At 49.9% G+C, this 56,750-nt stretch carries 51 protein-coding genes and 1 pseudogene; 31 read left to right on the top strand and 21 right to left on the bottom strand.

Features of this window, described 5'->3' with window-relative positions; translation table 11 throughout:
* Window positions 1–87: 87 nt before the first annotated feature.
* The 4 genes from H6F93_RS23035 to psaC all read right to left on the bottom strand — a co-directional run bounded on the left by H6F93_RS23035 (window position 88) and on the right by psaC (window position 5,510).
* Window positions 88–2,130: a TnsB C-terminal domain-containing protein gene (locus H6F93_RS23035; RefSeq protein WP_190685901.1), complete on the bottom strand. Its 2,043-nt coding sequence runs from the start codon at window positions 2,128–2,130 to the stop codon at window positions 88–90.
* Window positions 2,127–2,975: a TnsA endonuclease C-terminal domain-containing protein gene (locus H6F93_RS23040; RefSeq protein ID WP_242043583.1), complete on the bottom strand. Its 849-nt coding sequence runs from the start codon at window positions 2,973–2,975 to the stop codon at window positions 2,127–2,129. Before H6F93_RS23040 ends, H6F93_RS23035 begins: the two co-directional genes overlap by 4 nt.
* 146 nt (window positions 2,976–3,121) lie before the next feature.
* Window positions 3,122–5,023 carry a glutamine--fructose-6-phosphate transaminase (isomerizing) gene (gene glmS, locus H6F93_RS23045; RefSeq protein ID WP_190685904.1) on the bottom strand — a complete coding sequence of 634 codons (1,902 nt, stop codon included), beginning with the start codon at window positions 5,021–5,023 and terminating at the stop codon, window positions 3,122–3,124.
* A 241-nt stretch (window positions 5,024–5,264) separates the two neighbouring features.
* A complete protein-coding gene (gene psaC / locus H6F93_RS23050) occupies window positions 5,265–5,510 on the bottom strand; it encodes a photosystem I iron-sulfur center protein PsaC (RefSeq protein ID WP_012411495.1) in 246 nt (81 codons plus the stop codon).
* A gap of 194 nt (window positions 5,511–5,704) precedes the next feature.
* Here psaC and H6F93_RS23055 point away from each other — a divergent pair, with 194 nt between their 5' ends.
* Window positions 5,705–6,430 (top strand): GntR family transcriptional regulator, encoded by a 726-nt coding sequence (locus H6F93_RS23055; RefSeq protein WP_347277349.1) that lies wholly within the window; start codon window positions 5,705–5,707, stop codon window positions 6,428–6,430.
* A gap of 13 nt (window positions 6,431–6,443) precedes the next feature.
* Here H6F93_RS23055 and H6F93_RS23060 read toward each other — a convergent pair whose 3' ends face one another.
* Window positions 6,444–6,587 (bottom strand): hypothetical protein, encoded by a 144-nt coding sequence (locus tag H6F93_RS23060; RefSeq protein WP_190685907.1) that lies wholly within the window; start codon window positions 6,585–6,587, stop codon window positions 6,444–6,446.
* A gap of 72 nt (window positions 6,588–6,659) precedes the next feature.
* On the opposite strand from H6F93_RS23060, the gene H6F93_RS23065 reads away from it, so the two are divergent.
* The gene (locus H6F93_RS23065) at window positions 6,660–8,693 is read left to right on the top strand and encodes a CHASE2 domain-containing protein (protein ID WP_190685911.1); all 2,034 of its coding nucleotides are present in this window, start codon (window positions 6,660–6,662) and stop codon (window positions 8,691–8,693) included.
* A 73-nt stretch (window positions 8,694–8,766) separates the two neighbouring features.
* On the opposite strand, the gene H6F93_RS23070 is transcribed toward H6F93_RS23065, so the two are convergent.
* Both H6F93_RS23070 and H6F93_RS23075 read right to left on the bottom strand, forming a co-directional pair.
* Window positions 8,767–9,969, bottom strand: coding sequence for an argininosuccinate synthase (locus H6F93_RS23070; RefSeq protein WP_190685913.1), 1,203 nt, complete (start codon window positions 9,967–9,969; stop codon window positions 8,767–8,769).
* 211 nt (window positions 9,970–10,180) lie between these two features.
* The gene (locus H6F93_RS23075; RefSeq protein ID WP_190685916.1) at window positions 10,181–10,381 is read right to left on the bottom strand and encodes a hypothetical protein; all 201 of its coding nucleotides are present in this window, start codon (window positions 10,379–10,381) and stop codon (window positions 10,181–10,183) included.
* Between the two features lie 160 nt (window positions 10,382–10,541).
* Here H6F93_RS23075 and H6F93_RS23080 point away from each other — a divergent pair, with 160 nt between their 5' ends.
* Both H6F93_RS23080 and H6F93_RS23085 read left to right on the top strand, forming a co-directional pair.
* Window positions 10,542–10,691 (top strand): hypothetical protein, encoded by a 150-nt coding sequence (locus H6F93_RS23080; RefSeq protein ID WP_206755764.1) that lies wholly within the window; start codon window positions 10,542–10,544, stop codon window positions 10,689–10,691.
* Window positions 10,688–12,919: an NACHT C-terminal helical domain 2-containing protein gene (locus H6F93_RS23085; RefSeq protein WP_190685923.1), complete on the top strand. Its 2,232-nt coding sequence runs from the start codon at window positions 10,688–10,690 to the stop codon at window positions 12,917–12,919. Before H6F93_RS23080 ends, H6F93_RS23085 begins: the two co-directional genes overlap by 4 nt.
* A 55-nt stretch (window positions 12,920–12,974) precedes the next feature.
* Here H6F93_RS23085 and H6F93_RS23090 read toward each other — a convergent pair whose 3' ends face one another.
* A complete protein-coding gene (locus H6F93_RS23090) occupies window positions 12,975–13,244 on the bottom strand; it encodes a hypothetical protein (RefSeq protein WP_190685926.1) in 270 nt (89 codons plus the stop codon).
* Window positions 13,245–13,338: 94 nt separating this feature from the next.
* Here H6F93_RS23090 and H6F93_RS23095 point away from each other — a divergent pair, with 94 nt between their 5' ends.
* From H6F93_RS23095 to H6F93_RS23145, 12 genes and pseudogenes are all read left to right on the top strand, one after another.
* Window positions 13,339–13,593 carry a helix-turn-helix domain-containing protein gene (locus tag H6F93_RS23095; RefSeq protein WP_190685929.1) on the top strand — a complete coding sequence of 85 codons (255 nt, stop codon included), beginning with the start codon at window positions 13,339–13,341 and terminating at the stop codon, window positions 13,591–13,593.
* Between the two features lie 76 nt (window positions 13,594–13,669).
* On the top strand, window positions 13,670–13,948 hold the full coding sequence (locus H6F93_RS34195) for a hypothetical protein (RefSeq protein ID WP_242043584.1): 279 nt from the start codon (window positions 13,670–13,672) through the stop codon (window positions 13,946–13,948).
* Window positions 13,899–14,258: a transposase gene (locus H6F93_RS34200; RefSeq protein ID WP_242043585.1), complete on the top strand. Its 360-nt coding sequence runs from the start codon at window positions 13,899–13,901 to the stop codon at window positions 14,256–14,258. Before H6F93_RS34195 ends, H6F93_RS34200 begins: the two co-directional genes overlap by 50 nt.
* Window positions 14,259–14,384: 126 nt before the next feature.
* Window positions 14,385–16,316, top strand: coding sequence for an alpha-amylase family glycosyl hydrolase (locus H6F93_RS23105; RefSeq protein WP_190685931.1), 1,932 nt, complete (start codon window positions 14,385–14,387; stop codon window positions 16,314–16,316).
* Between the two features lie 19 nt (window positions 16,317–16,335).
* The gene (locus tag H6F93_RS23110) at window positions 16,336–17,205 is read left to right on the top strand and encodes an Rpn family recombination-promoting nuclease/putative transposase (RefSeq protein ID WP_190685934.1); all 870 of its coding nucleotides are present in this window, start codon (window positions 16,336–16,338) and stop codon (window positions 17,203–17,205) included.
* 85 nt (window positions 17,206–17,290) lie between these two features.
* Entirely contained in the window at window positions 17,291–17,605 is a 315-nt protein-coding gene (locus tag H6F93_RS23115; RefSeq protein ID WP_190643900.1) for an urease subunit gamma, read from the top strand.
* A 7-nt stretch (window positions 17,606–17,612) separates the two neighbouring features.
* Window positions 17,613–18,035 (top strand): urease subunit beta, encoded by a 423-nt coding sequence (locus H6F93_RS23120; RefSeq protein WP_190685937.1) that lies wholly within the window; start codon window positions 17,613–17,615, stop codon window positions 18,033–18,035.
* Window positions 18,025–19,730: pseudogene (gene ureC, locus H6F93_RS23125) on the top strand (urease subunit alpha). Before H6F93_RS23120 ends, ureC begins: the two are co-directional and overlap by 11 nt.
* A 22-nt stretch (window positions 19,731–19,752) precedes the next feature.
* Window positions 19,753–20,382: an urease accessory protein UreG gene (gene ureG / locus H6F93_RS23130; protein WP_190643898.1), complete on the top strand. Its 630-nt coding sequence runs from the start codon at window positions 19,753–19,755 to the stop codon at window positions 20,380–20,382.
* A 52-nt stretch (window positions 20,383–20,434) separates the two neighbouring features.
* Window positions 20,435–21,340, top strand: coding sequence for an urease accessory protein UreD (locus H6F93_RS23135; protein WP_190643897.1), 906 nt, complete (start codon window positions 20,435–20,437; stop codon window positions 21,338–21,340).
* The gene (locus H6F93_RS23140; protein ID WP_190685940.1) at window positions 21,337–21,849 is read left to right on the top strand and encodes an urease accessory protein UreE; all 513 of its coding nucleotides are present in this window, start codon (window positions 21,337–21,339) and stop codon (window positions 21,847–21,849) included. Before H6F93_RS23135 ends, H6F93_RS23140 begins: the two co-directional genes overlap by 4 nt.
* A gap of 5 nt (window positions 21,850–21,854) precedes the next feature.
* Window positions 21,855–22,541: an urease accessory protein UreF gene (locus tag H6F93_RS23145; protein ID WP_190685943.1), complete on the top strand. Its 687-nt coding sequence runs from the start codon at window positions 21,855–21,857 to the stop codon at window positions 22,539–22,541.
* 20 nt (window positions 22,542–22,561) lie between these two features.
* On the opposite strand, the gene H6F93_RS23150 is transcribed toward H6F93_RS23145, so the two are convergent.
* A complete protein-coding gene (locus H6F93_RS23150; protein ID WP_524538000.1) occupies window positions 22,562–23,479 on the bottom strand; it encodes a Cof-type HAD-IIB family hydrolase in 918 nt (305 codons plus the stop codon).
* Window positions 23,480–23,551: 72 nt separating this feature from the next.
* On the opposite strand from H6F93_RS23150, the gene H6F93_RS23155 reads away from it, so the two are divergent.
* The 3 genes from H6F93_RS23155 to H6F93_RS23165 all read left to right on the top strand — a co-directional run bounded on the left by H6F93_RS23155 (window position 23,552) and on the right by H6F93_RS23165 (window position 28,288).
* Window positions 23,552–24,511 carry a cation diffusion facilitator family transporter gene (locus H6F93_RS23155; protein ID WP_190643894.1) on the top strand — a complete coding sequence of 320 codons (960 nt, stop codon included), beginning with the start codon at window positions 23,552–23,554 and terminating at the stop codon, window positions 24,509–24,511.
* 89 nt (window positions 24,512–24,600) lie between these two features.
* Window positions 24,601–27,531 carry a DNA polymerase I gene (polA, locus tag H6F93_RS23160; RefSeq protein WP_190685946.1) on the top strand — a complete coding sequence of 977 codons (2,931 nt, stop codon included), beginning with the start codon at window positions 24,601–24,603 and terminating at the stop codon, window positions 27,529–27,531.
* A 40-nt stretch (window positions 27,532–27,571) separates the two neighbouring features.
* On the top strand, window positions 27,572–28,288 hold the full coding sequence (locus tag H6F93_RS23165) for a hypothetical protein (RefSeq protein WP_190685950.1): 717 nt from the start codon (window positions 27,572–27,574) through the stop codon (window positions 28,286–28,288).
* Between the two features lie 107 nt (window positions 28,289–28,395).
* Here H6F93_RS23165 and H6F93_RS23170 read toward each other — a convergent pair whose 3' ends face one another.
* Complete coding sequence (locus tag H6F93_RS23170; protein WP_190685954.1) at window positions 28,396–28,614, bottom strand: hypothetical protein; 219 nt, start codon at window positions 28,612–28,614, stop codon at window positions 28,396–28,398.
* Window positions 28,615–29,073: 459 nt separating this feature from the next.
* Here H6F93_RS23170 and H6F93_RS23175 point away from each other — a divergent pair, with 459 nt between their 5' ends.
* Window positions 29,074–29,871: an EI24 domain-containing protein gene (locus H6F93_RS23175; RefSeq protein ID WP_190685959.1), complete on the top strand. Its 798-nt coding sequence runs from the start codon at window positions 29,074–29,076 to the stop codon at window positions 29,869–29,871.
* Between the two features lie 11 nt (window positions 29,872–29,882).
* Here H6F93_RS23175 and H6F93_RS23180 read toward each other — a convergent pair whose 3' ends face one another.
* Window positions 29,883–30,134, bottom strand: coding sequence for a hypothetical protein (locus H6F93_RS23180; protein WP_190643890.1), 252 nt, complete (start codon window positions 30,132–30,134; stop codon window positions 29,883–29,885).
* A gap of 300 nt (window positions 30,135–30,434) precedes the next feature.
* Here H6F93_RS23180 and H6F93_RS23185 point away from each other — a divergent pair, with 300 nt between their 5' ends.
* A complete protein-coding gene (locus H6F93_RS23185; protein ID WP_190685963.1) occupies window positions 30,435–32,090 on the top strand; it encodes an AAA family ATPase in 1,656 nt (551 codons plus the stop codon).
* Between the two features lie 19 nt (window positions 32,091–32,109).
* Window positions 32,110–32,718 (top strand): hypothetical protein, encoded by a 609-nt coding sequence (locus H6F93_RS23190; RefSeq protein ID WP_190643888.1) that lies wholly within the window; start codon window positions 32,110–32,112, stop codon window positions 32,716–32,718.
* A gap of 47 nt (window positions 32,719–32,765) precedes the next feature.
* On the opposite strand, the gene H6F93_RS23195 is transcribed toward H6F93_RS23190, so the two are convergent.
* Both H6F93_RS23195 and H6F93_RS23200 read right to left on the bottom strand, forming a co-directional pair.
* Window positions 32,766–34,655: a WD40 repeat domain-containing serine/threonine-protein kinase gene (locus H6F93_RS23195; protein WP_190685966.1), complete on the bottom strand. Its 1,890-nt coding sequence runs from the start codon at window positions 34,653–34,655 to the stop codon at window positions 32,766–32,768.
* 139 nt (window positions 34,656–34,794) lie between these two features.
* The gene (locus H6F93_RS23200; RefSeq protein WP_190685970.1) at window positions 34,795–35,829 is read right to left on the bottom strand and encodes a WD40 repeat domain-containing protein; all 1,035 of its coding nucleotides are present in this window, start codon (window positions 35,827–35,829) and stop codon (window positions 34,795–34,797) included.
* A gap of 30 nt (window positions 35,830–35,859) precedes the next feature.
* Between H6F93_RS23200 and H6F93_RS23205 the strand changes: the two genes are divergently transcribed.
* On the top strand, window positions 35,860–36,960 hold the full coding sequence (locus tag H6F93_RS23205) for a tocopherol cyclase family protein (RefSeq protein WP_190685972.1): 1,101 nt from the start codon (window positions 35,860–35,862) through the stop codon (window positions 36,958–36,960).
* A 22-nt stretch (window positions 36,961–36,982) separates the two neighbouring features.
* Here the strand turns inward: H6F93_RS23205 and H6F93_RS23210 are convergent, their stop codons facing one another.
* Complete coding sequence (locus tag H6F93_RS23210) at window positions 36,983–37,618, bottom strand: transposase (protein WP_242043586.1); 636 nt, start codon at window positions 37,616–37,618, stop codon at window positions 36,983–36,985.
* Between the two features lie 28 nt (window positions 37,619–37,646).
* Here H6F93_RS23210 and H6F93_RS23215 point away from each other — a divergent pair, with 28 nt between their 5' ends.
* The 3 genes from H6F93_RS23215 to treY all read left to right on the top strand — a co-directional run bounded on the left by H6F93_RS23215 (window position 37,647) and on the right by treY (window position 42,748).
* A complete protein-coding gene (locus H6F93_RS23215; RefSeq protein ID WP_190685975.1) occupies window positions 37,647–37,880 on the top strand; it encodes a hypothetical protein in 234 nt (77 codons plus the stop codon).
* Window positions 37,881–38,012: 132 nt separating this feature from the next.
* Window positions 38,013–39,836 (top strand): malto-oligosyltrehalose trehalohydrolase, encoded by a 1,824-nt coding sequence (gene treZ, locus H6F93_RS23220; RefSeq protein WP_190685979.1) that lies wholly within the window; start codon window positions 38,013–38,015, stop codon window positions 39,834–39,836.
* A 119-nt stretch (window positions 39,837–39,955) separates the two neighbouring features.
* A complete protein-coding gene (gene treY / locus H6F93_RS23225) occupies window positions 39,956–42,748 on the top strand; it encodes a malto-oligosyltrehalose synthase (protein ID WP_190685982.1) in 2,793 nt (930 codons plus the stop codon).
* Here the strand turns inward: treY and H6F93_RS23230 are convergent.
* Window positions 42,714–42,953, bottom strand: coding sequence for a hypothetical protein (locus H6F93_RS23230; protein ID WP_190685987.1), 240 nt, complete (start codon window positions 42,951–42,953; stop codon window positions 42,714–42,716). The genes treY and H6F93_RS23230 overlap by 35 nt on opposite strands.
* Window positions 42,954–42,965: 12 nt before the next feature.
* Between H6F93_RS23230 and H6F93_RS23235 the strand changes: the two genes are divergently transcribed.
* Both H6F93_RS23235 and H6F93_RS33490 read left to right on the top strand, forming a co-directional pair.
* Window positions 42,966–43,193, top strand: a complete 228-nt coding sequence (locus H6F93_RS23235) for a hypothetical protein (protein WP_190685990.1) — start codon at window positions 42,966–42,968, stop codon at window positions 43,191–43,193.
* Between the two features lie 190 nt (window positions 43,194–43,383).
* Window positions 43,384–43,629 carry a hypothetical protein gene (locus H6F93_RS33490; protein WP_242043587.1) on the top strand — a complete coding sequence of 82 codons (246 nt, stop codon included), beginning with the start codon at window positions 43,384–43,386 and terminating at the stop codon, window positions 43,627–43,629.
* Between the two features lie 92 nt (window positions 43,630–43,721).
* On the opposite strand, the gene H6F93_RS23245 is transcribed toward H6F93_RS33490, so the two are convergent.
* Together H6F93_RS23245 and H6F93_RS23250 are read right to left on the bottom strand one after the other, a co-directional pair.
* Window positions 43,722–45,659: a WD40 repeat domain-containing protein gene (locus H6F93_RS23245; protein ID WP_190685996.1), complete on the bottom strand. Its 1,938-nt coding sequence runs from the start codon at window positions 45,657–45,659 to the stop codon at window positions 43,722–43,724.
* A 14-nt stretch (window positions 45,660–45,673) separates the two neighbouring features.
* The gene (locus H6F93_RS23250) at window positions 45,674–48,058 is read right to left on the bottom strand and encodes a WD40 repeat domain-containing protein (RefSeq protein ID WP_190686000.1); all 2,385 of its coding nucleotides are present in this window, start codon (window positions 48,056–48,058) and stop codon (window positions 45,674–45,676) included.
* Between the two features lie 509 nt (window positions 48,059–48,567).
* Between H6F93_RS23250 and H6F93_RS23255 the strand changes: the two genes are divergently transcribed.
* The gene (locus H6F93_RS23255) at window positions 48,568–49,485 is read left to right on the top strand and encodes an alpha/beta fold hydrolase (protein WP_190686002.1); all 918 of its coding nucleotides are present in this window, start codon (window positions 48,568–48,570) and stop codon (window positions 49,483–49,485) included.
* Here the strand turns inward: H6F93_RS23255 and H6F93_RS23260 are convergent.
* Window positions 49,460–51,025, bottom strand: a complete 1,566-nt coding sequence (locus H6F93_RS23260) for an AAA-like domain-containing protein (RefSeq protein ID WP_190686006.1) — start codon at window positions 51,023–51,025, stop codon at window positions 49,460–49,462. The genes H6F93_RS23255 and H6F93_RS23260 overlap by 26 nt on opposite strands.
* A gap of 141 nt (window positions 51,026–51,166) precedes the next feature.
* Between H6F93_RS23260 and ilvD the strand changes: the two genes are divergently transcribed.
* Both ilvD and H6F93_RS23270 read left to right on the top strand, forming a co-directional pair.
* Window positions 51,167–53,011 (top strand): dihydroxy-acid dehydratase, encoded by a 1,845-nt coding sequence (gene ilvD / locus H6F93_RS23265; protein WP_190641105.1) that lies wholly within the window; start codon window positions 51,167–51,169, stop codon window positions 53,009–53,011.
* A gap of 261 nt (window positions 53,012–53,272) precedes the next feature.
* On the top strand, window positions 53,273–53,608 hold the full coding sequence (locus H6F93_RS23270; RefSeq protein ID WP_190686009.1) for a hypothetical protein: 336 nt from the start codon (window positions 53,273–53,275) through the stop codon (window positions 53,606–53,608).
* Here the strand turns inward: H6F93_RS23270 and H6F93_RS23275 are convergent, their stop codons facing one another.
* The 3 genes from H6F93_RS23275 to H6F93_RS23285 all read right to left on the bottom strand — a co-directional run bounded on the left by H6F93_RS23275 (window position 53,609) and on the right by H6F93_RS23285 (window position 56,471).
* Window positions 53,609–54,391 (bottom strand): peroxiredoxin-like family protein, encoded by a 783-nt coding sequence (locus H6F93_RS23275; RefSeq protein WP_190686012.1) that lies wholly within the window; start codon window positions 54,389–54,391, stop codon window positions 53,609–53,611.
* A 35-nt stretch (window positions 54,392–54,426) separates the two neighbouring features.
* Window positions 54,427–55,518, bottom strand: coding sequence for an App1 family protein phosphatidate phosphatase (locus H6F93_RS23280; RefSeq protein WP_190686015.1), 1,092 nt, complete (start codon window positions 55,516–55,518; stop codon window positions 54,427–54,429).
* A 101-nt stretch (window positions 55,519–55,619) separates the two neighbouring features.
* A complete protein-coding gene (locus H6F93_RS23285; RefSeq protein WP_206755765.1) occupies window positions 55,620–56,471 on the bottom strand; it encodes a DUF3891 family protein in 852 nt (283 codons plus the stop codon).
* Between the last annotated feature and the right edge of the window lie 279 nt (window positions 56,472–56,750).

Raw genomic sequence — 56,750 nt, forward strand, 5'->3', positions numbered from 1 at the left:
TTCTCTCAAAGCAAAGCACGACTATGATGACCAAATTTGGTTTTGTCGAATTCGCTCCCTGGTTTGTAAGCTTTGTCCCATCAGCAATTAAGAAAGATTTGTCAGGCAGTCAGGTTCAGACCTTTTTTCTGCCTCAGCAACGATCTCTTCAATATCAGTTGCAAGATCTACATCATGTTGTAGCTCATCAGATTCATAAGTTTTTCTATCAAGTCTTTCGCTTTGATGTAAATGCTCAACTTCCTCAATCGACTTGTTGAGATAGCGTTCTTCGGAGTCAAGCAAAAAGCACTTTTCGAAGCCTCTCCCATCAACATCTCTAATATAAATGAAATTAGGCTGCCTCAAATCATAGGAAATGCCCAAATATTTACTTTCTTTATCTAAAGAACTGTTTCTTGCCTTTTCGAACCATCGTTGTTTAATTGCCTTTTCACAGGTATAACTCATTCCCTTAAACCGAATACCACGGCTGGTTACAGTTCCTCGATCTCTGGGTAAAAGGTTAAGCTTAATAATATCTTCTGGAAACGATCTAAGTCTACCAGAACGATTTCTAATACCCCATTTCCATAATTCAGCAGGAATAGTTTGAACATTATCAGCAACCATCATCTCCTGCCTAGAATAGCTTTCAATATAGTCTCTATTATTGTGATGAAGAATACATTTAATGATGATTTTTGTGAAATCTTTAATCGTTAGTTTTCCATCAAGACGGTAATCCTTACCACCACGTTTTCTGAAATCAACATCAATGTACCCTGGTACAAAAGGTTTCACATGACCATGAATCGTTCTAAATCGTCTTTCAACGATGCCTTTCCAATCTGCTCTATAAGAAGCAGTATTCTCAATTTTGACATGCAAATTCTTGCTTAAGGTTTCTATTGGGGTTCCCAACAGTTCTCCCCTGTCTGCCAAGAGAGTATATGGAAGATGGCAACAAGACCATTCCTCATCAGTTATAGAAATACCGTATTCTTCGCAAAAAGGTATCTTATTTGTAGCGGTGTTGACTAGCGCCATCATTGCCCCTAACCAGGACGGTCCCTCCAGTCCAACATAAACACCTACAATCATGCGGCTAAAAACATCAATAACCACATACACTACGGGTCTACCTACAATCCAATTGGGGTTGTAGCTTGAGACAATATAGACATCCGCAACTGTTGCATCAATTTGAAATCGAGATCCTGGTCCAATTACTTCGGCGGTTGAAGTTCCCAAAACTGCTCTATTTTCGAGTAAATACGTTTTCTCACCCTTCCGGCGAATTAAAGCTTTCTCAATATCGAGTTCTTGTTCGTACCAGTATTTAAATTGAGTAAAAGTGGGCCTTTCACCAGGTGATATCAATTTTGTTTTTTTACTGCCATCCTCAAAACAGTAAATTTCTTCGGTATAGTAAGCTTTGAGCATTAACTTGTAAGCCGTCTTAAGGGGATTTTTCTTCGATGTTTCATAGAAGTAATTTATCGATACTCTGAAAATCCTTCTATCTGCTTCATCAATATTCCTGCCCTCACCAATCTCTGGCAAAGTAGCGTATTTTCGAGGCCTTCCTCTTTTCTTTTCTCCAGCCTTTTTGATCTTCCCTGGACCACCTGAATTACAGTAATCAGGAAGGAGAGCATTAATAGTCTTCCCTCTTTGCCAGTAACGCCTCAAGTATGTATAGACAGTTTTTTCTGTTATTCTCTCGCCATTTTTCTCTTGTCTACTTCCTCTATTTTTTCCGGCATTAAAATTATCAACAACACTCCTAATCATTGAACCACGAAGACTTTTATAGTAAATAGATGGTTCATTTTTAGGCTCAACTAGGGTAGAAATAATGTCCCACGCCTTATCACGAATCGTCCTCTCTGATTCGCTCAAATTTACTTCTTCTACTAGACTCTTATGAATAAACGGATCATGGCTAGTTTTCTTTGCCTGCCCTTCAGAAAGAGCATCTACAATCTCTACAATCTTACGAGACGTTGGAAAACCAGTTTTAGCAAAAATATCAATAACAAGTGCTATTGTATAGTCTTTATCAATCCATAAAACTCTTTCAGTTGAGCGTTCTACTTCATCAACGTTCCACTCAATTAAATCATTAACATAGATAAGATTTTTCATGCTATTTTCGATGCCTCCAAGCCATTACAGACTTTGATCTCTTTAATATCTGTAGTCAACATATCTGGACATTGTTGCGGCAAACTCATATCAATAACGATTTCTTTGCGTGCAACAAGATGTCTAAAAAGGTAGAGTGAAATCCCTTCTTCCAAATCTAATTCAATGTCTAAGGCATTTGTTACTTGATTAATTCTTAAATTGGACTTTTTAAGCCGTTGTTTTAGAATATCTGCTATTGCTTGTAAATCCTGAATTTTCTTTTGTGGGGTTTCTTCAAGCCTATAAGCCCCGTGAACCCATTCAATATTTTTAGCAAAGAACTTTGGAATATGCTTCTCTGTTACTAATCTCCATTCCATTCCCGTTGCCATGTAATAGTTTCGTTCTATCTCAAACTTCTCAATAACTCTTTTGTTCTTGAGTTCAGATGAAGGTTTCACCGTTAATGCAATATCGTATGTTTTCCCATCTTGTTTTACAGTCACCATGAAATCGGTTGTTAAAATCCTAGGGAATTTACTTGTAGTGTCTATAGGATATTTCACACCAATATCGGCAGATATTCTCTGAGCCAGTTCAAGATCCAGCAAGGGAAACTGTTCTCTAATGTCAATTACAACGTCTGACCACTCAAGAATGTAAAACAATCGAGTTTCATGGTCTGAGAAGAGATGATGTAAGCGATTCGTTTTCCAACCTCTATCTCTGGAAACCCTGCCTTTTGAAGGAAAATCTCGCACCGTAATCCAAGGAGTGTATTTGTCACGAACCCCTTCTCCGCGTTTTTCCTTAAGGAGCCGATCAAACTTTTCCTGATTCCATTCCCCTCTTTTCCGTGGCATAAGAAAATCCTGGGTAGTACATAAGTATGCCCAGGATTATACAGCTTTTTCTTTCACTGTCTAACTTTTTTAGCTAATGTTTGACTTTTTTACTTACTGTCTAACTTTTTTATGTGTCTACAGTCTTTTTGGGACTTCGTGCATTGCTATTCCACGGTCACTGATTTAGCCAGGTTGCGTGGCTGGTCAACATCTAAGCCTCGACGGGCAGCAATGTGATAAGCAAGAAACTGGAGCGGAATTACCGTGAGAATGGGGGATAATAACTCATCCACGGGTGGTACGGGCAATAAGTTGTCAAAGACCTCGGCGGCTTCAGGATCGTTCATCGGAGTTACACCAATTAGCCGCGCGTCTCTGGCTTTCGCTTCTTGGGCGTTAGAGAGGGTTTTTTCGTAGACGCTACCGGGGACGGCGATCGCCACCACTGGCACTTTCGCATCTAGGAGGGCGATCGGGCCGTGCTTCATTTCGCCAGCGGGATAGCCTTCGGCGTGGATGTAGCTGATTTCCTTGAGTTTCAGGGCACCTTCGAGGGCGATCGGGAAGTTGATGCCGCGTCCCAAAAAGATGAAGTCCTTGGTTTCTGCAAAATCGTGTGCCAGTTCTTCGATGTAGCGTTCCTGGCTTTCTAGAATTACCTCAACTTGAGAGGGGAGTTGTCGTAGCCCGGTGAGGATTTCCTCCATTCGCTCTGGAGAAAGCGTTTTGCGGCGATAGGACAGATCTAGCGCGAGGCAATAGAAAGCAACCAGTTGAGCGGTAAAGGTTTTAGTCGCTGCAACGCCAATCTCAATTCCGGCGTGGGTATCAATTAAGTAGTCCACCAGGTGCGCTAGAGAACTGTCGGTGCGGTTGGTGATTCCCAAAAAGCGAGGGTGATACGGTGTCTCTCGTTCCAGGCGACGCTGCTTTTCCATGTGCAGCGCTGATAGGGTATCAGCCGTTTCTCCGGACTGAGTAACTCCAATGGTTAGAACATTGGGCAACAGCGGTGGCGGCGAATAGCGAAATTCTGAGGCGTACTGCACTACGGTGGGAATGCCTGCCAGTTGCTCTAGCAGATATTTTCCGACCAGGCTAGCGTGCCAGCTTGTGCCACAGGAGACGATTTGGATTTGTTCGAGGTTGCTGTAAAACGACTCAGGAAAGCCCAGGTTGATTGGGTTTTTGTCCTGGTCGGCAGTCCAATCGCTCTTGATGTAAGCTTCCAGGCAAGAACGCACAACACCGGGCTGTTCGTAGATTTCCTTCACCATGAAGTGACGGAAGCCCTGCTTTTCGACAATGATTGGGTTCCAGTTGAGGGTGCGGGGTTGCTTTCTCAGGCGATCGCCCGCAAAGCTATAGACCTCAACGCCCATCGGGGTGAGTTTGGCCAATTCGCCATTGTCCATCGTCAGCACGGCACGAGTATGAGCTACCAGAGCAGGCGTGTCTGAGGCGCAGAAAAATTCACCCTGCCCAAATCCCAATGCTAAAGGAGCCTGCTGTCGCACGGCAATCAGCTCATCTGGGTAGTCGGCACACACTACCGCCAGCGCAAAAGCTCCCCGTAACTGGTTGACAGCCTGTCGAGTTGCCTCCAGAAACGGCGATTGGTAGTTCAGCGACTTCTCGGCTTCAGGCGGATTTGCCATGAACTCGGCAATCAGGTGAGGAATGACCTCTGTATCGGTGTCGGAGAGAAATCTGTATCCCTTTGCCTTCAGCTCTTCACGTAGTTCCCGATAGTTTTCGATGATGCCATTTTGAACAACGGCAATTTTTCCGGCTGCATCGGTGTGCGGATGTGCGTTATATTCCTCTGGCTTGCCGTGTGTTGCCCAGCGGGTGTGTCCGATGCCTACCTGAGCTGGATTTTCTAGTCCTTCTAGCTTTTCCTGCAAATTTTGTAGTTTGCCTTTCGCCCGTACACAGTGAACCTGTCCTTCCCATACGGTGGCAATTCCAGCAGAATCGTAGCCCCGATATTCTAGTTTGCGTAGCCCCTCCAGCAAAATTTCACTGGCTGCCTGGGTGCCGACATATCCTACGATTCCGCACATTTGACTCTACTCCTGAGCAATGATTTCCTGATCAACGAGCGGCAGATCTGCCGCAAATGATCCTAGTACATTGTGTTCAATATTAGTGTCTTAACAATTTACTGAATGGCGATCGCAACCCAGGAAGGGGCAGGTCTTGCTAGTGGAAAATTCGTAAAAAAATAGGGAGCAAATCGCTCCCTTTAGGCGTTAGATCCTGGTATATCCGTCAACCCAGGAATATTAAGGTTAGTCAGTGTGCCTAGTAAGCCAAGCCCATGCTACGGGTGGTTTCAGCGCCCAGATAAACCCGAATGCTGAGGAAGTCAGTAGGGCAAGCCGTTTCGCATCGCTTGCAGCCTACACAGTCTTCTGTGCGGGGTGATGAAGCGATTTGAGCAGCCTTACAGCCATCCCAGGGAACCATTTCCAGAACGTCTGTAGGGCAAGCCCGGACGCACTGGGTGCATCCAATGCAGGTGTCATAAATCTTGACGGTATGAGACATTGAATAAAGGCTCCAAACTACATGATGTTAACGGTCGTGATGTTATCGGCGATGTTGCTGTTGAACCTGCACAGCAGACCGATGAATAAGTGCTTCGTGGACGAGACTAGTTTACAGCAGCGCTTTTGCCCAACTCTGAGAAAACGTGCAAAACTTCAAAGAATGTAATATCTGGGGCTAACCCCTCCACCTCTGTGACTCAAGACCAAATTCCGCTGCATTTAGCAATTTCAGAGAAGCTGCGATCGCAAATTTTCGCTAAGCAGTATTCACCGGGAGAGCAATTGCCGAGTGAGCATCAGCTAATGGAGCAGTTTGGGGTGAGCCGGATTACGGTGAGACGGGCGATCGCCAATTTGGTCAATCAAGGCTTGGTCATTTCGCAGCGGGGCAAGGGCGTATTCGTTAAGGCACAGCAGAAAGTGACGCGATCGCTTGCTAATCCGCTCGTTTTCTTTGACGAAGACATGGCGCGGCAGGGCGTAACTGCCTCTATTCGCAGCCTGTCTTTTGAGGTGTTGCAGGCTCCTGATGAGGTGCGGCAAAAGCTGAAGCTGCCTGAGACGGTGCAAGAAATTTTTTGTCAAAAGAAAGTGATCTTGACTGACCAAACTCCAGTTGCGGTAGACGTTACTTACATTCCGCTGGAGATTGCCAAAGCCTTTGCCAAGGAACTGCAATCTAGTCTGATTTACCCCACCCTAGACCAAAGCGGTGTGTCGATCGAGCGGGTTGAAACGACGCTGGAATGCACCCACGCTACCCACGAAATTAGTGAACATCTGGACATCCCCCTGGGTGCGCCGCTGCTGGTTAACCGTTACACCACTTACACCAGTCAGGATCAGCCGATTATTTGTGGAGAGACGATTTCACGGGGCGATCGCCTCTGCTACTCTGTCGTCTTGACTAAGCGTTAGGAGAATGTGTGAGCTAGTGGGTTGGGTTTCGCTTTGCTTCACCCAACCTACCCGTTCTGTTATTGCTACTGTCACTGGCGTGGATCACAGCGATCGCCAAACTTCCGGGATTGAATAGGAACAGCATGAATCTGTGGAAGGGTTTTTGTTCATTCATCGATCAGGTTGCACTGCTGGGTCAGCGGGCGATTTAGACCAATAGCGATCGCCCAATTTACAGTAGGAAAGCATGACAAGACAACGGTGGGGCCGCTACCTCAGACGACAAGGGGCTGATTTCTGGCAGCGCTTAAAAGCTTATCCGTACAGGGAACGGTTGCAGCATTTGCAGGTTAGAAGCGCCAAAGTTTGGCGATCTATCAAGGCAGATGATTCTGAAGACTGGGTTCATCGCTTTAGAAATCAGCGAGTTAAGGTTGTCGGCTATCTCAAGACCAATACTCCTGAGGACTGGCGCGGCTATCTCAAAGTCCAGAGTTTGGTTTTTCGCCAACATCTGGCAACCAATCCATCCTGGCTACCGGGCGCAGGGGCAGCAGCAATTTCGCTAATTTTGTGGCAAGTTGGCGTATGGCAACCCCTAGAGCGGGTCGGCTACAATACGCTGTTCAAAGTACGGCAGCTATTGCCCCATGAGGGGTGGGCTTCAGAGATTGTTCTGGTGGCGATCGATGATGAGAGCTTGCAGGAATATGGTTCGTTTCCCTGGTCACGCGATCGCTACACCCAACTTTTGCAATCCCTAAAAGCCTCTCCGCCCGCGGTAGTCGGGTTCAACATCCTATTTGCCGAGCCAACGCCCGAAGATGTAGCACTGGCACAAGCAATGGTAGAAAACGGCTCTGTCGTGCTGGCAGTTGGCTGGGATGCATCTACAGAACTGGTGCCGCTGGTGCCAACTTTTGATCAGGTGGCGGGAGTGGGTCATATCTACAATCCGATTGAGCCAGATGGCATCTCTCGTCAGGTATCACTTTACGTACAAGGGTTCCCCGCGTTTGGGGTAGATGTGGTTCGGGCTTATAACAGCAAGAGCGATCGCCCTATTCCACTCATTCAATCCTTGCCCAAACTAGAGCAGCAAAACGCCTGGATCAATTGGCCCGGTTCACGGGAAGATCTACGTTCGGCAACCTACTCATTTCGGGATGTTGTTGCGGGAAGAGTGCCTCCAGAGGCGCTAGCTGGCAAAATCGTTCTGGTTGGACCAACCGCAACGGGGCTGAGTTCACTGCAAACGCCCTTTGACCAAAATCCGCCTGCCTCCAGCCTGCAGCTCCACGCGGCGGTGATTGACAACTTGCTAAAACAGCGATTTTTGCAGCGATTGCCCCGACCCGTAGAGGGACTGCTGATTCTTACGGTGGGCGTTGGTTCCAGTTTGGTTTTGGCTTCGCTAGGGTTCAAGCGGCGAACGGCAATGACGCTGCTGGTGCCGATTAGCTGGGTGGCGATCGCCACGATCCTATTCACCAGCCAAAATTTGTGGATTCCGATCGCGGCTCCGGTCGGCTGCTTTTTGCTAGCGGGGGCAGGCATTCAGGTGCGTGACCAGCTTGAGAAACAGCAGATTATGAGCCTGTTCGTGCGCCACGTTTCTCCCCAAACGGCTGCGCTGATTTGGCGCAATCGAGCTAGCATCTTTCAGCACGGTCAGCTTGAAGCCCAGGAACTCATGGCAACCGTGCTGTTTATGGACATCCGCAACTTCACCACCATTTCCGAAAGCATGTCGCCGCGTGAGGTGCTGAACTGGCTCAACCTCTACCTTGGCACCATGACTAACTGCATCCTTAAATATGACGGTGTGGTAGACAAATACATCGGTGACGCAATCATGGCAGTGTTTGGCATTCCGCTGCCGCATACCTCAGTGGCAGAAATCCGGCAGGATGCAATAAATGCAGTGACAGCGGCGATCGCCATGCAAGAACAGCTTACCCGACTCAACCAAAGGCTACAGCAGTCTGGCTTGCCCACCATCCAGCACGGCATCGGCATCCACACGGGAATGGTCGTCGCGGGCAGTGTCGGCAGTCCGCAACGGCTCAACTATTCCGTGATTGGTGATACGGTCAACATTGCTGCCCGACTGGAACGCTTAAACAAAGAACTGAAGTCTACTAAACCTCACACGCTACTCGTCAGCAGCACGACCTTTGATTACGTTCACCACCGCTTTGCGGGTAGCCCGGTGCAAACCTTACAGCTTCGAGGTCGGCAAGAGCCAACGGTCGTGTATGAGATCACGAGTCAACTGTAGGTAGTTTGAATTACCTGTAAGGGCGAACGGCCGTTCGCCCCTACCGTGTACTGAACGTTTAGAGGAATAATCTCTAGCCTCTAATCTTTTGTGACCAGACGCGAGTGGGCAGCCCCCAAACGTAGATGAATCCCTCAGCGGCTTTGTGATCAAACTTGTCGTCAGACCCATAGGTTGCCAGGTCAGGCGTATACAGCGAATTGGCAGACTTGCGCCCAACCGGACTCGCCGTTCCTTTAAACAGTTTGACTCGTACCGTACCCGAAACCTGTTCCTGGGTTTGCTGCACAAAGGCATCCAGGGCTGCTTTCAGCGGGCTATACCACAGTCCGTTATAGACCAGTTGAGAATAGGTTTCCTCAATCCCACGCTTGTAGTGACTCACATCAGCAGTCAGGGTCAAGCTTTCTAAATCCCGATGGGCTTGAATCAGCACGAGCAAAGCCGGAGCTTCGTAGATTTCTCGTGATTTGATGCCGACCAAACGGTTTTCGATCATGTCGATGCGACCGACGCCATGCTTGCCTGCCAGGTCATTCAACTGGCTGATCAGGTCTACCGGAGACAGCATTTGACCGTTGAGCGCAACAGGAAGCCCTTTCTCAAAGCTAATTTCGGCATACTCTGGCTCATCAGGAGTGTCAGCGATCGCCTTCGTCAACAAAAACACCTCTTCCAGGGGCTCATTCCAGGGATCTTCTAGCGGTCCGGCTTCAATGCTGCGTCCCAGCAAGTTGCGATCGATGCTGTAGGGCGAAGACTTTTTCACTGGAGAAGGAATGCCAAATTGCTCCCCGTAGGCGATCGTCTCCTCCCGGCTCATGCCCCATTCACGGGCAGGTGCCAGCACTTTGAGGTCTGGGTTTAGAGCGGCGATTGACACATCAAACCGCACCTGGTCATTTCCCTTGCCCGTGCAGCCATGCGCTACTGCATCGGCACCATACTCTGCTGCAGCTTCTACGAGCAGTTTGGCAATTAGCGGACGCGCCAGTGCGGTTGAGAGGGGATAGCGGTTTTCGTACAGCGCATTCGCCTGAATCGCCGGAAACGCATAGTCTTGAATAAACCGCTCTGTCGCATCTGCCACCAAAGACTGCGCGGCACCCGACTTCAAAGCCTTCTCACGAATTGGCTCTAGTTCGTCTCCCTGCCCCAAATCAGCAGCCAGCGTGATGACCTCTTCAACTCCCCATTCTTGCTTCAGGTAGGGAATGCAGACGGAGGTGTCTACCCCACCGGAATAAGCCAATACAACCTTTTTGGCGCGACCCATGACTTTTTGCCCTAACAACTAAAGTCAATATTATGCAACCAATTCAACCCAATTCCTGTTAGGGATGCACAGATTTTTTGCGAACTGCTTGTCAGTTACAGAGCTTACTACCCGCTTGCTGAGGGAATTGCTTCTGGGATTGAGTGGTTCAAGGTTGGTGGAAGGAGGGCGATCGCCCTCCCTCATCGATATAACCTAGCCAGCGAGGAGATTAGCCATCAGTGCTGTTGTCTTCATCCTCATCGTCGAGCAAACCAAAGATTGCTGTTGTTCCAATGCTCACGATCGTAATTGTTGTGTTGCTTAGTTGCTTTTGAATATCGGTAGGGTTGGGCAGGGTGGCAAGGTAAAGGCTGATGCCTGTGGCGGTAGCTGTGATGACAGTGGTGAGGGTCAGTAATTGCTTTTTCATGGTTTGAACTCCAGGTTGACTTGCTCTCAGTCTGTCAAACCTTTACTCAGCCGAGTGTTCAGCGATTGTTCAGGAATTGTTCAAGATTGTTCAGGAGTGTCCATCCTTGTTCACGTAGATAGAATAATGGGTGAGCTAAAACGTCGAGGTGACGGTAAAGATGGAGCGATCGCGTAAGTTGGTTCTGGCAAACTGGACACAGGCGAACGATGCGCTCATTCAATTCTTTGCGGGTAACAAGTCAGAGTTAGCAAAGCATCTCAAGATGTCCCGCACCACAGTAACGGCTTTTTTAAGCCAGAACCTGTGAGAGAGGCAGAATTTCGTAAGATTTGCTTTGCATTGCGGCTAAATTGGCAGGACGTTTCAGAAGTCAAGGCGATAGCTCCACCATCTCAAGCAGGTGAGGCTATTCAGGCGATCGCTTTGCCAGATGAAGCTAATCATATCGATGCCCTGATTCCACAAGTTCGGGAGCATTGCCGACAAAAAATTCTTAGCCAACATAGCCGAATGCGTTTGCTGAGTGGTGAGGAGATTGGTGTTGATCAGCTTTATGTGGATGTGTGGGTGCTGAATCGATCGCCCCGCACTTATCAGGTATCACAGTCGAAGCTTTTAGAAACCTTTGATTTACGGAATGATCGTCTAGGATTGGGCGATCGAATTCAGCGTGTTGAGGGATTTGAGGTTGCTGATGAAAATCCCAAACTAGTGATTTTGGGTAAACCGGGATCAGGAAAAACAACGTTTCTAAAGCATTTAGCAGTTGATTGGTGTAGAGGTGAGTTTCAACCGGATTTGATAACTGTCTTAATTGAGTTTCGTCGAATTCGGGATGGACACTGGCAGTTGTTGGATGCAATTGGCAGAGAATTAGGGCTGGATGAGGGTTATCAAATTAGAGCTTTGAAGGAGCAAATTAAACAATTACAACAAAGCACTTCTACATCTTTGGAGGAAAAGCAGCAACAGAAAAAGCAGATTGAAGCACTACAACAGCAATTAGATACATTGTCTCTGCAAGCTCTCCTGACTCGAGGTAAGCTTCTGATATTGATGGATGGCTTGGATGAAGTGCCCACCAATGACTTGCGGCGGGATATCCAGGAGCAACTTCGTAGGATAGCGGAGGACTATCCCAATAATCGATTTGCATTGACCTGCCGCACTCAAATCATGACCTCCATTCCAGTTGGATTTACCTCGGTAGAGGTGGCAGATTTCAACTTAGAGCAAGTGCAGCAGTTTGTCCAGAACTGGTTTGAAGCAAATGGCAAATCTGAGATGGCAGCTACACATCAATGGGAAACGATTAAAAATGCTGTTGATAATAGCTCAGCATTGAAGGAACTGACAGTAACCCCTGTTTTGTTGAGCCTTACGTGCTTAGTGTTACAGGATCAGGGGGAGATTCCGTCAGATAGAAATTGGCTCTACCAGAAGGGCATTAAACTGCTGCTGAATCGATGGAATGAGGAGAAGCAAATTGATGGCTGGGAATTGGGAAGTGAAACCTATCGCCAACTGACTGTTGAGCAGAAAGAAGGGTTGTTGACGGCGATTGCAGCTCACAAGTTTGAGAATCCAGAAAATTTTGTGTTGTTTGAGCAGAATGAAATTGTAAGGCAAATTACTCGATTGCTACCCCTTGCTCATCAACAAGAGGCAGTTGCTGTGTTGAAAGCCATTGAAGCGCAGCATGGATTGCTGATTGAACGGGCAGATGAGCTGTGGTCGTTCTCCCACTTAACTTTTCAGGAATACTTCACGGTTCAATGGCTGACTCAACTTTCTTCTGAAGAACTAGCTGAGAAAATTGCAGATCAGCAATGGCAGAAGGTTGTGAAGCAGTTAGTGAAATCTCAACAACCTGCGGATCGTTTACTACGGTTGATTAAACAGGCAATTGATCGATCAATTGCCCATGAATCAAAAATAACCCAATTCCTAACAAGGATGTTGCAAAGAGCAGAATCTATTCAGGCACCTGGTAGACCTGCTGCCATTCGAGCTTTTTATTTTGCTCTTGAACTTGACTACGTCCATGCCCCCGGACGTATCCCTGCCCTCGCCCGCGCTCGCGACCTCGTCCTCGACCTTGCCTTTGCTCTCGACCCCGCCTTTGCCCTCGACCTCGCCTTCGCCCACGCCGACACCCTCGATCTCGTTCTCGACTTCTCGTGCGCTCTTGCCCACGCCCACACACGCAAATCCAATTCAGAACTGGCAACTCAGCTTGAGCAACTTAGAGGCTTCCTCCCCAGAAACTCTAAGGAGTTCTGGCAATGGTGGCAAACTAAAGGAGAGCAGTGGGTTGAACAACTGCGTCAGGTGATGATCGAGCATTGCAATGTTGGTCATGATTGGCAATTTACAGAGGCTCAACAGCAACAATTGCAACGCTACTACGATGCCAACAAACTTCTTGTTGACCTGATGAATATTGAGGGAGCCGTTAGCGATTCTGTCCGGGCTGAAATTGAGGACACGCTGTTGTTGCCCTGGGATGAACTGCAACGCCGTCAATCAAGTTGACTTGAAGCTTCACCTTTAAAACTACAATAGCCAAGTTTAGGAGTGTAATTGTCCCCTATTCCTCGACTCTATGACGCTGCATCAGACTAATCACCTCATTGGGATTGCGAGTTGGCATTAACCTTGACCAGTCTCTCACCTCGGCAATTCGGGCAATGTGCATCAGGTGAATAATCTTTTTGACCCAGGCAGGCGCGCCGATCAAAATCATCTGGTTCGATCGCTTGTGGGAACGAGAACGGCTATTCAACACAGCATTGAGCGGGTTTTCATCAGCATTGTCAGATAGATTCTGTAATTCTTGATTGTCTTCAGGTTGGCTCATAATCATGATGTACTTATTCACGTACATTATCCTATCAGATTGTACGCATTTACGTACATTTACATCGTTACAAGCCTCTGACACGATTAGGGGCATGGGAAAAGCGGGAAAAGCACTCAGGCAGGTGCTAGAGAAACACGGTATCAGCCAAAATCGATTGGCAGTCACAATGGGACTTGCCAGATCTACCGTTAACCAATGGTTTAACGAAGTTACCGATCCATCAGCAGAATCCGTTACTCAGATCGTTGCTGCTCTGGAAACCCTTAATGAAGTCGCTGCAAAGGAATTCATTGCCCTGTATCTAGGGCGCATCGCCCAAGACGATGAGCCGTCGTCACTTGATTGATTAGAAGTTGTTGGGGTGCGATCGCCCCTCTGCATTCGGGAATTCTGCTACCAATCGATTGCAGGGGCAGAATTTTATGAAATACGACTCGGACAAGTATCATTGGCGATCGATCCGGTTGAAGGGGTATGATTACACCTCCGCAGGAATGTATTTCATCACCATTTGTACGTATCAGCGGGAATGTTTGCTTGGTGAAATCGTTGAAGGTGAGATGCAGTTGAATGAATTGGGCAAGGTCACACAAAATTATTGGCAACGGCTGCCTCTACATTTTACGGTCGAGCTAGATGCATTCATATGTGATGCCGAATCATCTACATGGAATTCTGTTGTTAGGCGACAAACTGGGTAGGGGCGAAGCGTTCGGTACGAGGATTGTAAAATCAGATGAAAATTCCTGCCCGAACGCTTCGCCCCTACAGCCAAATGGGACAAAACCAGGGTCGATTGGGGCAATTATTCAGAACTTCAAATCTATTTCGACCCAAAAGATTAATCGATTATTCTATCGAAGGCATCATCGTCAGGTTTGGCAACGCAACTATTACGAACACATCGTCCGTAACGAAAAATCTTTGCATGACATTCGTCAATACATTCACTACAATCCTATTTCTTGGCAGCAAGACCAGTTACATCCTGATAATCCTTCTAGGTGGTAAGGCGATCGCCATATCTAGCATACAAGTTTGAATGTCTGGGAAAGAATTGAGCAGGGTTAGACTTTACACTGGGTACAGATTTGCTTTAATAAATCCAGCTTCACTCTCACCCCTTCCCAACACCCTATGGTTACTACCCCTCCTGCTAAAGGTTCATCCAGTCAATACGAAGTTGCAGATGCTGGAGAAAAAGTAGAGGCGCTTGTAGAGGAACAGCGCACAACCGATGTCGAGATTGACCTGGAATTTCTCTACACCAGAGACATCGAGTTTCGCCAGGAAACGATTTACTTCCTTGTTGTAGACCGTTTTCATGACGGCGATCCAGATAATAGTGAGGGTCCTAACCCAGAGCTATACGACCCGAACCGCCAAGAATGGGGCAAATATTGGGGTGGAGATTTGCAGGGTGTGATTGACAAGCTCGATTACCTCAAACAGATGGGCGTGACGGCAATCTGGTTAACTCCGTTGTTTGAGCAGATTGAAGATTTGTTCATTGAGAGCGCCGCGATTCACGGCTATTGGACAAAAGACTTTAAGCGCATCAACCCTCGTTTCATTGGCAAGGACGAGGAGCCTTCTCTAAATAAAACTCAAGATGAGCGAAACACCACCTTTGACAAGCTGGTTGATGAGATGCATCAGCGCGATATGAAACTGGTGCTAGATATTGTTTGTAACCACAGCAGTCCAGACATTAGTGGCGTTAAGGGTGAACTATACGACGACGGCGTGAAAATTGCTGACTTCTACGACGATAAAGATAACTGGTACCACCACTACGGCGAAGTGGTGGATTGGGAAGATGATTGGCAGGTACAAAACTGTGAGCTTTCCGGCTTAGCTACGTTCAACGAAAACAATACCGATTACCGCAATTACATCAAGTCGGCGATTAAACAGTGGCTTGATCGAGGGGTAGATGCGCTGCGGGTCGATACGGTAAAACACATGCCAATCTGGTTTTGGCAAGAATTTAACGCTGATATTCAGGCACATAAACCAGATGTGTTTACCTTTGGTGAGTGGATTTATAGTCATCCAGCGGACGATCGCTCCGTCGAATTTGCCAACCACTCCGGCATGACCATGTTGGACTTTGGGCTGTGTGTAGCAATTCGGGCAGCGCTAGCGCAGGGTGCAGAAGATGGTTTTCATGTCATCCAGGATATCTTTGACCAGGATCATCGCTACAGCGGTGCCAATGAACTGATTACGTTCATCGATAACCACGACATGCCCCGGTTTCAGTCGCTCAACCCTGATCCAGAGATGTTAAGAGTGGCGATCGCCCTCGTCATGACCGCCCGTGGCATTCCCTGCATCTATTACGGCACCGAACAATATCTGCACGACGACACCGACGGCGGCAACGATCCCTACAACCGCCCAATGATGCAGTCCTGGGATACTGACACCGACCTGTATCGCTCGATTCGTCTGCTCTCTGGACTGCGGCGACTCAATCCTGCCATATCGCTAGGCGGTCACTGGCAAAAATATCTCACTCCTGATGTCTACTGTTATGTGCGACGTTATCGGGATTCCTTCTGTTTTGTAGTGCTCAATCGCGGTGAAGCGGTGACACTTGATGAGGTTGACACCGAGTTGCCCGATGGTGAACATACCTGCGTCTTAACCCGCTGCAAGTATGAAGCAAAAGACGGCAAGATACATGGATTAGAGCTTGCGGCACGCGGTGTCATCGTCATTAGTCATGTAGGAGAACGGATCAAAGCTCAAACGATTGTGCGAGCACAGCTCAACGGAGTAGAGACTCAACCTGGTGAGATTGTGGTGGTCACAGGTAACTGTCCAGAGTTGGGTAACTGGGATATCGCTAAAGCCTATCCACTGGAATATATCAACACCAACACCTGGTTTGGCGAAATTCCCTTTAACGAGAGTGCCGGAAAGCTAATCAACTACAAGTATGCGTTGTGGCGGCAGGGACAAGCACCGCTGCGCGAAAATTTGGTGACTCGTCATTGGGTGATTGCCAGTGAAGGCACCGTCAAGTGGCGTGATACTTGGGCTTCAGGACGCGAATCGTAGTTGAATGTGGTGGAAAGCTATGAAAACAGATAGCCTTTTCTATCGCATGTTTCAAACGGCACCCGGATTAGTGTTTGAACTGATCGAGCGATCGCCCACAGAATCAACTGGCTACGAATTTCGCTCCGTTGAGCTAAAACAGACCGCTTTTCGGATTGATGGAGTGTTGTTGCCTATCAATCAGTCCACCAACCGTCCGGTCTATTTTATTGAGGTGCAATTTCAGAAAGACCCGCAGCTTTACCATCGAGTTTTTGCCGAAGTTTTCCTCTACCTGGCTCAAAACCCTGACACTGACGACTGGGAAGCAGTTTTAATCTATCCCAGTCGCGGTGTGGAGCCAGATGAATCAAAACTGTACACAGTGCTATTAGATAGTTCCAAAGTGAGACGAGTTTACCTGGACGAGCTAAATACTCAGCATGAACTCTCACTAGGTTTAGAAATTACCAAACTGGTAGTTGAACCGGAAGAAACTGCGCCCGCTCAAGCCAGACGGCTGATTGCACGGGCACAGCAAGAAGAAGTAACGGGAATGACTCGTGAAGAATTTGTTGAGCTAGTTGAAACTATCATTGTGTATAAGTTCAGCCATCTGAGTCGAGAGGAGATTGAAACCATGCTAGGACTAGGTGAATTAAAGCAAACGCGAGTTTATCAAGAAGCACTTGAAGAAGGGCGTGAAGAAGGGCGTGAAGAAGGAGTTTTAGAAGCGATCGCAGAAGTATTAACCGCTCGATTTGGTGAGAGGGCGCGTGAACTACCTCAAGAATTGACACGCAACACGGAGATCACGGTCCTAAAAGAGCGGTTAAGACAAGCGATCGCCGTAACTTCACTAGAGGAATTTGAACAAATTGTGAGAGGAACTCAGAGAGATTCTGAGTAATGCCGCTTTTGTAACTTCCGCTACTCATTCGTTCGAAAAGAAGCAGTGTAATGCGGATGTCCTTAGAACGGTGTGGAGAGTTGACATGTACTTAACTCCCAGAGAAATGGAGCGGCTAACGATTTTTACAGCGGCAGAAATTGCCCGTCGCCGTAGGGAAAAAGGGATAAAGCTGAATGTCCCTGAAGCGATCGCCTACATTACCGATGCTCTAATTGAAGGCGCGCGCGAAGACAAATCAGTGGCTCAGCTCATGTCTGAGGGTGCAACTTTGCTGACTACTGAGGATGTGCTGCCCGGCGTCACCGAGCTGATTCCGCTGATTCAAGTGGAAGCCCATTTTGCTGATGGCACTAAGCTGATCAGTATTCACAATCCGATTCGTAGCGCTGGAACTTGAAACGACTATGGCAGATGTGACAGCAAATGCTTCAAATCCTTTTCCAGGTGAGGTGCTGTGTGTTCCTGGAACTCTACAAATCAACGCTGGACGGGACACCATAACGCTGACGGTAGCAAATCTGGGCGATCGCCCCATCCAGGTCGGCTCTCACTACCACTTTTTTGAAGTGAATCGCGCCTTGCAATTTGATCGGGCTGAAGCTTATGGGTTTCGGCTAGACATTCCAGCGGGTACGGCAATTCGGTTTGAACCGGGCGATACCAAAGCGGTAGCTCTAGTTGCGATCGGGGGAACGCGCTATGTGCATGGACTCAATAACCTGGTGAATCAGGCGTTGGAGGTGCCCCATGCCAAAGAAACCGCGCTAGAGCGAGTGCGATCGCTGGGTTACAGCACGGTGTCATCAGAGGAAGAGCATGGAAATTAGCCGGGAGCGTTACGCCGAATTATTTGGCCCTACGGTGGGCGATCGCATTCGGTTAGGAGATACGTCTTTGATCGCTGAAGTCGAGCGAGACACTACGGTTTACGGCGACGAATGTGTGTTTGGCGGAGGTAAAACTCTGCGCGATGGCTTGGGGTTAGCCCCGGGCATTACAGCCGCTGAAGGCGCACTAGATCTGGTAATCACGAATGTGGTGCTGATGGACCCGGTGCAAGGCATTGTCAAGACAGACATCGGCATCAAAGATGGGCGAGTTGTCGGCATTGGTAAAGCGGGCAACCCTGGCGTGATGGAGGGCGTGCAGCCCAATCTGGTGATTAGTGCCAATACGGATGTGCGATCGGCAGAAGGTTTGATTGCCACACCAGGCGGCATTGACTGTCACGTTCACTTTGACAGTGCTGGACTCTGTGCCGAAGCCCTTTCTAGCGGACTCACGACGATGATCGGTGGGGGACTGGGGCCGGTGACGGTGGGTATCTGTTCGGGGGGAGCCTACAATATGGGCTTGATGCTGCAAGCCTCGAAGGCTTTGCTATGAACTTTGGTTTCTTAGGTAAAGGCAGTTCTAGCCTTCCTGCCAGCTTAATTGAACAGGTTGAAGGGGGCGCGATCGGGCTCAAAATCCATGAAGACTGGGGGGCGATGCCTGCTGTAATTGATACCTGTCTTTCGGTTGCCGATGAGTACGACTTTCAGGTGCAAATCCACACCGATACGTTAAATGAGTCGGGCTATGTGGAAGACACAATGGCGGCGATTCGGGGACGCACCATTCACATGTACCACACCGAAGGTGCAGGGGGTGGACATGCTCCCGACATCATCAAGGTGGCTGGCTACTCGCACTGTCTGCCGTCTTCAACCAATCCAACTAATCCTTACACGGTCAACACATTTGATGAACACCTGGATATGGTTATGGTCTGCCATCACCTCAATCCAAAGGTGCCAGAAGATGTCGCCTTTGCCGAATCGCGGATTCGGGCTGAAACGATCGCCGCTGAAGACATCTTGCATGATATGGGCGCGATTAGCATGATGGGGTCTGACAGTCAGGGTATGGGACGGATTGGGGAAGTGATCTGTCGTACGTGGCAGTTGGCATCAAAGATGAAGGACCAGCGAGGCGCACTACCCGAAGATAGCGATCGCAACGACAATCAACGAATTTTGCGATACCTGGCAAAGTACACGATTAATCCAGCCAAAACCTGTGGGATTGATGCCCATGTGGGTTCAATCGAACCGGGTAAAATCGCTGACATTGTGCTGTGGCAACCGGGCTTTTTCGGCATCAAACCCGAACTCATTATCAAAGGTGGGTTTATTGCCTGGTCGCCAATGGGCGAGTCTAATGCTTCGCTAATGACCTGCGAACCGATTCTCTACCGTCCGCAGTGGGGCAGTTTTGGCAGTGCTAAGCAATCCACTTCTTTTTGCTTTGTTACCCAAACTGCATTGGATCGGGGCTTGCCAGACAAGCTGAAGCTCCGCAAACAGCTATTACCTGTAAAAGGGACGCGATCGCTGAGTAAAGCGGATATGTTGCACAACAATGCCTGCCCCGACATAGAGGTTGATCCAGACACATTTCAGGTGCGGGTGAATGGTGAAATTGCCACTTGTGAACCTGTCTCACGGGTACCCCTCGGTCGGCTCTACATTTTCCGATAAACCCAGCTTGAAGGAGAAAGTGATGCAAAAATCAGTAGCTCGTTTAGGAGTGGGTGGCCCGGTTGGCAGTGGTAAAACAGCTTTACTGGAACGGCTAGTGCCTTTGCTAATGCAGCAGGGAATTGAAGTGGCAGTCGTCACCAATGATTTGCTGACTCAAGAAGATGCCGATCGCCTTAAACGTAAAGGCTTTTTACCCAGCGATCGCATTATTGGTGTGGAAACGGGTAGTTGCCCCCATACCGCCATTCGCGAAGATCCGACGATGAATCTGCTGGCTATTCGCAACCTGGAGCGATCGTTCCCAGAACTCGATCTCGTTTTTGTCGAAAGTGGAGGGGATAATCTGGCATCAACCTTTAGCTACGACTTAATTGATGCCTACATTTTTGTGCTGGATGTAGGGGCAGGTGATGACATTCCCCGCAAGAATGGACCAGGGTTTATGCAGGCAGACTTAGTGGTGATCAACAAGATTGACATTGCCCCTTATGTGGGTGCTGACTTGGCTTTAATTCAGCGTGAAGCCTCAGAACGACGACGCGGCAAGCCGATCGCCTATACCAACTGTAAAACAGGTGAAGGATTGGACCAGGTGGTGCAGTTTATCTTTAACCAATTGCTGTTTCAACCCGTCCGAGTAATGGCTTAGTCACTCGACGGAAACAGGGATTAAACAGGTATTAAGAATTAAAAAAACAAGTATGGTTGCTCAACTTATTGACCCGGCAAGTGTTAATCCGGCAAGTGTTAATCCGGCAATCGCTGCACCCGATCAGTCATCGCAGAAACATCTTAGTTTGCAGATTGGATTGGATCAATTCAATCAATCTTTTGTGTATCGGCAGTATGCTACCTATCCGTTCAGGCTCTCCCGTTCGTTGCGGCTTGATCCTACAGATACTCATCGTGCCTATCTTTACATCATGAATTCGTCACCTGGATTGTTAGCGGGTGATCAGTTTCAAATTAGCGTTCGGTTAGGCGATCGCACCAGTCTGTATCTCACCGACCAGTCGGCTACCAAGGTGCATCAGATGCCGGTCGCCCAGTTTGCCCGCCTGCACTATGACGTCGAGGTTGGTACTGATGCCAGTTTAGAGTTTCTCCCAGAGCCAATCATTTTGTATCGTGATGCCAGTTTGGAGCAAACGATGCGGGTGACGCTGGCACCCACCGGAAGTCTGTTTCTGAGCGAAATCATAGTTCCCGGTCGGTTAGCGCGAGGAGAATGTTTCCAGTTTCAGCGTTATTTTAATCGGTTGCAGGTCTATACTCCTGCTGGAGCGTTGGTCTTCACCGATGCTATGCAGTTAAAGGGACAGGATAGATGTGGAGCCTACGGTTCTATCTTTGCGCCTCAACCCATTCTCGCTAATTTGATTCTGGTTATGCCCGGAGTTGATTTGCAATCTCTGGCTCTGGATTTAGAGCAGTTTGCCCAAAAACAGGCGTTCACTGCTGCCAGTTCTGCTTTGCCAAACTGTAACGGCTTACTGGTCAGAGCAATGGCATCTAACGTGCCAGTCTTGAAAGCTTACATCAGCCATGCTCTAACCCAGATTCGGCATTTGAGTAGTCAACCTGCTTTACCAGAGATTCCAAAATGACAATCCTGGCAGAAACCTATTTGGGTAATCAAGCAACGAACTCAGCTTTACAGCAGCAAGTAGCGCAGGCTCGACAAGCAGAAGCTTTATTAGAAGTCTATTTGCAGACCGACGATCGGGCCAAAGGTCGGATTCATGCCCACTCGACAACGGGTGTTGAGCTTGGCATTATCAAAAGTCGCGAACAGTTCCTCAGTACAGGAGATGTGTTTATCACCAATCTCGGACAACTGTTGTTAATTCACCTCCATACCCAAACGGTCATGGTACTGGGCTTTAACGGTGATGTAATGGGTCATGCCATTGACCTAATTTATTTGGGTCATGTTCTTGGCAATCACCATTGGCCAATTTTGGTGCAGGGCGATCGCATTTATCTAGAAATGGTGGCTGATCCAGCCGTAATGGAAGCGACAGTGAAAAATGTCAATATTCCAGGTTTATGTATTGACTATGAGGTGCGATCGCCCGATGCCCTGCTGCAATTCTCGCCACATACGCATCACTAATAGTTATGGTTGATTCCCGTCTAGCCCTGATGCAATTGTCTGATTCCTTTTTCCCATCAGGCTCTTTTACGCTTTCCCACGGTTTAGAAGCGATGGTGCAAACTAACCGAATTCGCTCTGCTCAAGATGTAGAAGCATTTCTTCAGTTGCTGTTGCATAACAAAGTAGGTCGCTCAGATTTAATTGCTTTGATTCATGCCTATCGTGCCAGTAGCGCCAATGATCTCAGCGAAATTCGACGAGCCGACCAACAGTTATATGCTCAGACTTTAATTCAGGCAACCCGTGAAGCTCAATGCCGGAGTGGACAAGCATTGTTGTTAGTGGCGCAATCAACCTGGAACGATGCCCAACTGGTAGCATTCCAGGAAGATATTGATACTCACAACACTCCCGGTTTACATCCAATTGTGTTTGCAATGGTGGGTCGTGCTGTCCACTTAAGTGAGAGAGACACCAGTTTTGCATTTCTCCACAGTTTCGTGACTGGTTTAGTCGGTGCAGCAATCCGCCTGGGCGTTTTAGGGCACTTGGGCGCACAGTCCATTCTTTATAAGATGGCATTGGAGATAGAGGCGATCGCCACTCAAGCCTCAGCTCTTTCTCTAGAGGACATGTGGTCATGCACACCCGCAATCGACATTGCCCAAATGTCTCATCAGCGATTAGTCAGCAAGCAATTCTCGACGTAATCAAATTGGATCAAGTCGAACTAAAGAATAAACTTCTCGATTGCCACTGCCGCCCCGTCTGCTTCAACGCTCGGCGCAACCCAGTTGCCGTAGGTCTGCACCTCAGCGGGGGCATTGCCCATTGCCACACCGATTCCGGCATAGTCCAGCATCTCAACATCGTTGAAATTATCGCCAACCGTCATCACGTTTTCAGGTTGCAGTCCCAGCATTTCTTCTGCCAGATAGCGCACGGCGACCCCTTTATTGACCAGCGGGTTTGCCACTTCAAAAAAGGTGGCAACCGATTTCGTGAAGTAAAGCTCGGCAGGGGTATAGCGCTGACGTAAGGAAGTGAGCAATTGGTCGATCAGTTCAATGTCGTCGCTCAGCGCCAAAATCTTAGTCGGTTCGCGGTCTAGCACCTGCCGCAGATCGCCAACTGGAATCGGTACTACGCCCGACCGCTCTGCATACGCCTCAGTTTCTGAAGTGATTTCTCTTACATAAAGCTGATCGTCGATGTAAAAGTGAATCGAGAGAAACCGCTTTAACTCGGTTTGCTCAAAGTAGTCGAGCATTTGGTGAGCCGTCTGTCGCGACACCGGGTAGTGGCGATATACCTTCTGATCGACTGGGCTTTTGATGAATGCGCCCTGATAAGCTAGTAGCGGCAGACTAGAGCCAACTTCTTCGTAAAACCGCAAAGCAGACTGATACATTCTGCCAGTGGCGATCGCCACCTGCACCCCTTTCGCCTGAGCTGCGCGAATTGCCTGTTTTACCGCTGGGCGAATTTGATTAGATTCCCCAGCAATCGTACCGTCGACGTCTAAGACCAAAAGCTGAATCTGACCAATCTCACTGCTAGAAGCGCTTTCAGAAGCGATCGCCAACCTATCTTGCTGCATCATGGTTTGGTTCAACTCAGCAATTCTCACTTTAAAGGTTAGAGGCATAAAGAATTCCCTTTTTATCTGGGGGGTTTGACCCCTAATTCAGGGAACCCCTTCCGTGCTAGCCTTTGGGCTATGAGTGAGGCACGAAATCGACGCAGGGCGAGCTATCAGGTATTGTTCGCGACACTGTGGCTGACACTGCTAGTTTTGGCAGTGAAACTTTGGGCTGGCTGGGCGACGCGATCGCTCAGTCTGCTTGCAGAATCGCTGCATACGTTGATCGATAGCTTTAGTATTGTGCTGAGTCTGTCCGCGATCGCCTCCTCCTATCGCACGTCAGGGCGAGAAATTTGGACTCACGATAGGCGAGAAACAGCGGGGGTGCTGCTGCTTGCGTCGTTTTTAGGATTTTCTGGGTTTAGCTTGCTGGTTCTGTCGGTGCAGCAGCTTGACGTGGTCACTCAAGGATTAGAATCGCAGTTTCCGGTAGAGATCAGCATGCCGCTGATTCAGCTTTTGGTCGTGGTGGTGGCCATCAACCTGTGTATGGTGTGGTTTCAGCGCTACGAAGCTCGGCTATTAGAAAATCAGGCGCTACAAATCAATGCTAATCATGTGCTAAAAGATGCCTGGTTGACGGTTTTGGTTTGTGTCGGACTGGTTGGCGTTTGGCGCGGCTATGTCTGGCTTGACCCGCTGCTGGCGATCGCCCTTGTGCTCATGAGCATCCGCAGCTATTGGCGAATGCTCAACTGGCAGTTGCCCTGGTTGGTGCGGCAGGTGGCGATCGCCCCCGAAGTTTTGTCACAAATTGCTCGGCAGGTCGAAGGCGTTACCCACTGCGAAAAAATTCGCTCGAAAGGGCTGGTGGGTCGTCAGGTGTTAGTTGAAATGTCCCTGGCGCTACACCCAGAGTTTATGTCTGTCGCTCGCTCAATCGCTGAACGGGTAGAGGCAGCGATTCGGGAGCGCTACGGAGCAGTGAAAGTGGTGATTTATATTGAGGGCGATCGCTCCAAACCCGACTCTGGCGCAGAATCCCTTCGATTCAGAAATATCAGCAGCCGACGCAGCGATCCCGACTTGAACTAAACCAGGCGACATTCCCTGTAGGGGCGAACGGCCGTTCGCCCCTACAGCAGGCGTTCTACCTGAGCGAATGGGGCGTTAAAATCAAGGCTATGCAGCAATCTTCCTCCTCCCCCTTGTTTGTCCTGATCGATGGGCACTCCCTTGCCTTTCGCTCTTATTTCGCCCATGCCAGAGGGCGAGATGGCGGACTGCGTACCTCAACGGGCATTCCCACAAGCGTCTGTTACGGCTTCCTCAAATCCATGCTTGACATGATGGAAAGCCAGAAGCCGCAGTACGTGGCGATCGCCTTTGACCGGGGAGAAGCCACCTTCCGCCACCAGACAGACGAAACCTACAAGGCGGGTCGCCCCGATGCCCCCGAAGACTTCATGCCTGACCTGGAAAACCTCCAGGAATTGCTCGATGCCTTCAATCTGCCGGTGCTAGCCATTGCGGGCTATGAAGCAGACGACATTTTAGGAACGCTAGCTCGTCGTGCCAATGCAGCAAACTATCGGGTAAAAATTCTCAGCGGCGATCAAGACTTGTTTCAACTCATTGATCCCGACCAAAAGACGACGGTGCTGTACCTGAGCAATGCCTTTGCTGCTCGTGCTAACACGGGCGCAAACGAATTCGGCGCGGAGCAAGTGAAGGAAAAGCTAGGAATTTTGCCCAGTCAGGTCGTTGATTACAAAGCGCTATGTGGCGACTCGTCTGACAACATTCCGGGGGTGAAGGGAATTGGCGCAAAGACTGCGGTTCAACTGCTGAACGAATATGGCTCTCTAGAGCAAATCTACGCGTCTCTCGACCAGATCAAAGGCGCAGTCAAAAAGAAGCTAGAAGAGGGCAGAGAGTCGGCGCTACATTCGCAGTACATGGCGCAAATTCACCTCGACGTGCCTTTGGAAGTAGACATTGAAGACTGCAAGCTGAAAGGGTTTGATGGCGATCGCCTCCTCCCCCTCCTAGAAAAGCTAGAATTCCGCCAGTTTATTCGGCAGATTCCCAAAATACAGAAGACGTTTGGAGGCGAGGCGATCGACGAAGCAACCGACGATACAGACAATGCTACGGACGAACCGCCCTCAACTAACCCGCTCAACTTCAACACCAACAGTGAAGACCTCTGGTTCTTCAGCCCAGAAGATACCGAAGCCAGCCAGCAGGTTGCAGCAGTAGACATTCAACCCCAAATCATCGACACGCCCGAGAAACTGGATGCGCTAGTCAAACGGCTCAAAACCTGCAAAGATTCCACTGCTCCCGTCTCTTGGGACACCGAAACCGATGCGGTGGATGCCAGAATTGCCAATCTGGTCGGCATTGGCTGCTGTTGGGGTGAAGGTTTGTCAGACATGGCTTACATTCCGGTCGGGCACAAGTCAGGCAAAAACTTGGATAAAGCCACCGCGTTGGAAGCGCTGCGTCCGATTTTGGAGAGTGCCGACTACCCTAAGGTGCTGCAAAACGCCAAATTCGATCGCCTGGTGCTGCGAAATCAGGGAATTCATTTAGCAGGCGTTGAGTTTGACACGATGCTAGCTAGCTACGTGCTAAATCCCGACACCAGCCACAACCTGACCGATTTAGCCCTGCGCTACCTCAACCTTGCCACTCAGAGCTACACCGACCTGGTGCCCAAGGGCAAAACGATGGTGGATATGGACATTCCCCCTGTCGCTATTTACTGCGGCATGGATGTCTACACCACGTTTCACCTGATGCCCAAACTGCGGGCAGAACTGGAGCCACTGCCAGATCTGTATCGCTTGTTTCGAGAAGTCGAAGTGCCGCTAGAACCCGTTCTGGCAGAGATGGAATACTGCGGCGTTCGCATCGACAAGGACTATCTGGCAGAATTCTCTAAGCGGCTGGAGAAAGACCTGGACTCAATTGAGCATCAGGCGTATGAGTCAGCAGGTGAAAAATTTAACCTGGGATCGCCTAAACAGTTGAGCGACCTGCTGTTTGAGAAGCTGAAGCTCGATCGCCGCAAGTCGCGCAAGATCAAAACAGGTTACTCCACTGATGCGGCTACTCTGGAGAAACTCCAGGGTGATCATCCCGTTGTGGATGCAATTCTGGAGCATCGTACCCTGATCAAACTGAAGTCTACCTATGTAGATGCCTTGCCCTTATTGGCAGATCCAGAGACGCAGCGGATTCACACCGACTTCAACCAGGCAATTACCTCAACGGGGCGGCTATCTTCCTCTAATCCAAACTTGCAGAATATCCCAATTCGCACAGCGTTTAGTCGGCAAATTCGGGCAGGGTTTGTGCCAGAACCCGGTTGGTTGTTGGTAGCGGCAGACTATTCTCAGATTGAGCTGAGAATCTTGGCGCATCTCAGCCAGGAGCCTGTGTTGGTAGAAACCTACCGGAACAACCAGGACATTCACACGCTGACCGCCAGACTTCTGTTTGAGAAAGAGACGATTACCTCAGAAGAACGCCGCATGGCGAAGGTGATTAACTTTGGCGTGATTTATGGCATGGGTGCTTCCCGGTTTGCGCGAGAGGCAGGAGTCAGCCGAATTGAGGCACAGGGCTTTATCGATCGCTTCAACGAACGCTATCCCCTCGTGTTTGAGTATTTGCTGAGAATGCAGCGAGAGGCGATCGCCAACGGCTATGTCACCACCATCAAAGGTCGTCGCCGCTACTTCAACTTCACCACCGATAAACTCATTCGCTTGCGTGATAAAGATCCTGACGAAATCGACCTGAGCAAAATTAAATCACCAGGACAATATGATGCTGGACTGCTGCGAGCGGCAGCAAACGCCCCAATTCAAGGCTCCAGCGCCGACATCATCAAAATTGCAATGGTGAAACTGCACGAATTGCTCAAAGGCTACCAGTCAAAGCTGTTGCTGCAAGTGCATGATGAACTGGTGTTTGAAGTGCCGCCTGACGAATGGGAAGAACTCCAGCCCAAAGTGAAATCTGTCATGGAGTCAGCGGTCGAGCTAACCGTGCCACTCCTGGTTGAAATCCGGGCCGGGAAAAACTGGATGGATGCAAAATGAAGGATCTTCAGTTTAGAGACACCCAAAATTTGCTCTACAAATGGGAAAGAAACAAACTCTCAATGCAAAACGACTCACCAAAAAGCAGGTTCAAGAACTAATAGAATCTGAAGGAAAACTGCATGAAGAGTTTACAAAATCCCTTGAGACAACATACAGCAGTGGATACAAGGATCAACCTCTAGTCTATGAGCTGTCAAATGATAGGTTTCTATTCGTCTTTGATCCTAAAGAAGTTTCAATTCCCGGTAGAGGGGACATTTACTCCAAAGACTATCTTTTACGACTGATTCGACTTAAACAGAAAGTTGAAGAAGACGCAATTAACGGTCGCCAAAGTTCTGTAGATCATTGGAGATATTACTCAAAACACAAAGCACAGCTTATCAACCAGCTCTCCGAGCTGATTGATAAGCTAGCAAGATGTTGGAGCATTTCACACGATCAGCTAGATTTCTCATACAAAAGCTTGGATATCTTATCCAGGAAAGCGGAAGAATATGGACTTGAAAAGGTTCAAGTTGAACTGTATGACAATCTGGTTGGCTATGTGGGAGAGGTTATCCGGCACAGAGTAAAAGGAAACTGGATTGTCTTAGAAGAGCGCCCAAATGATGAATATCCCGCTATCGGTGCAAAAGGAGGGACGCTAATGCCCATTAATGTGGTGAGGCAAGAGCTATTTGGACTTGAGCTAATGAATTTACGCAAGGAAACTGCTAATGAAGTGAGGCGATTTTCACTTAGGCATCGATAGATGTAACAGTTGCTAGATGCAGTTCCGTAACACGGGCTTAACTAAACAAGGGGCTTAAGCCCCTTGTTCTATAGTCAATTTACGAGTGAATGCACAGAAGTAGAATTTTATCCCTGTTCTACCGAATGCAAAGTGGTAGGAAATGCCAAAATCTCCCGGCGACCGCTCCCTCGATAGGTTCTTTCCCGGCGATGTGTGCCCTGCCCTAAAACATAGTTCTCTGAGCTAGCAGGACTTAGCTCAGCTGAGCGCGAGATAACCCCCTGATTGACCGTTAGCCCCATGAGCATTAGCCCAGACAGCATAGCGAAGGTGAGAACGCGCATAAAAGAAGTTACCTATATAAGCTTCCGCTCCCTTATACAACGGCTCAAATTCTCATCCGGAATTGACTGTTGCCTCATTTCTCTAGCCAACGAATAATTGGTTTGAAAAGTAGCGATTGTTCTCTGTAAGGGTGTGGCATTCGGCAGATATACCCTGCAATCAAGCAAGCATCCTTGCCGAATACTACGCCCTTGCCCGTTCTTGGGTTACAGTTAGACTTTTCAAATATCCTTGCCGACAGAAACGTTGTCTAGTAGGTTGTTTGATCGAAGTTGAAGGTAAATGGCGATCGCAATTCCCCTTTCATACCCAATCCGTTTGTATAGCGGTATTGGCAGGGGCGAAGCATTCGGTCACAATCTACCACTGAAGCACAATTCTTTTGCCGAATGCTTCGCCCGTACACCCAATAGTGCTTCTTTACAAAACGAATTTCGTATCACACGACCCATGACACAATGACGGAAAAATCTAAGCCAGGATCAGAGCTGCCAATTATCCAAGCTCCAGGTGGACTATTTGCAGGCGCAACTTATCCTTTTCGCGCCCTCTCACTCCTGGGAAAAACGCCAAAGCTGCGGGGCTATGTGTTGGTGCCAATTCTGGTAAACCTGATTGTAGGAGGCACTATTTACGCCGGGCTGCTGTTTGCTGGCTTCCAGGGAATTGATGCTGCAATTCAGAATTTACCTGCGTGGGCCGCTTTCCTGGATGTCGTTTTACGGGTGTTGCTAACGATTCTGCTGTTTTTGCTCACCGGATTTGTGCTGCTTCAGTTTGGTGTGCTGCTGGGGTCGCCGTGGTACGGCAAATTGTCTGAAGAGCTAGAGCAGCTACGCACTGGGAAAACGGTAATTCCGCCGGGGGGCGTTGGAGGAATTTTTGTAGAGATTTGGCGGGCGATCGCCTTTGAACTCAAAAAACTAGCTCTGACAGCAGCGATCGCTCTACCACTCCTGCTACTCAATTTTGCGCCGGGAGTGGGAACTGTAATCGCTACCGTTGGCGGCATTGCCTTAGCAGCCACAATCGTCTGTCTCGACTTTTTAGACCCAGCTTTGGAACGCCGACGATTTCGGTTTCGTACCAAGTTGGGCATTGTAGCCCGAAATTTTCCTGCCAGTGCCAGCTTTGGGCTAATTTGCTTAGGGCTGGTCAGCATTCCCCTCATTAACCTGCTGGCAATCCCGCTTTGTGTCACGGCTGGAACGCTATTTTTTTGCGATCGCGTTCTGCCTGGTCTGGGGGAGAGATAAGGGATTAGGGATTATGAGTTGGGTGCTAGGGACTTGCTATGAAAGCGAAACTTGAGCGAGGTGGGTTTTAGGAAGAGCCAGCTAATGAATAATGCAATGGCAGTAAATAGCTGTACCGAATCTAAAGGAGACAAATAGCCATCTGCAAAAGAGGCGATGCTGCGGTCAACGACCCCGAACAGCCAGCATGAAACGCCAAATAGCCAAAGTCCACTTCTGAGAGTTCCCAGGAAAAGGGTCGGTTCTGAAGAGTGGTTTTCCATACATTTAGATCCTCTATAACAGTGAAGGCTTAGTTCAATCCCTTCGAGTTGAGGTGAAGGCGATCGCGCTTGTTTGTTCTGTATTGTCTCAAGGTTAAGAAATATTTACCTTGCTTGACATTGTACCAAAGACGTAGGGCAAAACTATTCACGATGTCTGAAGAGGGAATTGCATAAAGGGCAGAGCGTGTTCCCAATGATCAGTGATGCCGAACGCCTTTTAGAGACTCGATCTTAGACGTGTGATCGCCATCTTCCGGGGAACTGGTCACAATAGAAGAGCGAACTGCGGGTATTTCCATGCCAATACAGGCAGAACGATTTGTTGACAATTGGGCTTACCTTAAGACCGAACTCCAGTGGCTCGACCGAGTGCTGATGCTAGCGGTAGCACGGCAACGGCAAGAAACAAAGGAGGTCGATCGCTTTTCTCAGTCTCGTGCCGATCGGGCAACAAGCCACTGGTGGAAGGGGATCATGTCCTTCAAGGAGAACATTGCCTATGACGAACATCGCCCACCAGCCCAGTCCACAGGCAAAACGTCTAGCCTGGGCTATCAGCAGCAGCTCGAACACCGGATTCAGGTTAGTCGAGAGCAGGGAATTTTTCTAGGCTTGCCGTCGTTGCGCGATCGCCTCAATCTCACCTTGTTCGAGAAAAACCTGGTTTTGCTGGGGCTGGCTCCCGAAATCAATCGCCGCTATGCCAAAATTTATCGTTACCTGCAAGGGGACGACACCGCCTCAAAAACTGACTTGCCGACGGTTGACTTGGTGCTGCGACTGCTTTGCCGCAACGATGTGGAATGGCGGGCTGCCCGGATTCACCTCACCACTGCTTCGCCACTATTGCAGCACAATTTGCTGAAACTACTGGCTGCTCCTAACGATACGGTACTCAACTATCCGGTAAAGCTGGCTGATCCGCTGGTGGACTATTTGCTGGCAGAGCAGCCAGCGACGCAAGCGCTGGATTGCTTGCTCAGTCAATTCATTGCCCCTCCTCTGCCTGCCTTACTCTCCAGTCGTGAGGTCAACACGACTTGGACAGACTTGATTTTGCCGGAGCCGCTACACAACACGCTTCAGCTTCTGGGTCAGCAGGTGCAGTATGCCAGGAATTCAAACCTGATTAAGCCTGCTGATCGCGATCGCACTGGCACTCTGGCACTGTTGGTAGGAGCAACGGGAACAGGCAAAACCACAGCAGCAGAGGCGATCGCCCATTCCTTGGACTTGCCGCTATGGGAGGTAGACCTGTCGCGAATCGATCCAACTAACTCCCGCCAACTATTTGAGGAAATTGAGACGGAGACTCCGGAGGTGCTGCTGATTCACTCGGCTCACCTCTGGCTGGGGCGTTCGTCATCCTTACCGCAGGCTGAAATTCACCGTTTCCTGGATCAGCGGCAACAGACCCCAGCAATCACTTTATTGACAGCACCTTTCCAGCAATCTGTGCGGTTGTCTTGGCAGCGACGTTTAGATCGGGTGCTGAAATTTTCGCTACCCAGTCAGGGCGATCGCCTTAAACTTTGGCAGCAGTTCCTCTCCACTCAAATTCCCCTGGATCGTCAGATCGACTGGGAACATCTGGCACAGTTGAAGCTAACCGGTGGGGAGATTGAGGCGCTCGCCTACGCTGCAGCGCTTACCTTTGCTGCCTCGGATGACTCAACGCTGAGCATGAGTCATCTCATTCAAGCATTGAAGCAGTCAGGCAAATCGCTCACTCCTAAATCAACGAAGCGTCAACAGAACGCGAAACAGGTTCTCAAAAATGTTCCAAGGATTGCTGACCCGGTGAAGGATGAGCCAGTTATTCAGGATGAACCAATAACTCAGAGTCAGCCTGCTAAGCGCAAGTCGCCGCGCAAATCGTCTACTCGCGAATCAACTAATTCAGCTAATTCAACTAGGAAAAATTCCAAGCAAACGAAGGACAATATTGCTTAATCATGGTGCTGGAGCAAATATGCCTACCAAGCTGAAAAAAGTGGGTTACGGCTTTTGGTTTCAATGGGTGCTGGTGACAATGCTTGGTTTTATGGTTAGTTTGCACTGGATTGAGATTGGTACTCGACCGGAACTAGGCGCTTTAGAAGGCGCAGTCGGTGGGGCGATCGTCGGCGTCGCGCAGTGTTTGGTATTGCGCCAGCGAATTTCCTATTTTTGGGGCTGGAGCATTGCCTGTGTGCTGGGTTGGAGCCTGATTGGTGCTTTGGGAATTGGCGCTTTAGGTTGGGTTGCGCCCAGAAACATGGTTGATATCTTCCTTAGAGCAGTCTGGGGATTGATCGAGGGAATGAAGGTCGGAATCGTGATTGGGAGCTTGCAGTGGTTAGTGCTGCGAGGGCAGGTTCCTAACGCGTGGCGGTGGATTGTTGCCAGTATGCTGGGCTGGTCAGTCGGTCTGGGGGCGGGCTGGACGGTTGGGGCAATCTTGCGAATGAGGACAGGGCTGTTTTTGGGAGAAGTTTTGGGTCTGACTGTCACCTGGGTTGTGATGGCTGCGGTGACCGGAGTCTGCCTGATTGAATTGCTGCAGCGGGATGACCGAAAGACGTTGTTTCGGTTGCGATAGAGGCTACTTTAAAGGGCTAATTTTTCGTGCGCTAAACGCACGAAAAATTAACCTTCATCAACTTTAGAATTAGGGGGCTTTTGGTCGATCGGTTTTTGGCGCTGCCAGATTTTGAGGGTGCGATCGCTGCTTCCACTAATCAACAGATGGCTGTCAGGGCTGAAGGCGATCGCGTTCACATCTCGCGTATGTCCTACGAGGGTGCGCTTTAGCCGACCCGTTTCCGTTTCCCAAATTTTTACGGTGTGGTCGCCGCCGCCGCTGGCGATTAGCTCTCCGTCAGGGCTGATGGCGACCGCACGAATCCAGTCGAGGTGTCCGGTGAGAGTGTTGAGCAGTTGCCCGGTGTGCATTTCCCAGAGCCGTACCGTGTTGTCGCAGCCGCCGCTAATCAGGATGTTGCCGTTGGGGGCGATCGCAATCGAATTCACGTCTCGCGTATGCCCGACCAGCGTATGCAGCAGTTCTCCCGTGCCAAAATTCCACAGACGAATCGTGTTGTCGTTGCTGCTGCTAGCAAGAATCTGACCATCGGGACTGATCGCCACACTCGTCACCGCTCTGGGATGGGGCAGCGTGCGAAAGAGTCTACCTGTGGTCAACTGCCAGATTTTCACCGTGCAGTCATCGCTGCCGCTGACCAGTGCTTGCCCATCGGGACTGACCGCGACTGAGAGCGACAGCACCGAGTCCGCATGTTCGGTCAGGGTAGACAGCAGTTCTCCGTCCAGATTCCACAGCTTGATCGTGTTGTCTACACTGCCGCTGACCAGGGTTTCCCCATCGGGGCTAAAGGCGACCGACAAAACAGGGGCAATGTGTCCCTTTAAGTTTTGCCTGAGTTCGCCGTTCCAGTCCCACAGTTTTAGGGTTTTGTCGAAGGAGCCGGTGGCAATCAGTTGCCCGTCAGGACTGACCGCAACAGTTGCAACCGAGTTGACGTGTCCGTGCAGCGTGTGCAGGCATTTCCAGGTGGGTACTGGAGGTGCCGTTGCAGTGCGTGGGGTTGTCTGAAACGGGCTGAGGGTGAGCGGCACGGTCGAGCGAGCTAGAGAAATCGGTTGAGGGCTGAGGGCATGAAGGGCGATCGCCGCTGAAGCATAGCGCCGACTGATGGCTGGGTCGAGCATTCGATCTAACGCGTAGCCTAATGAGTCGCTCACCGGGCTCAGTAGATAGTCACGCCAGATCCAGACTCCATCGCTGAAGGAATACAGATCAAAGGGCGGCACGTCGGTCAGCAGGTGAATGCAGGTTACGCCCAGGCTGTAGAGGTCGCTGGCAAACACAGCCCTTCCTACAATCTGTTCGGGTGCCGCATAGCCCGCACTGCCAATCGACGTGCCCGTGCGATTGAGTGCCGTTCCCGTTGCCACCTTTGCTGCGCCAAAGTCTACCAGCACCAACTGCTCATCGTTTCGTCGTCGAATGACGTTGGCAGGTTTGATGTCGCGATGGATGACATGGCGATCGTGAATAAATTGCAGCACGGGCAACAGGTCATTCAACACTCCCCGAATCTGCTCTTCGCTAAAGGCTCCTGACAGGTCTAGCTCTTGCTCCAGGTTGGGCCCATCCACATAGGTTTGAATCAAGTATTGGTAAGGCGACTGGTCAAAGTGAGCCAGCAGTTTAGGAATTTGCGGATGCTGGTCAAGCTGCTCCATTCGCACGGCTTCCTGGTGAAATAGCTCTGTCGCCTTTTCTAGCTCCAGCACTCCCAGGTCTTTTGGAAAGAATTGCTTGATGACGCAGGTAGGTTTGGAGGGAATGTGTTCATCGACTGCTAGAAACGTTCTGCCGAAACCGCCTCGCCCAATCGGTCGCAGTGCTCGATAGCGATCGCACAACAGCAATCCTAAGCCGCAATTTTGGCAAAACCGTGCCTGCCCCAAGTTTTGGGGCTTTTCACAGACCGGATTGAGGCAGTAGCTCATACGAATGCAACCCAGCTTAATCGAGCATCATGATCATCTACACGATGTGGAACTCCCGCTTCGAGAAAGTTACACATTGCGACATTGAAGAACGGAGAAGAACGGAATTTGGATCAGAATTACCCCCAATCTAATGAAATCAGGAGGACAACTGCCAGATCTTGACTGCCTGATCCCAACCGCCGCTAACCAAGGTTTGCCCCTCTGCACTAAAGGCAAGGGAAAACACCCAGCCTTTGTGTCCTGATAGGGTATGAAGCAATTCTCCCGATTTTGTATCCCACAACCGGATAGTTTTATCTTTGCTGCTGCTCGCCAGAACATTGCTCTGAGGTTGAAAGGCAACCGCATCAACGCCATCAGTGTGACCGCTGAGGGTATAAATCAGTTTGCCGTTAGACACCTGCCACAGTTTCACCGTCTGATCTTGGCTGCCGCTGGCTAACAGTTGACCATCAGGGCTGAGGGCGATCGCCTCCACTGATTCTGCATGTCCCGTTAGCGTTGCAACCAGGTTTCCTTTGGGCAGACTCCACAGTTTCACCGTCGTATCCTGACTGCCGCTGGCTAACACTTGCCGCTCTCCGTGGTAAGCCACTGAAGTAACCCAGTGTTCATGCCCCGCGAGCGATCGCACGTCTGCCTGTCCCCCGATTCGCCAGAGCCGAATCGTCTGATCATGTCCGCCGCTGACCAGCACCTTGCCGCTGATAAACTGCACCGCCCGAATCCAGTCAGAATGTCCGGTGAGCGTTTCGATCAATCCGCCTCTGGCAGCATCCCAGAGTTTAATCGTCTTGTCGTTGCTGGCACTGGCAACAATGCGGCTGTCTGGGCTGATGGCGACCGCCCGCAACCAGGCAATATGTCCGCTTAACGTATGTAGCAGCTTGCCGCTTTCCAAGTGCCAGAGCTTCACTGTTTTGTCGCCGCTGCCGCTGGCGATGAACTGGGCATTAGGTGCGATCGCCACCGATCGCACCCAAGACTCATGACCCATAATCGTCTTCACACATCGCCAACTGGGTAGTGAGTTTGAGGACTGGGACAACTGATTTACGCCCAAGCCGTCAATTCCTTCTTCAGCCAGTAGCCGCGCTCCACAATTTTGGCAGAACCTATTTTCATCAGGATTTGCCGGATTGGGGCAGTCAGGATTAGAGCAATATTTCATACTGGGGGCAGTATCGTTAGCTTGGATTCAATGGTAAGTCTTCTTCGCGGTTTTCCCTACGCTTTGCAAACGCCTCACAGCGGCTACCACTGGGATGGGAGCGATCGCCGCTTCTTTGAAGGATGGTATTACCGCGTCACCCTGCCCGAATGCGGTCAAACCTTCGCTTTCATGTATTCCATCGAAGACCCCACGGGTGGGAAGCCTCACAGCGGTGGCGCAGCCCAAATTTTAGGACCAGACGACCAGTATCTTTGCCGCACGTTCCCAGATGTTGAGCGATTTTGGGCGTGGAAAGATGCCCTCGGTCTAGGACACTGGGGTACCACAGATTTAACCCAATCTCCTACCGAGCTTCACCCTGACCTGTTTGATCAACACATTCAGCAAGGCTACCAGGGAACTGCCACCTGGCACCAGGGTAAGCTGTCCGATCCGGGTTCCGGTCAAACGGCGCAGTGGCAGTACGAAATTCAGCCCGTCTATGGCTGGGGTAATACTAATCGTCCCCAGCAGTCAACCGCAGGCTGGCTCTCACAGTTTCAAATTTTTGAACCGGGCTGGCAAATCCTTATGGCGCATGGTCTAGCTACGGGGTGGATTGACTGGAATGGCGATCGCTACTCCTTCACTCTAGCACCCGCCTACAGCGAAAAAAATTGGGGCGGAGCCTTCCCGCAGCGCTGGTTTTGGCTCAACTGCAACGCCTTTGACAACCAGCCCGACCTGGCGCTGACCGCTGGTGGTGGACGACGGGGTGTCCTTTGGTGGATGGAATCTGTCGCGATGGTTGGCATTCACTACCAGGGCAAGTTTTACGAATTTGTCCCCTGGAACTCTGAGGTTCACTGGGAAATTCATCCCTGGGGCTACTGGCAAATGCAGGCGCAAAACGCCCAGTTTGAAGTTGAGCTAACCGGCACCACCACCCACCCTGGCACTCCCCTTCGCGCCCCCACTGAGCAAGGTTTAATCTTCGCCTGCCGAGACACCATGAAAGGCGAACTCACGCTGCGGCTCTGGGAGAATCGGCTGAGTGGCAAACAACTTCTCCTAGAAGCAACGAGTCATCTTTGTGGATTGGAAGTGGGTGGACCTTGGGAAGGGGTGTGGCGATCGCAAGGCGAATAGTGAGGAGTGGACGGCGATCGCCTTACCACTTAGAAGGATGGTCAGGGTGCAACTGGTCTTGCTGCCAGGAAATAGGATTGTGGTGAATGTATTGGCGAATGTCATGCAAAGATTTCTCATTGCGGACGATGTGTTCGTAATAGTTGCGTTGCCAAACCAGGGAACCAGATGTGGACTGAATCAAGTTAATCCGTTTCGTAAAAACAGTCTTAAATGCCCCAATCAAACGCCCCAAAGATTTACGTTTTGTAGCGTCTTCGGTAGGGGCATTTCGCGAAACGCCCCTACGGGGATCACCGGTTAACACCAAAATACCGTGAAGGTGATTGGGCATGACAATCCATGCATCTAAATGAACGTAAGAATATTGCGTTGCTAACCAAAGATACACATCTGCCACAACTTGCCCCAATTCATTCAACCGCATTTCACCATCAACAATTTCGCCAAACAAACATTCTCGCTGGTGTGTACAAAGGGTGATGAAATATGCACCAGTCAATGAATAGTCATACCCCTTCAATCGGATCGATTGCCGATGATGTCTGTCCAGGTTGTATTTCACAAAATTCTGCCCCTGAAATCGATTGGTAGCAGAATTCCCAAATGCAGAAGGGCGATCGCGTTTGATAGTTAGACATTCACCAGCGACCCTCAACCCGTCTCGTTTGATGCTGTAAGATTCAATGCTGAACCTCTACACATCACCTCTTGAACCTCAGAGCATCGTCCACAAATCTCAGAACATCACGGGTGAACTTTGGGGCATCACTGATGAACCTCAAAGCATCAAGCTTAATTCTCAGAACATTGCTGATGAACCTCAGAACATCAAGCCTGATTCCCAAAACATCGTTGATGAACCTCAGAACACCAAGCTTAATGTGTTGGGTTCCGCTCTGCCTCACCCAACCTACTAGAGCTTCTAGATGGCAATGAGTAACTCAGCCTAGCCCCTAGCCCCCTACTAAGAGATACATCCTACGACAGTTTTACCTTCGCCCAAAAGCATCTATTTTCAGGAGGACGCGTTCAGACAAGGGGGATCTGCGGTGAAGATTGGCGCTCGTTACCTGGATGGAAATCGTTGTGAATTCACGCTTTGGGCACCTTTGCTAGATCAGGTAGCGGTGAAGCTAGTTGCCCCCACAGAAAAACTGTTGCCAATGCAGCCCGGTGAGCATGGCTACTGGAAGGTCACGGCTGAGGACGTTCAGCCCGGAACTCGTTACTTCTATGATTTAGGGGAATTCGATCGCCCCGATCCGGCTTCTCAGTTTCAGCCGGAAGGTGTACATGGCCCGACAGAAGTGGTTGACCATCAAGCGTTTAGCTGGACAGATCAAGATTGGTCAGGGATTCCGCTGGATGAAATGGTGATCTATGAACTGCACGTTGGCACGTTCACACCAGAGGGTACTTTTGAGGCGATCGCTTCTCGCCTTAGCGAACTGCGAGAGTTAGGCATCAATGCGATCGAAATTATGCCCGTTGCTCAGTTTCCCGGTAGCCGCAACTGGGGCTATGACGGCGTGTATCCCTTTGCGGTGCAAGACTCCTATGGTGGTCCAGACGGTCTAAAGCAGTTAATTAACACGTGTCACCAAGAAGGATTTGCTGTCATCTTGGACGTGGTTTATAACCACTTTGGTCCCGAAGGAAACTACACCAGCAGCTTTGCGCCCTTCTTCACTGAAACTTACAAAACACCCTGGGGCAGCGCGATTAACTTCGATGATGCGCATAGCGAAGGGGTGAGAAATTACTTCATTGAGAATGCGCTTTACTGGTTTGAGCAATTTCATTTTGATGCGCTGCGGCTGGATGCGATTCACGCAATCTACGACTTAGGGGCAAAACATTTCCTCAAGGAATTAGCCGATGATGTAGCCGCTCTATCCAAACAAGTAGGGCGCAAGTTTTACCTGATTGCGGAAAGTGATTTGAATGATGTGCGCGTGATTCGCGAACCTGAAGTTGGTGGTCACGGCATGGATGCCCAGTGGAGCGATGACTTTCATCACTGTTTGCATACCTTGTTAACAGGAGAGCAAATCGGCTATTACCAGGATTTTGGTACCTGTGAACAGTTGGCAAAGGCATACAAAAATAGCTTTGTTTATGACTGGCAATATGCTGCTGAACGCAAACGTTATCACGGCAGCGATGCAAGCGATCGCCCCGGCTATCAGTTTGTGATTTGCACCCAAAATCATGACCAGGTTGGGAATCGGATGTTGGGCGATCGCCTCTCTACCCTGGTTTCCTTTGAAGCGTTAAAACTGGCGGCAGGTGCCCTATTGCTGTCCCCAAACATTCCGATGCTGTTTATGGGTGAAGAGTACGGCGAGGAATCTCCTTTCCTGTATTTTGTGAGCCACACTGATCCAGACCTGGTTGAGGCCGTCAGAGAAGGCAGAAAACGGGAATTCTCGGCATTCCATTTAGAAGGAGAATACTCCGATCCTCAAAGTCCTGAAACCTTTAAGCAATCTCAGTTGAAATGGGAGCAGCAAAAGGAAGGAAAGCACAAAGCCTTACGGGATCTTTATCAACATCTAATTCATCTACGCCGCACTATTCCTGCACTAAAGAACCTCGATAAACAAAACTTAGAAGCTACGGTGCAAGAGGAAAACAAGCTACTGCTTTTACATCGCTGGCAGGATAGCAGCAAGCTATTTTGCATTCTGAACTTCAACAATGAAACGGTAGGTTTTAATACAGATTTACCCAATGGCAATTGGCAAAAAATCTTAGACTCTGCTGATCAAAAGTGGATGGGTTCGGGTGTGTCTTTGCCAGATAGTTTGGCATCTAAATCTGATTCATCGTTAACGATCCCAGCTCAAAGTTTTGCCGTTTATCAGGCTTAAACAGATTGGGGTGAAGTGTCAGATCTGTGACTTTTTGAAGGAGTCGCAGATCTAAAATCCTAAATCTATTGATGTTCAACCTAGCGTTAAGTTCAAACTTATCTCTTCCTAACCTAAAAATGAGAATTCCAGCCTCTACTTACCGAATTCAATTTCATGCAGGATTTCCCTTTGAGGCAGCAAAACAGATTGTTGCTTATTTAGCAGATCTTGGAATTTCTGACCTCTATGCTTCGCCTATTTTCAAAGCTAGAGCAGGCAGTACTCACGGTTACGATATTGTTGACCCAACGCAAATTAACCCCGAACTGGGTACACAGGAAGAATTTGAGACGCTAGTTGACGAACTTCAAAAGCATGAGATAGGTTGGCTTCAGGACATTGTGCCCAATCACATGGCCTACGACACTCAAAACAAGCTTTTGATGGATGTCCTGGAGAATGGTCCTGACTCTGAATCTTTTGATTTCTTTGATATTGAATGGAACCATTCCTACGAAGACATTCGAGGACGGGTACTTGCACCGCTGCTAGGAAACTTTTACGGGCGATGCTTGGAAAACGGTGAGATTCAGCTTGGCTACGATGAAACAGGTTTGACCGTTAATTATTACAGCTTAAAATTACCCGTTCGAGTTGAATCTTACGCTCGATTTATTACACAGAATTTAGGTGGATTGGCGCGATCGCTGGGTAGACATCATCCTGATTTTGTCAAACTGCTCGGCATTCTCTACATTGTCAAAAATATTCCAACTGAAGCAAAAGGCAAAGAGCGTTACGACCAAGTTGAATTTGTCAAACGCTTGCTCTGGGAACTCTACAATCAAAATCAGGACGTTAAAGAATTTGTAAATAGCAACGTAGAATTCTTTAATGGGCAAAAAGGAAATCCCGAAAGCTTCAATCCGCTCGATCATTTACTGTCTGAACAGTTTTATCGTCTTGCTTTTTGGAAAGTGGGCGCAGAAGAAATTAACTACCGCAGATTCTTTACCGTCAACGAGTTGATTTCTCTAAAAGTTGAAGAGCCCAAAGTGTTTCACAAGACCCATTCCCTGATTGGTCAATTAGTCGAAGAGGGAAAGATTACCGGACTCCGAATCGACCACATTGATGGATTGTACGATCCAGGTCAATATCTGGAGCGGCTCAGAGAAAAGATGGGTGATGTTTACATCACGGTTGAGAAAATTCTTGAACTTGAAGAAGATTTGTCTGACATCTGGCCGATTGAGGGAACCAGCGGTTATGACTTCATGAACTACGTCAATGGCGTGTTTTGTCGGCGTGAAACAGAGCAGCGATTGCAGAAAATCTATACTCGATTCACTGAATCCAATCAGCCCTACAAGCAACTCGTTGTCGAGAAAAAGAAACTAATTATCGAGAGAAACTTAGCTGGAGATTTGGAGAATCTAGCGCTGAGTTTAAAGCGAGTTGCAGGGCAAACTCGGCAAGGCAGCGACTTTACCTTAAACGGACTGCAAAGGGCATTGGTAGAAGTGTTGGCACTGTTTCCGGTGTATCGAACCTATATTAATCCTCAAGGACTCACGGAGTCAGATCGAAAGCAGGTCAATCAGGTGATTGAAGCAGCCAAAGAAAATGTTCCTTTGTTGCCCAATGAACTGGACTTTATTAGAAAACTGTTGCTGTTAGAGTATGACGAATTTCTTACTCAAGCTCAACAAGAAGAGTGGCTACATTTTGTCATGAGATTCCAGCAGTTAACTGGACCACTCATGGCAAAAGGGGTTGAAGATACGCTGCTATATGTTTACAGCCGTTTGTTATCCCTGAATGAAGTGGGTGGAAATCCGGGGCAGTTTGGTATTTCGCTACCTGCATTTCATGAGTTTAATCAACGCAGAAATGAGTACTGGAAGCATTCTATGAGTGCTACAGCGACTCATGATACAAAGCGGGGTGAAGATATGCGATCGCGCCTCAACATCATTTCTGAGATCCCCGAAGAGTGGGAACGACAGGCGATGCGCTGGAGTGAGATCAACCAGTCGAAGAAGCTGCAAACTGACGAGAGAGTGATTCCTAGTGCGAATGATGAGTATTTTCTCTATCAAACGCTGTTAGGGGCTTTCCCGTTTGATCAGAATAGCGATCGCGCTACCTTCACAACTCGCATCAAGGATTATGTGATCAAAGCAGTGAGAGAAGCTAAAGTTCACACAGCCTGGCTGCGTCCTGATTCGGAGTACGAGGAGGGCTATCTGAAATTTGTCGAACAGGTTTTAGATCCGGATAAAGGAAATGACTTTTTGCAGGAGTTCTTGCCTTTCCAGAAGCAGATTGCAGATTACGGCATTTTCAATTCTCTTTCCCAAGTTTTGCTCAAAAATACGGCTCCTGGTGTGCCCGATTTATATCAGGGAACCGAATTTTGGGATCTAAGTTTGGTTGATCCGGATAACCGCCGTCCGGTTGACTACGACCAGCGAATCTCTTGCCTGCACGAGCTGAAAACTGGAATTGAAAAAGACAGTCTGTCACTCATCAACAGTTTGCTTGAGACGAGAACAGACGGTCGGATCAAACTATTCCTAACCTTCAAAGTTCTGCAAGCCAGAAAGGTACATCGGACACTGTTTGAGCAAGGAGATTATCAGCCGCTAACCGTCACTGGTAAATTCAAAGACCACGTCATCGCCTTTGCCCGCAGCTTTGAAGGGAAGACAGCGATCGCCATTGCCCCCCGCTTCCTCACCGGCTTGATCGAAGCAGGTCAATTGCCATTAGGCGAACAAATTTGGGCGGATACTGCCATTGAACTGCCTGCTGGATTTGCTTCCACTTGGAAAGACGTAATTTCTGATCAACCCCTGCAAGCGAACGGTAGCTTATCCATTGGTGATGCTCTCAAACATCTCCCTGTCGCGCTGCTGATTGGTTGAACTTCGCGGTTTCAATCGTAATGGCTTCTGGCGATCGCCCCTGTTGCTGTGCCAGGGTTAACACTTTTTCAATGAGTGTGGATTCGGGTTGCCAGTTACAGCGGGTTTCATTTGGGTGAACCACAATCTTTTGTAAGGGCGAACGTCCATTCGCCCCTACGATGTGGCAGACCCATCTGAGAACTGCTGTAAGTGCAGTAGCCATTGCTTTACCTGCTTGAAACGTTCTTTGATTTTAGTACGGGAAGATAAGCAGGAACGGAGGAATCGAGGGGAGTCGCTCCATTGCTTGACGACAGGCTACTCTTCCAGATATGCTGTCACGCTAAGGTTGGCTTTTTTACTCAGCAACCCCACGACACCCAAAGATCTAGCGCCGCTCAAAGCTGTTGACACCAGCAATGAGCGACTGACCCCCAAACTGTGGTACCAGTCTGGCGGCTAATGGTGAATTTTAACACTCCCTTAGCCACCCCGACTTGTCATGTCAAAACAGCGTTGCGAACCCTTCAGGACATGAAAGTGAAAGTTTTAAACTCACTTTTAGTTCTCTCACTCACGGTTGCAACGTGTGAATGAGTGCGGGGTGGCTAGGTTTTTGGGGTTTCCTGATAAACCCTAAGGAGTTACAACTCATGTCTCAATGTTCTTCAGAATTTCCCAAGTCTACCGTTGGGAGAGAAATTGCTGCTCTGCAAAACCCTGATCGTGAACGCCTGCGAGTTTTGATTATTGGCTCTCGTGAGGGCGTGATTGAAACGATTCACGACCTGTATCATTGCAGCTTTGCCGAGCCTGGTGCCTGGAGTCCGCTTTTACCTGCTCCCGGCTCTGGTGAAGTGATGAGTATTTTGACCCGCGATCGCAGAAGAGGAGATTAAGGGAAAGAGAGGGAGGGGCGATCGCCCTCTGGGTTGAGGGTAGGTGGTAGGTAGTAGGTAGGGATGTACGTCTTCCCCCCATCTACCACCTACTACCTACTACCCCCACACACCTCCAACCGCTCCTCTGGATTCACCCTAAAATATCCCTCCAGCCGCTCACACCCCTGCGCCAGCAAATCATCTAGACCATTATCGATGGGCCAGAGGCGAATATAGCCATCGCCAGAAACCGTCATCAGCCGCTGCCCATTGGGGCTAAAGCCCAGCGATAGACTTCTATTAGAGTTTTGATTGATGGTAGAGCCTGTAAACTCGGCTAGCAGATTGCCCGCCAGGTCGTAGACCTGACTGATATCTTCATCTTGCAAAGAAGTCACCAGGCGTTGCCCATCCTCGCTAAAGTCTTGGAACACTCCCTGAAGTGGGGGGGTAAGCTCGTTGCCCGATAGGTCGTAGAGGCGAGAGGTGCGGTCTTCACCGGAGTAAATCACCAGGCGTTGTCCATCTGAGCTAAAGCCACGGAACCGTCCCTGAAAGTTGGCAAGCTCGTTGCCCAACAGGTCGTACAGGCGAGAGGTGGCGGCTTCATTGGAGTAAATCACCAGGCGTTGTCCATCTGAGCTAAAGTCTTGGAACTCTCCCTGGAAGTTGGCAAGCTCGTTGCCCAATAGGTCATACAGACGAGAGGTGTTGTCTTCATTGGAGTAGCTCACTAGGCGTTGCCCATCTGAGCTAAAGCCAATAAACGCTCCTTGGAAGCTGGCAAGCTCGTTGCCCGATAGGTCGTAGAGGCGAGAGATGTTGTCCCCATAAAAGTAGCTCACCAGGCGTTGCCCATCTGAGCTAAAGCTACGGAACCGTCCCTGGAAGCTAGCAAGCTCGTTGCCCGATAGGTCATACAGGTGAGAGGTGTCGTCTTCACCGGAGTGGCTCACTAGGCGTTGCCCGTCTGGGCTAAAGTCTTGGAACCCTCCCTGGAAGTTGGCAAGCTCGTTGCCCGATAGGTCGTAGAGGCGAGAGGTGTCGTCTTCATCGGAGTAGCTCACCAGGCGTTGCCCGTCCTTGCTAAAGTCGAGGAACCCTCCCTGGAAGTTGGCAAGCTCGTTGCCCGATAGGTCATACAGGCGAGAGGTGTCGTCTTCATCGGAGTAGCTCACCAGGCGTTGCCCATCTGAGCTAAAGTCGATGAACTCTCCCTGGAAGTTGGCAAGCTCGTTGCCCGATAGGTCATACAGGCGAGAGGTGGCGGCTTCATTGGAGTAAATCACCAGGCGTTGCCCGTCCTTGCTAAAGCCACGGAACCGTCCCTGAAAGTTGGCAAGCTCGTTGCCCGATAGGTCATACAGGTAAGAGGTGTCGTCTTCATCGGAGTAGCTCACTAGGCGTTGCCCGTTTGGGCTAAACCGAACGCTAAAGGCTTGAAAATCACTTAACAAGCGACTGGATAAGTTGTACAAACGATTAGAAGTAGCTAAGCGTTGCCCATCTGAGCTAAAGTCTTGGAACTCTCCCTGGAAGCTAGCAAGCTCATTGCCCGATAGGTCGTAGAGGCGAGAGGTGCGGTCTTCACCGGAGTAAATCACCAGGCGTTGTCCATCTGAGCTAAAGCCACGGAACCGTCCCTGAAAGTTGGCAAGCTCGTTGCCCGATAGGTCATACAGACGATAGGTGTCGTCTTCATCGGAGTAGCTCACTAGGCGTTGTCCATCTAAGCTAAAGTCGATGAACTCTCCCTGGAAGTTGGCAAGCTCGTTGCCCAATAGGTCATACAGACGAGAGGTGTTGTCTTCATTGGAGTAGCTCACTAGGCGTTGCCCATCTGAGCTAAAGCCAATAAACGCTCCCTGGAAGCTGGCAAGCTCGTTGCCCGATAGGTCGTAGAGGCGAGAGATGTTGTCCCCATAAAAGTAGCTCACCAGGCGTTGCCCATCTGAGCTAAAGCTACGGAACCGTCCCTGGAAGCTGGCAAGCTCGTTGCCCGATAGGTCATACAGACGATAGGTGTCGTCTTCATCGGAGTAGCTCACTAGGCGTTGTCCATCTAAGCTAAAGTCTTGGAACACTCCCTGAAGTGGGTAAGCTCGTTGCCCGATAGGTCGTAGAGGCGAGAGGTGGCGGCTTCATCGGAGTAGCTCACCAGGCGTTGCCCGTCCTTGCTAAAGCCGATGAACTCTCCCTGGAAGTTGACAAGCTCGTTGCCCGATAGGTCATACAGGCGAGAGGTGTCGTCTTCATCGGAGTAGCTCACCAGGCGTTGCCCATCTGAGCTAAAGTCGATGAACTCTCCCTGGAAGTTGGCAAGCTCGTTGCCCGATAGGTCATACAGGTAAGAGGTGTCGTCTTCACCGGAGTAGCTCACTAGGCGTTGTCCATCTGAGCTAAAGCCACGGAACCGTCCCTGGAAGCTCCACTCCTCTAAAACGCTATTGACTGCACTTCTGAGTGCCAGCATGGGACTGATGGCAGGGTAGTCTTCCAGCAGCAGCGTATTAGTTGTCACTGGGTTAGGGCTAGACTGTATCAGGTTCTTCAACTCTTGCCCCAGTTCCATTGCTTGCAGCAGTGTACTGATTTCAGTAAACCGTACAGGCTGATATCGGAGTAGAGCAGTGCCGCGTCGTTCTAGCTGTCCGGCGATGAGTGCCTGTTCTCGCGCTAGTTCAGCGGCAGCGGCTTGCTCTGTAGCTTGCCGTTGTTCTGCTCTGGCGGTGGCTTCAGCAGTCTGGGCGGTTTGCTGCTGCTGTCTAGCGCTGGCGGCGGCAGATTGGGCGGCGGTCTGCTCTGCTCTAGCTTGCTGGGCGGCGGTCTGAGCTTGCCTCACCTGGCGGTTAGCTAGGCGGGTGCTGCGTTTGGCTTCGCGGTCAATTCTGGTGCTTTCCGCTTTGGCAAACTCTACTTCTTGAGTGGCTTGCTGCATTTCTTGGTCAGCGACTTCAGCGATGGCTTCGGCTACCTCCTGCTGCTGTTTTGCCTGCTCAATCTCAGCGCTAGCATCTCGCAGAGAAAACCCTGCCCACACGACGATCGCCAATGCCACTGCCGAAATCCCCGCCAGCCCAATCACCCCTCGCCGAATCGTCCGCTTTGCCCGCTGCTCTGCCTCCTTGAGAATCTGGTTGGCCTGCCGTTCTGCCGCCAGCGCCACCTGCACCTCCTGCATATCCCGTTCGCGGCTGGCCGTGAGAAACAGGAAGTCTTGCTGGCTGAGGTTCTTGTCAGCCGCCCAGCGCTGGGCATCCACAAGCGCCTGTCCCCGCAGCAGGCGCGACTCGTCTTGCTGGTCGCTGGCAAGCCAGGCAGCGATCGCCTCCCCGTAGGGTCGCAGATGCCCCAGTTCCTTTTCCGTCCAGCCCAGGTCAAACACAGTAGCGTAGATCCGGTTATAGATCTTGAGCTTGCCCTGGTGTTCATAGGCCATTCCAGTGAGGCGTAGCTCTAGCTGGTCGGGGCTGTCGTCTGCATCCAGTTCGCCCTGCCGCAAAATTTGCTGATGCAGCCCCAGCAGCCGACTGGCACGGCGTTCGTCACGGAGGATGCGATCGCGGATGGTTCTTAAATGCTCCGGTTCGTCCTGCGATTCCCAGTTTTCGATCACGTGCGATCGTACCAGCGCCTCTACCCAGACAAGCTCATTGCCAGGGGCGATCGAGTCAGGACGATTCAGCGCAAACTTACACAGCTTTTGGGTGAGAAACGGCTGTCCGCCCGTCCAGCTCAGAATGGCGCTGAGCAACGCTTCGGGATTGCCGGTCTTCTGCTCCAATCCCCGGATTAACGGCATTGCCTCTTGCAACTGGAAACCGCAGAGGGCGATCGCCCGCCCAATGTTAAAGGGAGTGCGGCTCTTGTCGCGAATCAGGTCAGAGGGAGTCGCCACACCCATCAGCGCAAACACCAGCCGCTTGTAGATGGGCTGATCGACCCGACGGTTATAGCAAGAGCGAATAAAGGCGAAGAAATCGTCAATCGGAAAATTCAGGCTGAGGACGCTGTCAATCTCATCCACAAAAATCACAATCTGCTGCGGCACCTCCACCAGCAGCACCTCTTCGACAAATTCGCCCAACCGCTGCACAGGCGTGAGAAATTCGCGATCGCGCAGCCAGCTTCGCAAGTCCAGCTTTTGCTTTAGCTCAAAACTGTTCACCAGGTTGCGAATCACGCCTGCATACCACTGGTGTGGAGTCACCTGTTGCCCCCCGATCGCCGTAATGTCGATCGCCGCACACTTCAGCCCATCCGCCTGGAGCCGCTTCATCGTCTGCACCCGCAGACTCGACTTTCCCATCTGCCGCGAGTTCAACACATAGCAAAACTCGCCAGCCTTTAAGCCGTCACACAAGTCCCGGTCTGCCTGTCGGGTGACATAGGTAGGTGCATCTGCGGGAAGACTGCCGCCAACTTGGTATTCGTAGGAGGGGGGCATAGGAGAGATGAGGGATGAGGGATGAGGACGGAAGAGGACGTTCTCGTTACAGGGCAGAGCCTTGTAATGCTGTTTCATACCAAACCCGTTGTGGAGTAGCGGTATCGATAGGGGCGAAGCATTCGGTCACAATCCCTGTCACTAAAGCACAATTCTTTTGCCGAATGCTTCGCCCGTACACTAAATCGTGGTTCTTTACGAAACGGATTCTGTATTAGAGGCTCTGCTTCTTGTGTTTTTCATACAGACTTGCACAAGGGTAATTTCGTCTTTGGATAAGAGTTTAATTTCTTTTTCCGCCACGGTAATAGATTGGATGGAAATGTTTGTACCATCATTTTTCACGCCTCATTCTTAAATTGAAACTTGACAACGGGGTGTTTAGTGCTGTTCTAAGTGAACTAATTGACTCAAGCTTGAGCGGATGGGAGCGATCGCCCCCAGAGAATTCATTGCACTGCCCTCGTGCTAGTGTTGAGCAAACTGTGCTCAGTATGGAGTGTCGTAATATGAGACTCTTCACACAAGCCTTTGATACCCTCAAAGTGCAAACGACTGGAGCGGAAATCCATTTAGTTCATAGTGGAACAGGCACTCCGCTGTTGCTGTTACATGGCTATCCTCAAACCCATGTCATGTGGCACAACGTTGCACCTCATTTAGCCCAACATTTCCACGTCATTTGCCCTGACCTACGCGGCTATGGAGACAGCTCCAAACCAATCACTACAGCCGATCACTTTCCCTATTCAAAGCGAGCAATGGCACGCGACTTGGTCGAAGTAATGGCTTATTTTGACCATCCAACCTTTTTTGTCGCAGGTCACGATCGTGGAGCCAGAGTCACACATCGCTTGGCACTCGACCATCCTGAGAAGGTTCTAAGAGCTTGCGTCATGGACATTGTCCCGACACACCACATGTACGCAACTACAGACCAGCACTTTGCAACCGGATACTATCATTGGTTTTTCCTAATTCAGCCCGATGGTTTGCCAGAGTGCTTGATCGGGGCTGACCCGGTCTACTACCTCACCGAAAAGTTAAAGCGGTGGAGTGCACCAGGCACTGTGTTCGCCGATGAAGCAATGGCTGAGTATGTGCGTTGCTTTAGTCAACCCGATGCCATTCATGCCTCGTGTGAAGACTATCGTGCGGCTGCCAGCATTGACCTTGAGCATGACCGACAAGACTTGACCCAGCAGATCCAGTGCCCACTGCTGGTGTTGTGGGGCGCGAAGGGGTTTGTGCATCGCACTTATGATGTTCCTGAGGTATGGCGCAAGTACGCTCAACAGGTCGAGAGCAAGACATTGGACTGCGGACATTTCTTACCAGAAGAGGCTCCTGATGCAGTGACCGAGGAGCTACTCCGGTTTTTTGGCACCTCCCACCTCCCGCCTACTTCCTCCGCAGGCGATCGCTAAAGTACCGTCGATACAAATCACAGCGGGGCTGTACATCGTTCCCTTTAAGGTGAACTAAGCCCATGCTGTGTAGCTGGAAAGCTTGCACCGATTCCAAGCGAACGGGATCAGGAGAGGCGATCGCCACTTTCACCGCTTTAGCCAATTCTGGGTGCTGTTCCAGGTTCCACAGGTGGCGGCGCAGGTGATCACCATAGAGTCCGGCTTCGGTAGGAGCCGATTGCAGCAGTTCGGTGAGGGAGGTTTCTCTGCGGGCAATTTGATAGAGCGCCACGCGAACCAGGTAAGGGTGTCCACCGACCATATTCATCAGTTGCTCAACCTGGTCGAGGCTCCAGTTCAGTCCGTGTCGCTTTGCCAGATCAAGCACCTGCGTGGGCGTGAATTCGGGTAGCTCAATCGGTAAGCCAACGTTAAAGGGCGACTGGTTGATGTTGAGCGGAATGTAGACCTCGGTGGAATGCACTACCACCAGCCGCAGTTTCTTCCACAGGTCGCGGCTTTTGGAGTCTTCGTGCCAGGCGCGCAGCAGCCCAAAAAAGTCAGCGGCAATTTCAGGATGCTGAAACACGCAGTCTACCTCGTCTAACCCCAACGCTAACGGACTGTTGATTTCAGTTAGCAGGTATTCCTCAAAGTAGGCGGTGCAATTGTCTTTGCTGCCAAAGATTTCGTCCCAGTAGTCGTTCAGGCGGTTGGGAAGCCGTAGTCTGCGTCCAATGCTGGCGCAAAACCAGCGCAAAAACTTATCCAAATCGGCAAAGACAGCGGTATCGGCAAGCTGAAAGCTGAGCGGCACGGTGAGGTAGTCCAGTTCCTTTGCCTGCTGCAAGATTCGCGACAGCAGGGAGGTCTTACCCATCTGACGCGGTGCTTTGATCCGAATCAGGGCACCAGAGCGGGCGATCGCCTCATAGCAGTCTGCCTCGATCGGCTCCCGTTCGACATAAAATACCGAGGCGAGATCAACCTGTCCACCGGGAAGTTCGGGTTCGGCGATGGGGAGGGGGGGAGAGTTGGCAGGGGGTAAAGGGTAGGAGGTCGGGAGGAGGGACTCAGGTTCTTCAGACTCAGCAGTGGGGGGTGGGGAAGAACCTGCTGCCAGGAGGGTAAGAATTTCTTGGAGAATTTTGGTGGTGTCAGCTTCGGTTTTCCACTCGCGCTGCTGGATGCGGTTGAGGTAGCCGCGCAGGTCGTAATTAAGCGGTGAGTCCCAGGGAAAGTTGACCCGGATGGGGAGAATTGCAGGTTTGTGTTGAGGATGGCGATCGCGCAATTCCTTTGCCCGCCTTACCTCTTCGGTCACCATCTCACTGGTTGCGGACTTGGGCGACAGCAACAGCAAAAAGTAATCCGCCCGCTCCAGTTCCTCATCTACTCGCTGTGCCCAGTTTTCTCCGAGCCGAATACTTTCTCCTGCCATAAATGACTCATATCCCGCCGCTTCCAGTGCTTCATAAAAGCGCTGGGCCAGGCTCATATCCGGGTCTTGGCTGCGATAGCTGATAAACAGCCGAATCGGTTTAGCAGTTGATGGCATGGGGGGCTGCTGTCTACTCGTAGTTGCACTGGAAATACAGCTAACTTTAGTACTAGTCCACGGAGTGCTCCTGTTTTTGCAAAAAGATTTAGGACTTAACCGTCTAGACTGTTTAAAAACCCTAGCTATATAGAATGCGCCATGCCGACCTATCGCTCCAAAACCACCACTCAGGGACGCAATATGGCCGGTGCCCGCGCGCTTTGGCGCGCCACCGGAATGCAAACTGAGGACTTCGAGAAGCCTATCATTGCAGTTGCCAATTCTTTTACCCAATTCGTGCCCGGACACGTTCACCTAAAGGATCTGGGTCAACTGGTGTGCCGTGAGATTGAAGCCGCTGGTGGTGTCGCCAAAGAATTTAACACGATCGCGGTGGATGATGGGATTGCGATGGGGCATGACGGAATGCTCTATAGTTTACCCTCACGCGAGATCATCGCTGATTCGGTCGAGTACATGGCCAATGCCCATTGTGCCGATGCTCTGGTTTGCATTTCCAACTGTGACAAGATCACTCCCGGTATGTTGATGGCAGCTTTGCGGCTCAACATTCCTGCTGTATTTGTCTCCGGTGGCCCAATGGAAGCGGGCAAAACCAAGCTCTCGGAAAACAAGTTGGACTTGGTAGACGCGATGGTGATTGCCGCAAATGACAGCGTCAGTGACGAAGTTGTCGAGGAATATGAGCGTTCTGCCTGCCCAACCTGTGGCTCTTGTTCTGGCATGTTCACTGCCAACTCGATGAACTGTCTCACTGAGGCGATTGGGCTTTCTCTACCTGGCAATGGCACCACGCTAGCGACCCATTTTGACCGCAAGGATCTGTTTATTAATGCTGCCCGCACCATCGTTAGCATTACTCGCCGCTACTACGAGCAGAATGACGAATCGGTGCTGCCTCGCTCGATCGCCAGTGTCAAAGCTTTTGAGAACGCTGTGGCGTTAGACGTGGCAATGGGCGGATCGACCAACACGATTCTGCACCTGCTGGCTGCTGTCCACGAAGCAGGGGTTGATTTCACGATGGCAGATATCGATCGCCTCTCGCGCAAGATTCCTCAACTCTGCAAGGTTGCTCCCAATACGCAAAAGTATCACATTGAGGATGTTCATCGGGCTGGCGGCATTCCTGGTATTCTCGGTGAGCTAGATCGGGCTGGGCTGCTCCACACGGACGTACCCACCGTTCACAGCCAAACGATGAAGGAAGCGCTCGATCGCTGGGACATCATGCGTACTGATGACGAAGCCGTCCACACCTTCTTCAAAGCTGGCCCGGCAGGCATTCCCACGCAGCAGGCGTTTAGCCAATCGACCCGCTGGCCCTCCCTGGACCCAGATCGGGAAAACGGCTGTATTCGCAGCATCGAGAACGCCTACAGCGCCGAGGGCGGACTCGCGGTGCTACACGGTAACTTGGCTGAGCGCGGCTGCATCGTCAAGACAGCAGGCGTAGACGAAAGCATTTTGGTCTTTGAAGGCAAGGCGCGTATTTATGAAAGCCAAGATGCCGCCGTCAACGGAATTCTTCGGGATGAGGTGCAGCCAGGCGATGTCGTGATTATTCGCTATGAAGGACCGCGCGGTGGTCCAGGAATGCAGGAAATGCTTTATCCTACCAGCTACCTCAAATCAAAGGGGCTGGGCAAAGCTTGTGCCTTGTTGACCGATGGACGCTTTTCTGGGGGTACCTCCGGACTCTCGATTGGTCATGCTTCTCCAGAAGCGGCAGCAGGCGGCAATATTGCGCTAGTGCAGGATGGCGATCGCATCCTCATCGACATTCCCAATCGCAGCATCAACGTAGATCTACCAGCGGAGGAATTAGCCAACCGTCGGGCAGCAATGGAAGCCAAAGGTAAGGATGCCTGGAAGCCTGAACAGCCCCGCAAACGGCGGGTCACAGCAGCGCTCAAAGCATATGCATTGCTGGCAACTAGCGCCGATCAAGGTGCGGTACGAAACCTGGAAATGCTTGAGTAAAGGGGATTGCCAGATCTGAGTCTGTTTTCAAGCGCGAAACCGAGAGCTCTCACGCTTGAAAACAGACCTCTTACAGCCATTTTCGGATAGGCGAGCCATAACGTAGGGGCAGTTCGCGAACTGCCCCTACAGGGATTTGTAGTTTATCCAAGTGGAAATTGCTGTGAAAACATGCCTATTGAGCAGAGCGCTAAAATTGAGACAGAGATAATAAACTCACTATTATCCCCGATGGTTCTCTTTCGCTTCAGGAGTCGGGATATGTTTAACCTAACGATTCAACACAACTGGTTGGGAATGGCGATCGCCACTATCCTGATTCCTACAGCTCTGACGCAACCCAGTTTCGCCTCTCCAGACTTGACTCAAATTAATGCTGCACTCAACTACCCAACCGCAGCAGAACGGTTTTTCAATGAGGGACAGCAGCAGTTTGAGCAAGAAGTTCAGAGACTAAGCGAGCCTTCAAACACGATTGAAGCACTTCAGATTGATGGGAACTTGCCAGATACATCTGAACAACAGCGCTTACAGCTTGAACAACCTGAAGGGCGATCGCAAGATAGGAGGCCTCCCTCACCATTAGACGGTTTGTAACTACTCTGAATTTATCTCAGTCAAGAGAAACGACAGCGGATCGCTCATGTTGGCAGCAAAACCTAGAATGCCTCGATCTCGATGTTCATAGAGTAAACTTCCATCGCGATCGAACAGAAACGTTCCTCCCCGTTGGGTCATATGAGCAGCATCGGGCACATAGGTTTTCCAATTTCCCAGAACCTCCGTCATGTTTCGCAATCGCAGAGTTGCCAACTCAAAAGGACGCTGAAACCCGGTTCCTCCAGCCAGTTTAAAGAATGAGCCTTTAAAGGCAGGTAGTGGAGCTGCTTTCACTGTCTCATTATCAGCGATCAGTTGGGGAGCATGGCGATCGCCCCGATAACCCCGAAACACCTCTGCAAGTGTGCCAGGACTGCCCACCCCGGCACACATCAGCATCAGGTTCAACCAGGCATTTTGGCTTGAGGAGAGCACAGGCAGTTTGAGCGATAGCCCGGAGTACAGACCGAGTTGACGATGCAGTTCGGCTGTGGGGTCAACAAACAGCCAGTCGGGAGAAAACCCGGTATAGGCACAGAACTTTTCCCCGGAGGGGCGATCGCCAATTCCCACGGCACGAACCGTTAGCTTTGCCTCCCGCAGCCGTTCTGCATCACGCTGCAACCACCAGGCATACTCAAGGCTATCAAAATCGCCCAGTTGAGGCAGTGCTAAAAACAGCAGGCGGTTAGATGAATCGCAACCGTCCAGAATGGGGACTTGCTGACCATCGCTGACCCGTTGCCGTTGAGTTTGCTTGAGAAGAGGGTAAGGATTCATAGCGGTAGAATGATACTGCCTATAGCGCTACACATTTAATTGCGGCTAATCCAATGATGTGTGATGGCATGATCTATCGCTACCTGGGTTTCAGGAAACACCACGAATTCACATCCTGTCTCTTTAACCTGATTGGCGATCGCCTCTAATTCACCTTGACGCTGGGAATCATTGGGGGTGACATCCCGAATATAGATAGCAAAGATGCGATCGGGGTGGTGTTTGACAAGTTGCTGATAGATCTCTGGATCTTTCTGTCCGCTATCGCCAATCAAAATAAAGGGTAAATGGGAGAAACAGTTTAGAATCGGCGTGATTTGCTCTATCTTGTGGCTCTCATGCTTAAACGACAGCAGGTTAGCAGGAGATAGTTCAATATCTCTCAACAAAATAGGTCCACGGGGAATGTGGTTAAAATCCATAAACTTCTCAAACAAGTCATACATATTCCAAGCACTGCTGGATACATAGAAAATAGGATTTCTGTGATCGTCGTTTTGTCCCTGTTGGAGAGCATGATAAAACTCCGCTACACCAGAAAACGGACGGCGGGTGTTTTCATTACCGAGATAGGCAATGCGGATCATTTTGAGCAGGTCGGTGGCTGCCGTTCGCATAATGGTGTCGTCAATGTCACTGATCACACCGAACTGAGCGCGTTCTGACACCACCATCACTTCACTGTTTACCCTGATTGGCTCTGAGTGCCGCGGGAGAGGTTCGAGCAGTTCTAGTGTGATAGGTTGCCAGAAGCGATCGGATTCAACCGGTTGATCGGATAACGCAAACGTGACTTGAAAGAAGCCTTCAGCATTAGTTAAAACGTCCTGTTGGGCTGCGCCAAAATAGGCTCGCACTCGCGCCTCCGCAACTTCGTCTGACTCAAATCGACGATACATATTGCGGAGATTTCTCCAGACTGATGCATTTTCTTCTCTCAGCTTAATGCCCTGATCTTGCAACACTCGTCCTCTTAGATGCAGGTTGTCGGGTGTGCCATATCCTCGATAAGGCATGATACATATTGGATCTTCTAACCCCAATGTGCCAGCAATCAGTCGCTTGGCTGCATTCGTGAGTTTATCAAGACGACTCATTGCAGCGGAGATCAGGCGGATACCATGCATCACTGCCCTCTTCTAACAACCGTCACCCTAGCAGTATGGCATGAAAGCTCCTCTTTTCTGATACCATTCCCTCTGGAGCTGCGTATTTAAAGCTCTATCCTTTATTCATCTGTATCACTACTTGGATAAAGGGTAGCGATAAGGGTAATCCAGGGAGCAGTTGTGAGGCGATCGCGCATCACTCGTTCATCCTGTGACTTTTCTTTGAGAATCCGTCCCTCAAATACAACAATGACTTCCTCAGTCTGAAAACACCAGGGCTTAAGGCTCAAGCGAGTTGGATCGTTTTGGATGGGAGTCAACACTAGTGTGACTTCTCCAGTAGCAGAAGGAACTTGTTCAAACTGTTTTTCTTTCGTCACACCCATACAGATTGCAAGAGACAATGCATCCCACGTTGCTACCAGTTTTTGATTGCGGGTAATGACTTCTGGCGTAACATACGCTTGGTAAGCTGGGTCTTGTTTCAACCGATCAATCAGATGTTGCTGAAATTCCTTCTCATTTTGCAAAAACGCTTCGACAATTTGGGTGGATGTGGGTGACTGTTTCCAATGAGTAAAGCGTTCGTATAACCCAGTGCCATGTAGAGATACCAAAAGTGCCGCGTAGCGTCCCATTGGCAGGGCAAGTTGTTTTGCTCCTGCCCATAATTTTGTATGTACTTCTGGAGCAACTTCCATGAAACTATGAGGATATCCTGTTTCAGGATTCAGGGTAGGAGTTGACTCCCAGGGAATCCAGCCAATGTCGTGCTGTTCTGCCCCCAAACAGACTGCTGCGTGAGGGGCAAAGGAACCGATCGCTGCATTTCCCCATACCTGAGCTAGTTGTCCCGCCACCCAGGCATGAGTGGGTTGAGTAATGCAAATCCGATTTTCGTCGATAGTACGATACAGCACGGCTGTCCCTGCTTGAACGCTTTCTACTATCAACACCATAAAGTGGAGCAAGGGAAGATGCCTTCCTGCTCTAGATTGACATTCAAGCTGATAAATAGTTCATGGCACCGCGCAGGTGAAATAGTGATACCCATTTAATTTAAGGATGTTGCAGATATGGTCAAGGCGCACTGCGCCTTTACAGAAATCGCTGTGTCACGAAATTTGTTTAAATCGGTCAGGACTTACGCAGATGTACTAAATGTGGTGGTCAGCTTAGCCCAATTTCATAGCAAGAGTGGGTGATTTGAGTTGCCCAATCAAATAGTGGGATAACAGTCTGCTCTTGAG

Origin of the sequence: Leptolyngbya sp. FACHB-671 (assembly GCF_014695745.1) — a bacterium.
Classification (GTDB): domain Bacteria; phylum Cyanobacteriota; class Cyanobacteriia; order Elainellales; family Elainellaceae; genus JAAUTN01.

What these genes read in the sequence shown, in the direction of transcription:
- H6F93_RS34200 (WP_242043585.1), top strand. Translation starts at nt 13,899, where the DNA reads ATGCCGAATCATCTACATGGAATTCTGTTGTTAGGCGACAAACTGGGT.
- H6F93_RS23185 (WP_190685963.1), top strand. Translation starts at nt 30,435, where the DNA reads ATGCCAATACAGGCAGAACGATTTGTTGACAATTGGGCTTACCTTAAG.
- H6F93_RS23065 (WP_190685911.1), top strand. Translation starts at nt 6,660, where the DNA reads ATGACAAGACAACGGTGGGGCCGCTACCTCAGACGACAAGGGGCTGAT.
- treY (WP_190685982.1), top strand. Translation starts at nt 39,956, where the DNA reads ATGAGAATTCCAGCCTCTACTTACCGAATTCAATTTCATGCAGGATTT.
- H6F93_RS23255 (WP_190686002.1), top strand. Translation starts at nt 48,568, where the DNA reads ATGAGACTCTTCACACAAGCCTTTGATACCCTCAAAGTGCAAACGACT.
- H6F93_RS23280 (WP_190686015.1), bottom strand. Translation starts at nt 55,518, where the DNA reads ATGCATGGTATCCGCCTGATCTCCGCTGCAATGAGTCGTCTTGATAAA.
- H6F93_RS23140 (WP_190685940.1), top strand. Translation starts at nt 21,337, where the DNA reads ATGACAATCCTGGCAGAAACCTATTTGGGTAATCAAGCAACGAACTCA.
- H6F93_RS23105 (WP_190685931.1), top strand. Translation starts at nt 14,385, where the DNA reads ATGGTTACTACCCCTCCTGCTAAAGGTTCATCCAGTCAATACGAAGTT.
- H6F93_RS23135 (WP_190643897.1), top strand. Translation starts at nt 20,435, where the DNA reads ATGGTTGCTCAACTTATTGACCCGGCAAGTGTTAATCCGGCAAGTGTT.
- H6F93_RS23150 (WP_524538000.1), bottom strand. Translation starts at nt 23,479, where the DNA reads ATGCCTCTAACCTTTAAAGTGAGAATTGCTGAGTTGAACCAAACCATG.
- H6F93_RS33490 (WP_242043587.1), top strand. Translation starts at nt 43,384, where the DNA reads ATGTCTCAATGTTCTTCAGAATTTCCCAAGTCTACCGTTGGGAGAGAA.
- H6F93_RS23110 (WP_190685934.1), top strand. Translation starts at nt 16,336, where the DNA reads ATGAAAACAGATAGCCTTTTCTATCGCATGTTTCAAACGGCACCCGGA.
- H6F93_RS23165 (WP_190685950.1), top strand. Translation starts at nt 27,572, where the DNA reads ATGGGAAAGAAACAAACTCTCAATGCAAAACGACTCACCAAAAAGCAG.
- H6F93_RS23080 (WP_206755764.1), top strand. Translation starts at nt 10,542, where the DNA reads ATGGAGCGATCGCGTAAGTTGGTTCTGGCAAACTGGACACAGGCGAAC.
- H6F93_RS23090 (WP_190685926.1), bottom strand. Translation starts at nt 13,244, where the DNA reads ATGAGCCAACCTGAAGACAATCAAGAATTACAGAATCTATCTGACAAT.
- glmS (WP_190685904.1), bottom strand. Translation starts at nt 5,023, where the DNA reads ATGTGCGGAATCGTAGGATATGTCGGCACCCAGGCAGCCAGTGAAATT.
- H6F93_RS23035 (WP_190685901.1), bottom strand. Translation starts at nt 2,130, where the DNA reads ATGAAAAATCTTATCTATGTTAATGATTTAATTGAGTGGAACGTTGAT.
- H6F93_RS23180 (WP_190643890.1), bottom strand. Translation starts at nt 30,134, where the DNA reads ATGGAAAACCACTCTTCAGAACCGACCCTTTTCCTGGGAACTCTCAGA.
- H6F93_RS23205 (WP_190685972.1), top strand. Translation starts at nt 35,860, where the DNA reads ATGGTAAGTCTTCTTCGCGGTTTTCCCTACGCTTTGCAAACGCCTCAC.
- H6F93_RS23250 (WP_190686000.1), bottom strand. Translation starts at nt 48,058, where the DNA reads ATGCCCCCCTCCTACGAATACCAAGTTGGCGGCAGTCTTCCCGCAGAT.
- H6F93_RS23215 (WP_190685975.1), top strand. Translation starts at nt 37,647, where the DNA reads ATGCTGAACCTCTACACATCACCTCTTGAACCTCAGAGCATCGTCCAC.
- H6F93_RS23170 (WP_190685954.1), bottom strand. Translation starts at nt 28,614, where the DNA reads ATGCGCGTTCTCACCTTCGCTATGCTGTCTGGGCTAATGCTCATGGGG.
- H6F93_RS34195 (WP_242043584.1), top strand. Translation starts at nt 13,670, where the DNA reads ATGAAATACGACTCGGACAAGTATCATTGGCGATCGATCCGGTTGAAG.
- polA (WP_190685946.1), top strand. Translation starts at nt 24,601, where the DNA reads ATGCAGCAATCTTCCTCCTCCCCCTTGTTTGTCCTGATCGATGGGCAC.
- H6F93_RS23070 (WP_190685913.1), bottom strand. Translation starts at nt 9,969, where the DNA reads ATGGGTCGCGCCAAAAAGGTTGTATTGGCTTATTCCGGTGGGGTAGAC.
- H6F93_RS23190 (WP_190643888.1), top strand. Translation starts at nt 32,110, where the DNA reads ATGCCTACCAAGCTGAAAAAAGTGGGTTACGGCTTTTGGTTTCAATGG.
- H6F93_RS23145 (WP_190685943.1), top strand. Translation starts at nt 21,855, where the DNA reads ATGGTTGATTCCCGTCTAGCCCTGATGCAATTGTCTGATTCCTTTTTC.
- H6F93_RS23155 (WP_190643894.1), top strand. Translation starts at nt 23,552, where the DNA reads ATGAGTGAGGCACGAAATCGACGCAGGGCGAGCTATCAGGTATTGTTC.
- ureG (WP_190643898.1), top strand. Translation starts at nt 19,753, where the DNA reads ATGCAAAAATCAGTAGCTCGTTTAGGAGTGGGTGGCCCGGTTGGCAGT.
- psaC (WP_012411495.1), bottom strand. Translation starts at nt 5,510, where the DNA reads ATGTCTCATACCGTCAAGATTTATGACACCTGCATTGGATGCACCCAG.
- H6F93_RS23230 (WP_190685987.1), bottom strand. Translation starts at nt 42,953, where the DNA reads ATGGCTACTGCACTTACAGCAGTTCTCAGATGGGTCTGCCACATCGTA.
- H6F93_RS23270 (WP_190686009.1), top strand. Translation starts at nt 53,273, where the DNA reads ATGTTTAACCTAACGATTCAACACAACTGGTTGGGAATGGCGATCGCC.
- H6F93_RS23200 (WP_190685970.1), bottom strand. Translation starts at nt 35,829, where the DNA reads ATGAAATATTGCTCTAATCCTGACTGCCCCAATCCGGCAAATCCTGAT.
- H6F93_RS23260 (WP_190686006.1), bottom strand. Translation starts at nt 51,025, where the DNA reads ATGCCATCAACTGCTAAACCGATTCGGCTGTTTATCAGCTATCGCAGC.
- H6F93_RS23195 (WP_190685966.1), bottom strand. Translation starts at nt 34,655, where the DNA reads ATGAGCTACTGCCTCAATCCGGTCTGTGAAAAGCCCCAAAACTTGGGG.
- H6F93_RS23175 (WP_190685959.1), top strand. Translation starts at nt 29,074, where the DNA reads ATGACGGAAAAATCTAAGCCAGGATCAGAGCTGCCAATTATCCAAGCT.
- H6F93_RS23095 (WP_190685929.1), top strand. Translation starts at nt 13,339, where the DNA reads ATGGGAAAAGCGGGAAAAGCACTCAGGCAGGTGCTAGAGAAACACGGT.
- H6F93_RS23120 (WP_190685937.1), top strand. Translation starts at nt 17,613, where the DNA reads ATGGCAGATGTGACAGCAAATGCTTCAAATCCTTTTCCAGGTGAGGTG.
- H6F93_RS23075 (WP_190685916.1), bottom strand. Translation starts at nt 10,381, where the DNA reads ATGAAAAAGCAATTACTGACCCTCACCACTGTCATCACAGCTACCGCC.
- H6F93_RS23040 (WP_242043583.1), bottom strand. Translation starts at nt 2,975, where the DNA reads ATGCCACGGAAAAGAGGGGAATGGAATCAGGAAAAGTTTGATCGGCTC.
- ilvD (WP_190641105.1), top strand. Translation starts at nt 51,167, where the DNA reads ATGCCGACCTATCGCTCCAAAACCACCACTCAGGGACGCAATATGGCC.
- H6F93_RS23275 (WP_190686012.1), bottom strand. Translation starts at nt 54,391, where the DNA reads ATGAATCCTTACCCTCTTCTCAAGCAAACTCAACGGCAACGGGTCAGC.
- H6F93_RS23060 (WP_190685907.1), bottom strand. Translation starts at nt 6,587, where the DNA reads ATGAATGAACAAAAACCCTTCCACAGATTCATGCTGTTCCTATTCAAT.
- H6F93_RS23115 (WP_190643900.1), top strand. Translation starts at nt 17,291, where the DNA reads ATGTACTTAACTCCCAGAGAAATGGAGCGGCTAACGATTTTTACAGCG.